We start from the raw sequence: 56,547 nt of genomic DNA on the forward strand, positions 1-56,547 counted from the left end.
CCGATCGACCGACGAATCAAGATCAACAAGCCGTCAGGCATCCATGATCAACACTTAATGCAAGACCGAGGCTAGTTGACCTTGCCTGACTTGCTGAGGCGGGATCCCGGACCCGGCGGTAGCCTTCCGTCCGTGGTGGATATGGATGGTGCCATCGGCTTCGTCGTGGCACATGGGGACACCGTCGACCGGGCTCGGCTGTCGTGGCTGCGTACCGGCGCACCGCCGCAACCAGACGTGCTCGCCAGCGCCGAGATCGGCCAGGCCCCCGACGGCGGCTGGCCGGCCTTCTGGGCCGGCGAGGTCGCCTCGGTCGACGCCACCTGCTTCCGGCTGGCCGAGCTCGACGACCTCGGTGCGCTGGGGCGGCCACCGGCCCGCAAGGCACTCGACTGGCTGGCCAGCCGGCAACGCCCGGACGGCAGCTGGGAAGAGGACGAGAGCCTCGCCGCCGAAGCGCCCGAATGGGCCCGCCCCGGCGACCCGGAGGCCACCTACTACCTGACCGCCAACGCCGGCTACTGGCTCAGCGTCGCCGACGCCGACGCGGACACCGCCGGGGCCGGGTCCGCCGGTATCGGTGCCGGTGATCAGGGTCACCGGGACGCCGCGCAGGCCGCCGCCCGCTACCTCGCCGCCCAGATGCGCCCAGACGGCACCTGGCCGTCGTACCTGCTGGCCGGCTGGCTGGCCGCCGCCACCCTCTACCGGCAGGCGATGTTCTATGAGTCGGCCCGGATGCAGGGCGTGCTCGACGATCGGCTGACCACGATGGCCCCGGGTGACGTCGCGCAGCTCGCCGCCGCGCTGCGCCGCGCCGGCCTCGCCGACGAGGACTGGCTGCAGGTCAACGCCCGCCGCCGGCTGGCCGCCACCCAACGCAGCGACGGCGGCTGGGACGGCGACCCGGGTGACAGCTTCGAAGTGCACGTCGCCCTGGCCGCGATCCGCGCCTGCCGCTGACAGCCGACGCCGGGTGCTGAGCCGGCGCGTCGGCCGGGCTTACCCGACCGTCACTGACGCAGGTGGCCGTCGCCGGTCACCACATACTTCGTGGACGTCAACTCCGGCAGCCCCATCGGGCCACGCGCGTGCAACTTCTGCGTGGAGATGCCGATCTCGGCGCCGAAGCCGAACTGGCCGCCGTCGGTGAACCGGGTCGACGCGTTGACCATCACCGCGGCCGCGTCGACCCGGGCCACGAACTCGCGGGCCGTGCTCACCGAATCGGTGACGATCGCCTCGGTGTGCCCGGTGCCGTACCGCTTGATGTGCGCCACCGCCGCGTCGAGCGAGCCGACCACCGCGACCGAGATGTCCGCCGACAGATACTCGGTGGCGAAGTCGTCGTCGGTGGCCGCCACCACCTCAGCGGAGAACGCCGCCACCTCCGGGGTGCCGTGCACCGTCACGTCGGCCTCGCGCAACGCGGCCAGCATCCTCGGCAGGAACGCCGCCGCCACGTCCACATGCACCAGCAGCGACTCGGCCGTGTTGCAGGTCGACAACCGCTGCGTCTTCGAGTTCAACGCCACCGCGACGGCCTTGTCCAGGTCAGCTGCGGCATCGACGTACACGTGGCAGTTGCCGACGCCGGTCTCGATCACCGGCACCGTCGACTCCTCGACCACGGTGCGGATCAGGTCCGCGCCGCCGCGTGGGATCAGCACGTCGACCAGGCCCCGGGCCCGCATCAGCTCCTTCACCGAGTCCCGTGAGCTTGCGTCGAGCAGCTGCACCGCGTCGGCCGGCAGCCCCGCGCCGGCCAGCGCGTCCCGCAACACCTGCACCAGGACCGCGTTCGAGTGCGCCGCCGACGACGAGCCACGCAGCAGCGCCGCGTTGCCCGACTTCAGGCAGATCCCGGCGGCGTCGACGGTCACGTTCGGCCGCGCCTCGTAGACGATGCCGACCACCCCGAACGGCACCCGCACCTGCCGCAGCTCCAGACCGTTCGGCAGCGTCGAGCCGCGGACCACCTCGCCGACCGGGTCGGCCAGCCCGGCCATCTCCCGCAACGCCTGCGCCATGTCTTCAATGCGCTGTTCATTGAGCGCCAGCCGGTCCAGGATCGCCGTCGACAGACCGCCGGACCGTCCGGCGTCCAGGTCGGCCGCGTTCGCGGCCACAATCTCAGCGGTACGCGTGACGAGCGCATCGGCCATCGCCAGCAACCCGGCGTCCTTGGCTGCCCGGGTCGCGGTGGCCAGCTCGTCGGCGGCCACCCGCGCCCGGCGGGCCTGCTCGGTCACACTCATCGCCGTCGTCTCCTCGCTTGTCGTTACGCCTGCCGTTGATGTCGGTCACAAGTGTCGTCGGGTCTTTCAGAGCAGCACCAGGTCGTCGCGGTGCACGACTTCCCGCTCGTAGCCGGGGCCCAGGGTGGCGGCCAGCTCACCGGTGGAGCGGCCCAGCAGGCTCGGCAACTCCACCGCGTCATAGTTGACCAGCCCCCGGGCCACCGGCGCACCGGCGGTGTCGACCAGGTCGACCGGGTCGCCGGCGGTGAACATGCCGTCGACGGCGGTGATCCCGGCCGGCAGCAGCGACTTGCGCCGGGCCACGATCGCCTGTACCGCGCCGGGGTCCAGGTGCAGCCGGCCGCGCGGCGCGGTGGCGTGCGCCAGCCAGAACAGCCGGGCGGTCGGCCGCTGCGCCATCCGATGAAACAAAGTCCCGACGGTTTCGCCTTCCAGCGCTTCGGCAGCGAGCGGGGCAGAAGTCAACACCACCGGGATGCCGAAGCCGGTGGCGATCCTGGCCGCCTCCACCTTGGTGACCATGCCGCCGGTGCCGACCCCGGCCCGCCCGGCCCGGCCGATCGCCACCCCGGCCAGGTCTGCGGCGTCGCGTACCTCGGTGATCCGCTCACTGGCTGGCTTCGCCGGATCCCCGGTGTAGAGGGCGTCGACGTCGGAGAGCAGCACCAGCAGATCGGCGTGGACCAGGGCGGCGACCAGCGCGGCCAGCCGGTCGTTGTCGCCGAAGCGGATCTCGTCGGTGGCGACCGTGTCGTTCTCGTTGACAATCGGCACCGCCCCGAGGTCCAGCAGCTTACGCAGCGTCCGGTACGCGTTGCGGTAGTGCGCCCGCCGGGTCACGTCGTCGACTGTGAGCAGCACCTGACCGGTGGTCAGACCGTGCCGGGCCAGGCTGGCGGCGTACCGGCCGATCAGCAGCCCCTGCCCGACGCTGGCCGCCGCCTGCTGGGTGGCCAGGTCATTTGGGCGTCGGGTCAGCCCGAGCGGCGCCAACCCGGCCGCGATCGCCCCGGAGGAGACCAGCACGACTTCCTTCTTTTCGGCGGTCAAGCTGGCGAGCACGTCGACCAGGGCGTCCACCCGGTGCTCGTCGAGCCCGCCGGACGCCGTGGTGAGGGAAGACGAGCCGATCTTGACGACGATCCGCTTGGCCTGGGTCACTGCTGCTCGCACCCGCCCATTCTGCGCGCCTCGCCGGACGTCACCATGGGGAGATCTCATATCGTGGCCTGCGTGACCCCGCAGGAGTACGTCGAGGAAGTGCTCGCCCTCGTCGAACGCATCCCCGAAGGGCGGGTCATGTCGTACGGGGCGGTCGCCGACGCGCTGGCTGAGGTTTCCGGCCGCGCCTCCGCCCGGCTGGTCGGCTCCATCATGGCGAGGCATGGCGGCGGTGTCCCCTGGCACCGGGTGGTGTCGTCATCCGGCCGGCTGCCGCCCGGCCACGAGGAGCGGGCCCGCGCCCTGCTACGTGCCGAGGACTGCCCGTTGAAGGGGGACGGCGTCGACATGAGCGCCGCCGCCTGGTACCCGAGGCTCGACCCTCAGCCGTAGATCTGATCCTTCAGGCTGCGGATCTGCGCGAACTGGTCACGGATGAGCGCGGCGGCGGCTTCCTGCACCCGTACGGTGAATTCGTGCTCCCGGAACCGGCGCAGGCTGCCCGGCGCGAGGGCCACCGTCCAGTCCCGCATCCCCCGGACCTCGATGTGTACGGAGTTGTCCGCGCACAGGCCCCGCGCCACCAGGTTGTCCCGGGCGGCGTAGTAGTCGACATCGCGTTGGCTGACCGGCGGCTCGTCGCGATCGACCGGCATCTGCAGCGCCTCACTGACGGCCGCGTGGTACGCCTTCATCCTGCCCGCCCAGATCAGCCGGCCCAGCGCGGCGAGCTGCTGCTCGACGTACTGCTCGGACAGCCACTGGTAGCGGCCGGCGGCGAAGGCGATGTGGACCTGATCCCGGCCCCGCAACTCGCCGGAGATGTCACCGCCCGGCGCGGTCACCCGCACGTGCATGTCGTCCAGTCGCTGCGCCAGCAGTCCCACGATCCGCCCCTGGTGTCGTCTTGTGCGTTGTCGTCATCTCACGTAGCCCATGAACAGCGGGCCGGTCACGTCGGCGGCCGTGGCGTCGGCGAGCGCCGGCCGCTTGGTGACGAAGCTGTCCCGGTCCTGCATGATCTCCTGGTAGCTGTGGGTGAGCGCGTCGGCGATCTTGCGTTCCTGCTCGTCGATGTAGCCGCGCAGCAGCGCAATGGCGTCCCGCATCGACGCGATGACGTCGACCGCGGTCTCCCCCTGGAAGTTCACCTTGGGCGGGTCGTCCGGCACGCCGGCAGCCGCCACCTGGGACCCAGCCGCGACGGCGGTCAAGCTGAGCGAGGCCCCGCCGCTGAACGGGGCGAGCGCAGCCCCGGAGACCGCCGCGACCGAGGAGAGCACGGTGAAGGTCATCACCCAGGAGTTCTTGCCGCAGTCGTCCATCCGGTCCAACGCGACGAGCGTGTCGTGGGCGATCTTGTCGATGTCGTTCCTCGCCCGTACCCAGATCTCCTGCTCCGCTTCCAGCGCGGAGCGCAGGATCACCGTCGCGATGAACTGGTTGGCGACGATCGACCGGAACGGCGCGATGAAGTTGCCCCGGAACTCCATCGCCGCCCGACCGGTCCACCGCACGATGTGATTCGTCGCGTCGGTCATCTTGTCGAGATCAACATTGGCCGAGTAGTGCCGGTCATTGAACGGATCGTCGGACAACCACCCCGACGACAGTTCTTCCACCGCTCGATTGAGATCAGATTTGCGAGGCTCGAATGCCTGCGGATCGGGCATCTCGGCGAAGGCGCGGAAGAGATCCGGGATGTCGGCGAACTGGCCTTCGATGCTCCGCCGGGTCTCCAGTTCGTTGTGCCGAGGTGCCGGCTGCGGCAGCCCGTCCGGGGTTGCGGGGCGCACCCCGTGCTGGGTGAACGCCTTCAGCGTCGCCTGCTGCTGGATCTCGTACGCGTGCTGCATGAGCTCGTCGAAACTCATTCGTCGTCAACCTTCGGCTCGCCGTTGACCTGCAACAGCCGGGCGAACTCGTCGGCTGCCTCCTGGTCGGTCCGGGCGTACTCGACCGTGGCGAGGCAGAGCGCGTCCGCGGTCATCTCGATGTTGTCGGCGGTGTCCCGGCAGATCTGGGCAATGGTGTCGCGCAGCAGCAGCCACGGCTGGTAGGCCGGGCCGTACGGTGCACCGGCCAGGTCGCCGGTCCGCCGGAACGCCCCTGGGAGTCCGACGGTCGCGTCGTCGAGAGCATTCGCGGCGCGGGAGTAGACCTGGGCCACGGTCGGCAGGTTGTCGCGGCCCGCGCACCAGAGGGCGTAGAGATCCGCGCCCAGCTCCTCGCCGTGATGGCCCGCACTGTGCGTCACAGGATCCTCCGGGGGGTCGATCAGGGATAGTTGGCCATCGGCTCGATCAGTTGAAGGGGACCACCGTCGGCCTAGGCGTGGTCGGCTCCATGCTGAAATCGCAGTACGGATAGGTCGACGTCGCCGACTCGTCGATGCCGTCGGGGATGGTGTAAGTCGCGTCGATGGTCTGCTCGGTGGTCCCGGCGGCGCAGTAGATCGGGCCTCGGACGGCAGCGATGGCGCCACCGACGATCTTTCCGGAGCTGTCCCGGAAGATGCTGCTCACTCCTCGGCTGACCAGACCCTGGCAGTAGGGCGACGTCATCTGGTAGTCGATGTAGCCGCTCCTGCTCTCTGCATCGACAACCGTGATGCTGTCGTGCTGCGTCTCGATGACGACGGTCGGCGCGTCGTCGGCAGCTACCCAGGTGGTGGCTTCGAAGTGGGTGGTCACCTGCGTGGCTTCGGTGACCGTCTTGCCGTCGTCGAGGTAGCTGCCGGTGCCGACGCCGACCTGAGCGCCGGGCAGGATCAGCGGAATCTCCAGGACGAGCGTCTCGCTGGTGGTGACGGCGGCCCCGCTCTCGTCGGTGACCTCGAACCGGATCAGGGTGCGGTAGGCGGCGTACTCGCTGGTATTCTCGACCATGACGCCGACGCTGGCTGTGTGGAGCGAGCCCGCGCCGGACGGGACGAGCGAGACGCCGGACTCGGTGACGCGCAGGCCGCCGCCGTCCGGGGCGGACTCGCCGGAGCCAGGAGTGCCGGGCAGCGGCTCCTTCGGTGCCTCGACGCAGGAGGCGCTCGGGTCAGGTGCCGGCTCGTTCCTGCCGATCGGTGCACAGGCCGGGACTGCCCCGGCGACCAGGGCGGCGACCAGCGCCACTGGGGTGAGCGCTCGGCGTCGCCCCAAAAGTCGCCGGTGCGGTGCTGAGCGGTCCGGCTCACTCGGTGCGGTCAAGGTCCGTCATCCCTACCTTGTGAGGTTGGCTATCGGCGGTCACGCCAATGTACTACCTGGACACAATGCGTGAAGGTGCGCCGCCGTGGGCTGTGCGGCTGCACGTCGAGAATTCGCGAGTGGAGGGCTGGGGTACGCAATTCCGCGAAAATTTGGTATCCCAGCCCTCCACTCGATGCGATCAGCCGGCCCGATCGGCGATCGCCTGCCGTACGGTTTGGGCGAGTTGTTCGCTTCGCCGGAGTACGTCGTCGGCAGTGAAGCGCAGCGCCAGCCAGCCGGCGGCGTGCAGGGCGTTGAACCGGTGCACATCCTTGCGGAAGGTGGCGCGATCGCGGTGGTGGTCGCCTTCGTACTCGATGGCAATGCGCCACTGCGGGTACGCCAGATCCACCCTGGCGATGAACTTCGCTCCGCCGGTCGGGCCGGTCGCCGAAGCATGAACCTTGTATTGCGGGGTGGGCCTGGGCAGGCCGGCGTCGTGCAGCAGCAGGCGGAGCCGGCTCTCCATCGGCGACTCACTCGACGGCTCGGCGAGGTCGAGCAGTTCGCGGAGTTGTTTTACCTGCCGTCGCCCCGGGTGGGCGTCGACGTACGCCGAAAGTTGGGTCTTTGTGCAGGTCCGGCGGCGCAGGAACGCGTCAAGGGTGATGAGCGCGTCGGCCCGGGGCAGCATCCTCCCCAGGTCGAAGGCGGTACGGACCCCGTTGGTAACCGGCATCCCGAACAAAGACGTTATGTCGAGCTCGGGGTGAAGGGCCAGCTTGGCGTACCGGATCCGGGGGTGCGGGTCGGGTCGGGCGACGCTCGGGACGGCGACGTGCACGGGCGCTGCTGCTCTGCCCCGGTGCGGCAGCAGGTCGACGCCCCAGAGGTAAGCGGCGCTCAGGCCGTAGATGGCCGCACCGGGTGGCAGACGGGTGGCGACCGCCTGGCACCACATCCGATGGTCGTCGGGGCGGTAGGAGTCAACGTGGATGTAGACGTCGTGGAGGAGCCGGCACCAGGTCCGGCCGGTGAGCATCCTTTTGGTGATCAAGCCGGCGGCGACCGCCCGACTGCCGGAAAAGGGTTCCACAGTCAACTCGCGGGGCACCTTGACGGGGCGGGCCATCCGGCAGAGCCTGCCGGATGGCCGCTGTCGTCTGCTGCCCCGAACGTCGGCCAGGTCGCGAATCCGACTCAGGAACCAGGGGAGGTGAAAGGTCCGACCGCGGCGACTGCTTCGGTGAGGGTGGCGGCGGTGGCGATGATTTTGGTGTCTTTCGGGCCGTCGGGGAGGTGGATTTCGCAGCGGTGTGGGGTGATGAGGGCGGTGACGGCGAGTCCGGGGTGGCGGGCGGCGAGTGTGGTGAGTGCGGGCTCGGGGTCGTCGCCCTGGCCGCCGTTGCCGTCGGGTTTGGGTTTGGGGTTGGGGTGGTGTGGCGCGGGGACTGGGATCGTCGGGTCGATGGGTGTGGCGTGGTCGCTGGCGTTGCGGAGGTATTCGAGGGCGTGGGCGACGGCTTTGGGCAGGCTGGGGTGGTGTGCGCCGGGGTTCCAGCGGCCGAGGTGGCCGGAGACGCCCGGTGGGGCGAAGCAGACGCCCCAGCGCAGGCCTTGGACCAGGTGTGGGTTGCCGTGGTTGCAGCTGTAGTCGGCGAGGCTGACGGCGGCGGCGAGGCCGAGCCGGTGGGCGAGGGTGACCACTGTGGCCAAAGATGGCACCTGTGGTGGGGTGGCGTGCAGCAGGATCCGGCCGCCGGGGTGCCCGTTGGCGACAGCTTCGAGGTACGCGGTGACGGGGTCGCTGTCGGCTCGGTGCACGGTGGCGTAGCCGTGGAGGAGTTCGTAGTCGCGCAGGAACATCAGCTGGCCGTCGAGGGTGGCCAACTCGTTCGGGTCGAGGCCGAGGTCGGTGAGGTGGTGGGTGAGTTGGTATTCGGATGGGAGTTGGTGGATCGGTTTGCCGCCGGGGTGGGTGCTGATCTGGGGTGTGGCTTCGGGCTGGTCGTTCAACGGTGGCCAGTTGAGGTGGCGGGCCCGGCGGTGGCCGGCGGCGATGGTGACGGTCGCACCCTGGTAGATGCGGTGGGTGCCGCTGCAGGTGCGGCAGCCGCCGATGCGGTCGCAGTCGCAGGCGTCCCAGCGGGGCAGGTGGGTGCAGTCGGGGCAGGGTAGGTGCGGGATGGGTGGGCCTTGCCAGGAGGGCGGGGGCGGCTGCCAGGAGCGGGCGAGTCGTTCGCCGCGCCCGTCTCTGGTTCTGACGCCGGTGGGGCGCAGGGTGGTGTGCCACCAGCGGCCGTCGCGCCAAATGGCGTGGGCGCCGGGGGTCGGTTGGCCGGTGAGCAGTGCGGTGCAGTCGGCGACGATGCGGCGTTCGAGCTGGTCGGCGTCGAGTTGGGGTGGGCCGAGGCTGACGCCGTTGGTCGGGCGTGGGGTCACATAGTGGGCGGGGGCGTGTTGGCTGCGGTCGATCAGCTCGAAGCAGGCCCGGGTGGCGTCGACCCGGGTGGCGGCTTCGGTGAAACTGCCGTAGCGGCCGGTGCCGGCGGGGATCGGGCTGCCGGGGAGTTCGTAGCGGATGTCCCAGTGGAAGAAGTCGGTGTCGGGGTGGCTGCGGCGGGCTTCGATGACGAGGTCGAGGCAGAGGAGTTCGGCGGTGTCGCAGAGTTCGCCGAGTTGGCGGGCGGGGTCGGGTGGTGGTGGGGGTGTGGTGTGGCCGTACCAGATGCGCCAGGGGTCGTAGCCTTCGGCGGCGATGGGTGCGGCTTCGAGGGCGTGGCGTTGGTGGGCGGGCAGGTCGGGTTGCCAGCCGGCGGGCAGTTCGGTCCAGGGGGCGTAGATGGGTTCGTCGGGTAGTTCGGGGTCGTGGAGGTGGGTGGCGTCGACCTGGGTGGCGAGGTCGGCGATGACGGGTGCCAGGTCGAGGCACCAGGCCCGGTCGTCGTCGGTGCGGGTGGGGGTGACGGCGCCGGGGACGATGTCGGCGGAGGCGATGGCTGCGGTGTCGAGGTTGGCGACGGTGAGGACGAACTGGGCGCGGCGTTTGCCGGCTCCGTCGCAGCGGGCGCAGGTGGTGGGGTTGCCGTTGCAGCGGGGGCAGGTGACGACGGTGACCGTGTGGTGTGGGGTCGGGTCGTGGGTCACGGCTGCCCCGCGTACCGGGTGGCGGTGGTGGCGGTGCCGGCCCAGGCGGGCAGGTTGATGGTGGCCTGGGCGGCGAGGGCCTGGGTGGTCTGCCAGCGGCGGAGTGCGTCTTTGATGCGGTCGTTCTGCTCTGTGGTGCGGTCGAGTTCGGCGTAGACGATGCCGAGGTCATAGGCGACGCGGTCGAGGAAGGCGGCGACCGCGGCGGGGTCCAGGCCCCGGCCTCGGTCGCGTCGGGCGATGGTGGGGAAGTGGTGGGCGCGGATCTGCCAGGGCCGGATCGGCCGGTACGCGCCGGGTCGCTGGTTGCGGGCGCGGCCGTCGGGTAGCCGGTAGACGCTGCTGCCGCCCGGCCAGTCGCGTGGCGGGGTGGCGGCCATCTTGCGGCGTTGCCAGCGCAGTCGCCAGCGTCGCCAAAGTTCTCGCATCACGGGTTCCTCCCCTTTGCTGGTGTGGTCTGCCTCGCCTGGTGGTGGAGCGGGTCATATGCCGGTGCCAGGTGTACGGGTGGATGGGGTGGCCCCGCCGCTTGCCGTTGCCGGCGGGGCCACCCCTGCCGCCAATCGCCGCAGCCTTCCTTGGCGGTACGGCGACCAGGGCAAACCTTCGGGGCCGGGACGCCCAACGGGCCTGACTCATCGAGCGCCCCGACCGGAGTGCCCGTGGCGGTTTGGGCACTCCCGTGCATCCCCGCCAGGTTTTGCCGACCGGAGGGACGCAAATCCCAAGCTGCCACAGCTTGCGTTGGCTAGTCAAGGGCGAGTCATGGGTGGTTCACTTTTAGTGCCGACCGGAGGGACCGCTTTGCCACCGCGTTACCGCTATGAGCAGATCGCCGATGACCTGGAGCAACGTATCGCGGCAGGTGAGTTCCCGCCTGGCGCGAAGCTGCCCAGCCGGCGTGAGCTGATCGAGCACTACGACGTGACCGCACCTGTCATCGACCGTGCGATGCAGAACTTGCGGACGAAGGGCATCACCGAGACGCTTCCCGGCGTGGGCGTCTTCGTCGCCGAGCCAAAGTGACTGCTTGTTGACACTCTCGACAGCAGGGCAGGAAGCAGGACGACTGGCTTCGATAGGCTCGACCGACGCGGCGTGAGCCGAGCGGGACGTCGGGAGGCGGCAACTTGTCCAGCATCCAGGAAGTCAAGGCAGGCCTGGCGCAGGCAGGTCAGCACGGCAATGCCACCGTGCAGCAGATCCGCGGGGCGACAGAGGCTCTTGACCGGATGATCGCCGGGCTGCGTGCCGCTGCCGCAGGTACTGGTCACCCCATGGTCGGCGAGGCCATCAGCCGCTGCGAGCAGAGTAAAAAGCTCCTCGGGGACGCGGCATCCCTTGTGCAGGGTGCCGGTGAGGCGACCCGCAACTACAGCGGTCTGCTTGGCTGAGCCCGGCTGCCATGACCGTCGACGACATCAAGAGTGACCTGGAACGGGCCAAGATCCTGATGATGCAGGGTAAGGCTGGTTTCGAAGATGCTGCAGAGACCGGCGCGCAAGGTGCCGCCCTGGCACGTCAGGCGGTGCAGGACAGCACGGACGACGATATTGAGAAGGCAGCAGCGGCCCTCAAAGCCGCTGATGACGAGGTCGACCGGGTGCTGAACCGGGTCAACGCCGCCGTCGAACTGGCCGACGCCTATCGGGATGCGCTCTGATGTCGGCCGGCATGGAGCAGGTCATCGCGCAGATGCAACGTGCAAAAGATCAGTTGACTGAGGCTGCCGTAACAGCGACGCGGGCCAAGGCTGACTTCGAAGAAGCGCACAAGTTGTATTCCCAGCTTTCCGATGGATCTGCAAATCCGGATATCAGACGCGCGGTGTCGGAAGCGCAAACGGCCGCTGCCAAAGCCGGTAGGTATGCCAACCTCCTCGACCGAGCGCAGCGGCATTACCAAACGTACTTCGCGAAAGTTGCACCGGCTGCTGGTTTCAAGGAACCGTCGGGAATGCCTTCGGGTGAGATGTTGCTATCCGACGCCGATCGTCGACGTAGCCGGCAGGGAGCGTTTTGGAAACGGCAAGTGCAGAAGGCGGACGATATCCAAGATGCCTTCGCAAACGCCGAAACGCACGCCAAAGCGGTATTCAGGAGTCTCCCGGAGCCGCCGGGTGCCACCAGCTCCAATCCGGTGAAGGTTGAGCCTGCGCATGGCGTTGATCGAGTCGAAGTAGACAATCCGATCACCGCTGTGGCTATGGCGGCCGGTGCAATGGCGGTTGCTGCTAGATCGATGTGGAAAGATGCAAAGAAGCGCCGAGAAAGGAAGCGTTCGCAATGACTATGCACCCCGAGTTGCCTAGGTATATCCGCACTTTGGTTCGAGGGGACAGTGATTTGAACGACGAGATCGAAGCCAGACTGGACCGCGATGGCTGGGATGGTTTCCCGCGCTTCCTGGCCTCCCTCTTCTTTATCGCCGTCGATAGCAGGTTCAGTGACGCTACTCCTTCTGGCGAGATCATCCGCTTCGTCGCCTCGCTGCGCGAGGACTTGAGCCATGGCGGCCCAGACATCGACCCGATCGGTGCGGAAGCATTGATCAGGTCGGTTCTCAGCCCAGCTATTGATTACGATCTCACACCAGAGATGGTCACAAAAATTCAGGCCGCCACGATGTACAAGATATTCTCTGAGGGTGACCTCTCCGATGCCGAGCTCGACGAGATCCTCGCCGAAGCAACAGAATTCGCTATGCAAGAGTGATGGGTGACACAGTTCTTGGCGAGTCGGATTCTAGAGCCGATTAGGTGATGATCAAGAGAGAGATTGTCGAGTATATTCGGACCTTCGTGCGTGACGACTGCGAAGCAAACGATCGGGTCGAGCGGGTCCTCGATCGGGAAGGCTGGGGTGGTCGGTTCGCCTCTTTCTTGGCCGCCGTCTTTCTCTACGCCATCAATCGTAGATTTGGCAGCAGGTGGAACCAAAGCGAGGTGATCCATTTTGTCGCCGATATGCGAGCCGCGAATCCAGTCTTGGCTCAGGTGGACCCGCGTGTTGCTGAAGCCGGAATTCGGGCCGCACTAGATCCGGCGGCTGAGCTGAACGTTCCCGTGGCAGAACTAGTCAGGATGCAAATTGTTGCCATCCAACATGCGGTAGCCGCACTGGATATGACCGACAGTGATCTGGACGAGCTACTACACAAGGCCGAACTTCTGGCTTCTCGCAAGTGAGGGCGTCAGTGTCGCCTGTCTGGCTACAGCCGGGCTACAGCCCGAGATCCTCGGGAAGCATCAGCCGCCGTGCGAGCTGAAGCGATCAATCAGTTCGCGCGGCTTGGCTGATTGTCGTCAACGCGGGAGAATCTGACCCGACGACGGGACGCCCGACCAGTAGCCGGGCACCCTGCAACGACGGCTGACCAGGGAGGTCGGAGCTTATGCCTGACCTGCGCGATTACATGGATATCCAGCTCGGATCGGCCCGTGAGCAGTGGCGATCGATCGCCCACCGCAAGCCAATTCCCGGGAAGAGGCAGGTCGACTTCCTGCCGGTCGAAACCCTCATCTGCCTCGCCGTGGGCCTGGTGGTCGATCGTCGGCGATACGGAAGCTCCACTGCTGGCAACGCAGCCGAACCCATACCTACGATCGCGCGGCTGTTCTGCCGGCCGAACGGGAGCATCCTGGCCAAGATGGCCAACCTCGATGGCGGTTTGCGTAACGGCGCCAAGCATGAGGTCCAGGTCGCCGCTCAGCTACTCGCGGAGCCCGGTCAGCTCGGCGCTGTCTATCGACTCGTGCTTGCCGCCGCTCGCAGTGTTGGCATTGGCCCGGCTGCCCTGCCCGACTTTCTCGGCCTGGTCGATGACGATGACGACCTGCTTCTGATTGGCCAGCGTGAGCTGGACGAGTCGGACGTCGCCGCCGCAGTGCGCCCGGCGGTGGATGTGTGGCGCGCTTCCCGGGCCGACCTGGATGAGCGGACCACGGAGCGTCTCCTGATGGCTGCCGTTCGCGTCGGCCAGCATCGGTTCGCCAGCGAAGTGCTGCGCAACCACGGGCATCAGTGCGTCTTCTGCGGCCTCTCGGTCTCGCTGCCCGAGAAGCGAGCGGCGCGGATGCTCGTCGCCAGCCACATCAAGCCGTGGCGGGCCTGCAGTAACGCCGAGCGGCTCGACGCACGAAACGGGCTGACGGCCTGTCCGACGCACGATGTCGCGTTCGACACGGGGCTGCTGACCGTCAACGGTGGGCTACGCATCCATGTCAAGCCCGCGCTCGCTGCAGCGGTCGAGACGGACCCAGCGACCCGAGCGGCCTTCGGGCGGCCACCGCTGGCCGAGCGGCTGCTGCTACCGGATGGCGCCCAGCCTCCGCACACCAAGTATCTGGCGTGGCATCGCCAGCACATCTTCGAGGAAGCGACGCACTGACCTCAGATGGCCGGCAACGGCAGTTGCTGGACGATCGCCCGGGGACGGGATTGCTTCTGCCTCGGCTGCTTCGTGTGGGTGTTGACGTGGTCGACGATGGCCGTCCCGACGGCCTCTGCTAGTTGAGGCGGCACGGCGTTGCCGATCAGGCGGCCGAGCGGCGCAAACTGGACGGGCTGGTCTGGCGGGACGAACTTGTAGTCAGCCGGGAAGCTTTGCAAGATGGCTGCCTCACGCAGCGTCAGGGCTCGATCCTGTTCAGGGTGCCCGAATCGGCCAGCCCCGTAGTTGTAGGCAAGTGTGGTGATCGTCGGCGCGGGCTCGTCCCATGCCATCCGGGCGTAAACGTTCCGGAAGGTCGATCCGGACGCCTTGCGATGACAGGGGGCCCGTAGCTCTTCATCCCAGTCCTCCCAGGTGCCGCCAGGCTTGGACTCCTTGATCCGCTCGAGGTTTGTGCTGCTGAGGGTTCGGCACTTGTGTAGCGGGTCGTCGGCTGCGGTCTGCCCGTGCTCGACCGGAGTGAGGCCCTCGATCCGCTGGCGGACAGTGGCGTACTCCGAGCTAGTGACCGTGCCCTTTGGGACCGCGATCGGGCCGAGCAACGAAGCGACCAGGACCATGCGCCGCCGGCGTTGCGGCACCCCATACGCGGGGCAGAAGCACGAAGAGTGATCGACCGAGTAGCCGAGCTCACGCAGCCCGGCAACGAACTTGTGAAAGATCGCGGTGCTGACGATCCGCGGCACGTTCTCCATTGTGACGATCTCGGGACGTGTGCCCGTGATCAAGCGGAGCATCTCGTCGACAAGGGGCCACTGGGCCTCCTGCGAGGTGTCGACGCCACGACGGTAGGAGGAGAAGGGCTGGCATGGCGCGCACCCGGCGAGGACCCGGACGGACTTACCTGGCCACATCGCGGCGAGCTCGTCGGCTGTAAGTTCACGGACGTCGCGGCGGTGGAACGGCGCATCAATGTTGGTGCGGAACGGGTAGTCGCAGCTGTCGTCGACGTCCACCCCAGCGGCAACGTGGATGCCTGCTTGCCGCAGACCGTAGGAGAGCCCGCCGACTCCGCAGAACAGGTCGACGGCGGAGATCTTGACAGGTCGGGCGGCCATGCTGGGATCCTAGTGGATCAAACCAGGAAAGCGTACGCCCCGGGCCGTCGCCTGTGCGGTGCTGCGTCCGATCCTCGACAGACTCAAGATCCGTAGTGGACTGTGTGCCGACCAGGATGTTCGGAACATTCTCGGGTCGACTTGCCAGCTGGATGACGTACCGTCGTGATTTCGACTGTGAATCTCGTACGTTCGTCTCGGTCGGCCTCGGCCGACGCGCGGGCCGCAGCGGGTGGCACCTGGTCTTACCTGCATGAGAAGGCCGAACCGCCCGCCATTCGAGTTGGCGACGGCCTCCGTCGACACTCGAACATATGTATGAGAATCGTTTTGTTGTCGGTGTTCGTACCTATCATGGTGCCACTCGTGATCGAGGAGGCAATCGTCATGGTGATGGCGCGGTCGGCAGTACGACGGACGAAGCATCGATCGACCGGCGTAAACAAGGCGCACGTAGACGAGCTGCGTGCGATCCTCGACCAGCACGAAGCTGAACAAGCCCGCAATCTAGTGGGCAACTTTGCGAATCGCTACCAGATCAGCCACTACGACGTGGATGCACTTTTGAGCGGGCTGGTCGGCAGCCCGGAGGAGCAGGCGGCCGGTGTAGAGCCGGACGGACCTGCTGCCGGCGACCTTGATCTCGATCATGAACCGGTCGAGACTGTCGGCCTCGCCGAGATGTCGACCGACGACGACGCCTTGGATTGGATGTTCGCGGACGAGCCACCCCTGCCAGCTCCGCGACCAGCCAGCGATGTCGTCGGGCGAGCGCTCGACGATCTCCTGGGAGACTGGGAGAGGAAGGGCAGACAGCTGACGCGCGAAGAGGTGTCGCTCGTCGCCACGCGCCGGAAGCTGACTCCGGAGCAGCGCGCCGACCTGCTGGACCAGCTCGTCGAGGCAGGCGTCCAACTGCCAGTCGCAGCCGGCGCGCAGCCCATCCAAGCCAAGTCGAAAGCTACCGTTGCTCTAGGTGATGGGGATGCGGTACGTCTGTACCTACGGCAGATCGGCCGCTATCCGCTGATCAACGCCGTGCGTGAGGTGGAGCTTTGGTCATCGATCTCGCAAGGTGTGGCTGCCCAGCAGCGACTCGACGATGCTGACCAAACAGAGATGACCCCTGGGCTTCGACAACGGTTGCGGGAACAGATGGTGGAGGGTCGACGGGCGCACGCTGAACTCGTCTGTGCCAACCTGCGTCTGGTCGTCTCCATAGCCAAGCAGAGGCAGTACGAAGGCTGCGGTGTCGAGTTCGCCGACCGTATTCAGGACGGCAACACTGGCTTGATGCGAGCGGCCGACAAGTTCGACGGATCGAAGGGATTCAAGTTCTCAACCTACGCGTCCTGGTGGATCAGGCAAGCGATTGATCGGGGAATCGGCGACCGTGGAAGAACGATCCGCATTCCTGTTCACATGTACGAGAAGTTGCGAAGCGTCAGAGCAATCAAGCTGAAGCTGGCCGACCAATTTGGTCGCGAGCCGACGCTGTCGGAGATGTGTGAGCGCACTGGGCTCGAGCCGGGTCAGGCGCAGGCCGCCCTTGATCTGTTGCAGCCAGTTCGCAGCATCGATCAATTTATCGGAGAAGATGGCGACTTTCGATTTTCCGACGTCTTGGTAGTCGATGGGGAGCGCGATGGTCGGGCTGATCCGGCAGATATTGTGATGCACTCGGTCTTCCAGGCCGAAATCGCCATGGCCGTGAAAAATATTCTCCGGCCTCGGGAGGTTGAGATAGTCAGGCGCAGGTTTGGTATTGGTGGCGGCGAAGAGGAAACGCTCGACCGGATCGGGGCACACTTCAATATCACCCGAGAGCGCATTCGGCAGCTATTGGGGAAGTCGCTGGCCAGGCTCAGGGAAAGCCCTGACGTGCAGAGCCTTCGTTCATATCTCATCGATGATTCGCGAGCGGCAACTTACGGTGCTTTGGCAGAGAGGTTGGCTTCGTGACCAGCTCAGGAGTTCAGAGTTTGGAGCAGGCGTGCGAGGCGTTCGTTGCCTGGCTCGACCGTCGGGTGATCGCGGCAGGCCGCGGGGACGGCCTGGACCGACTGGAGGTCGCTCCGTCCGGCACCTTTTGGCTGGGTCGGCTGTCCTGCGAGGACGAGGTCAAGGACGGACTCAACGACGACCGTTCGGAGCGGCTGGATCCGTGTGCGATCGGGATCAGGCTGCGTCCGGCCGGCGGGCCGCCCTGGTCGATGTCCGTCACGGTGCGGGCACGCGCCTGGGGCAAGGACGAGCCGAAGGACCCGGATCCGAGAGGCAGGTGGTGGCGGAGCGATCTGGTCGAAGAGGTCGTCTCGCTGTTAGTCGACAGCCGAGGCGCAGAGGCCGGATCGAAACAGCTCGAGGACGCTTTCGCCGCTGTCGGCGTACCCGGGTTGTCGGCGAAGGTCAAGGTCGACGTCGAGGATTGGCACAAGCAGACCGAGCTGGTCGTGCAGCTGGTCAACACCAGCCCGATCAAGGCGCCTGGCTTGGCCGACTCCCACCTGTTCGAGACGCAGATCGAAGTGCGCGGCTTGCCGACCGTGCCGTTTCAGCTGGAGGCGCTGCCCGACAGCTTCCGGTACGACCGCCAGGTGCCCGCCTACGGCGTGAACGTCGGCGTCGAGGTGTTGGCGCCCGACGTCTTCCGTACGACCGACACGGTGACAGTGCAGACATTCCGGCCGACGTACTGGAACGGTGCCGAAGCGCCGCCGGATCTGTCGTTCGCGACCCTGGCAGCCGATCCGATCCCGCAGCTGTCCGCGCTCGTGGGCGCGCTGGCGGCGTACGACGAGGCGCACTGGTCGCCGTCGGTGCTCGACGCCCGGCAGGCGGCCGAAGGCTGGACCCCAGCGATGCGGGCGGAAGCGGATCGCTCGGCTGGGGAGGTCTTCGGTGAGCTGGATCGTCTCCGCACCGGGCTCGACCTGCTGCGCGCCCGACCGGAGCTGTGCCGTGCCTTCCAACTGATGAACAAGGCGATCGCCCGCAGCGCCCAAGGGCGCGGATACGACACGTGGCGGCCGTTCCAGATCGGCTTTCTGCTGGCTACGGTTCGCTTCCTCGTCGAGAGGGACGAGGAAGCCGATTACGTCGACACCGTCTGGTTCGCCACCGGTGGTGGCAAGACCGAGACGTATCTCGGTCTGCTGCTCACAGCGGCCTTCTTCGACCGGCTGACCGGCAAGACGATGGGTGTGACGGCCTGGTCGCGGTTCCCGCTGCGGTTGCTCAGCTTGCAGCAGACCCAGCGGTTCGCCGACGCGCTTGCCGGTGCCGAGATGGTCCGCCGCGAAGAGAACGTCGGAGGCACTCAGTTCAGCCTGGGCTTCCTTGTCGGTCAGGCGGGCACGCCCAACAAGGTGGTCCCGAAGACGGAGAAGGACGAGATCACTCCTGATAGCCCTGGCATGCCGGACAAGTACCAGGTCTTGCTGCATTGCCCGTTTTGCCGGGCGGAGAAGCTGACGATGCGGTTCGACCGCAAACGGTGGATGCTCGAACACTGCTGCACCAACTCCGGCTGCCCGAACGCTGGTCGGCCGCTTCCGATGTACGTGGTCGACCAGGAGGTGTTCCGCTTCCTGCCGACGGTCGTCGTCGGGACCTTGGACAAGGCGGCGTCGATCGGTTTGCAGCAGGCGATGCGCGGCCTGGTTGGTCCGCCGCAAAAGGTGTGCCAGGTGCCCTGGCACGGGTTCACCTATGCCCAGCGGTCGTCGTCGCCCAACGGGTGCCTGGTGCCGGACTGCCAGGGCGGGCCTGCGCTCAGGGACCTGCCGATGGACGCGAAGCGGTTCGGACCGTCACTTCGGCTGCAGGACGAGCTGCACCTGCTGCGAGACAGCCTCGGGGCGGTCGATTCCCACTACGAGAGCCTGCTGGATCACCTGCAGCAGAAGTTGTGTGGCTCTCGGGCGAAGATCGTGGCCAGTAGCGCGACGCTGACCGGCTACGAGCGCCAGGTCGACGTGCTCTACCAACGGCGTGGCCGTGTGTTTCCGCAGCCCGGCCCGCGTGCTGGGGAATCGTTCTGGACTATGTCGACCGACAAGCCGCTGCGACGGTTCGTGGCGGTCGCTCCACGTGGTGTCACGCTGGAGCACGTCAGCGACCGGACCTTGGACACGCTGCAGCGCTGCATCCGTGACTTCATGGACGACCCGGTGAATATCTGTGCGGAGGCCGGGATCGACCCGCAGCACGCCGACGACCTTGTCAGCCTGTACGGCACGGACGTCGTGTACGGCACGACTCTCTACGACGTGGAGGCCGCCGGGCGGAGCCTGGGCAGCAACAACACCGTCTCGGGTATCAACGTCGAGCAGCTCACCGGCCAGACCGACTTCGATGAGGTGCGAGAGATCCTCGATCGGCTGGACCACCCGGAGCCAGACTTCGACGACCGCATCCACGTGATCGCAGCCAGCTCGATGCTCTCGCACGGCGTCGACGTCGACCGGCTGAACACGATGGTGATGCTGGGTCTGCCGCTGACCACCGCCGAGTTCATCCAGACCACGGCCCGGGTCGGCCGCCGGCACCCCGGGCTGGTCTACGTGCTACACAAGATCGGCCGGGAGCGGGATGCCCAGACGTTCCGGCACTTCGGCCCCTACGTCCGACAGGGCGATCGGTTCGTCGACGCGATTCCGATCACGCGACGTAGCCGGCGGGTGCTGGATCTCACGATTCCGGGTGTCGTCGGCGCCCGAACGCTGATGATCCGCGAGCCGGCGAGCCGGCAGCGACTCAGCACACCAAAGAAGCTGCGTGAATATGCCCGAGACTCCGGCATGACGCCCGCCGGCGAGGCCGCCGATGTCGCGGCGCTGCTCGGGTTCGACGACGTGGCGGACCCGCTGCACCACGAGCAGATCGAGCAGTGGCTGCGAGACTGGTTCGCCGACCTTCAAGACCCGAGCACTCGGGCCAAGTACACCAGTGAACTCGGCCCCCGCCCTCCGATGATGAGCCTCCGCGACGTCGAGGCCAGTGCCCCGATCCACGAAGACAGGCGGACCTCATGAGGCCTCTCGCTTCTCGCAGCGGCAGCCAGATCCTGCGGACCTTCCTGCCCGAGCAGACGGTCGACTTGCGTGGCGACATCTACCAGGTCACTGAATGGTCGGCACCCATCCCGATTGAGGTCGACACCGATCTGGTGCGCCGGCATCTGCTCGGGGAGATCGCCGCGTGGGCGGTCAAGGACAACGACAACGGGATGAGCGGCGAGCTGCACCGCAACGTGCCAATCGAAGTCGTCGAGCTGGACGACCGCCGCGGCGTCACGGTCGAACGGTATCCCAAGGTCTGGCTGTGCCGGGTCTGCAAGCGGATCGGCAGATCAAAGGAGCAAGCCTGCAGGTGTGGGCAGCGCGGCAAGTGGGGGCAGCTGCACTTCGTCGGGATCCACGACTGCGGCGCGATCGAGGAGCCGTGGATCCCGCGTTGCAAGGAGCACGACGACGTCAAAGTCGTTATCCCGAAGAGCGCCAAGGCGGCTGACATCAGCTTCGTCTGCCCCACCTGTGGCAAGCAGACGATGAAAGGGCTCGGCTTCAACCGGCCATGCGGCTGCGGCGCAGGCACCATGCGGTGGAACGTCCATAAAGCGCGCACCGTCTACACCCCGCGCGGCACGGTCCTCATCAACCCGCCCCGGCCGGAGCACCGGGAGGGCCTGAAGCTCGCCGGCGGCGCCCGCAAGGCGCTCGTCTGGGTCGTCGAAGGGCTTACCGCCGACCGCCCTGCCGACGTGTCGTCGAAGCAGACCCGGGATGAGTTCCTGGAGAAGCTGATTGCCGACGGTATGGACCCATCATTTGCCGAGCAGATGGCGGCGATGGCGGAGCAGGGTGGTCAGCTCGCCAAGCCGGGTGAGCATCCGATCGACCGACTGTCGGGACATCGGCGCGAAACAGCCGAACGCGAAGCCGCCGACATCGCGATGGCGCTGGCCGAGAGCCGATTGCCGACGACCAAGTTGGGCGGATCGGGGGTCGGTGGCGCCCTCGCCACGCGCTACCGCGACAGCTACCCGGCGGCGCTGGCCCGGGCCGGCGTGGCCGGACTGGACCTGGTCGACAGGTTCCCGGTGCTCAACGCGATGTACGGCTACACCCGTGGCGACGACGACCCGGCGAAGTGCCGGTTGATCCCGTTCCGCCGTAACAGGGGCGGCTACCGGCTGTACGGCAACCTCGCCGAGACGGAGGCGTTCCTGATCCGGCTGGATCCGCTGCGGGTCGCGACCTGGCTCTCCGGGCGCGGCCACCAGCTTTCGGGCTGGAAGGCCGGAGACCAGGACGAGGTTGCGGCGCGGGTCGCGGTGCTGGAGTCGGCGGTGGTGCCGTCGAAGCGCGACGATCCGTCCGACGGCTCGCCCGGCACCGACCTTCTCAAGCTGGTGCACACCTACGCTCACCGGTTCATTCGCCAGACAGCGGTCTTTTCAGGCATCGAACGCGATGCGCTCAGCGAGTACCTGTTGCCTGGACATTTGGCGTTCTTCGTGTACGCCGGTGCCAAGGGCGACTTCGTGCTCGGCGGCATGCAGGCGGTGTTCGAGTCCAACCTCGACGACCTGATGCACACCTTCGTCGACGCGGAACACCGGTGCCCGCTGGACCCAGGTTGCGATCGGGGCAGCGGGGCGTGCAGTGCCTGCGTGCATCTGGGTGAGCCGTCGTGCCGGTTCTTCAACCGTTTCCTCGATCGGGGGGTGTTGTTCGGTCAGGGCGGCTACCTGCGGATCCGGCCCGAGGAGTAACGGCCAGCAGCCGCCGCCACTGCGCTTCGACCCGGTCGGCGGCGGCTGCGGTCGCCTCGTGCTCCCACACGTGCAGCACGGTCCAGCCCAGGTCGACCAGTGCCGCGTCCTTCGCGCGGTCCCGGGCGACGTTGCGGTCGAGCTTGGCCTGCCACCAGTCCCGGTTGTTGCGCGGCAGGGTGCCGTGGTCGGGGCAGCGGTGCCAGAAGCAGCCGTCGACGAAGACCGCCAGCCGCGCTCGGGTGAAGACCACGTCGGGCCGGCCCGGCAGCCGCCCGTCGTGGATGCGGAAGCGCAGCCCACGGCGGTGCAGTTCGCGGCGCAGCAACAGCTCGGGCTTGGTCGAGGTGCGGGGTTGCCTGCGGAGTCGGGCCGACGTGGCGGCATCGAGCGGTACGGGCAAGGGGGACTTTCGGCCCATCTCTCCAACCTATCCGGGGACGTTCCGTTAGATCACAGGCAGTTAGGCTTGCGAACTGGCGACAACGCGACTTGTCGGCGAACGTCTCATTTGTAACGACTCGAAAACGGAGAAAACACCTGTGACGGGATCGAAGCAAGACGTCCGCAGGTCGATCGCGCCGGGGTCGGTCGTCGTGATCCGCGACGAAGAGTGGCTCGTCGTCGCGACCGAGGAAACCGCCGACGGCACGTTGGTGCACGTTCAGGGCCTCGGCGATCTGGTCCGCGACACCACCGCCTCGTTCTACGACTCCCTCGACACGATCACGCCGCTGGAGCCGGCGGAGGCCACGGTCGTGGCCGACGACAGCCCGCGCTACCGCACCGCGCGGCTGTGGCTGGAGTCGACGATCCGCAAGACGGCCGTACCGCTCGGCACCCGGGCGTTGTCGGTCGCCACCCGTGGCCTGGCCGACGTGCTCAGCTACCAGCAGTCGGCGGTACGCAAGGCGCTGGCACCGGAGAACCTGCGACCCCGGATCCTGCTCGCCGACGCGGTCGGCCTCGGCAAGACCCTCGAAATCGGAATGATCTTGTCGGAGTTGGTCCGTCGGGGGCGCGGTGACCGGATCCTGGTGGTGACGCCTCGGCACGTGCTGGAGCAGATGCAGCACGAGCTGTGGACCCGTTTCGCGTTGCCGTTCGTCCGGCTGGACTCCGCCGGAATCCAGCGGGTGCGGCAGAAGCTGCCGGCGACCCGTAACCCGTTCACCTACTTCAAGCGGGCGATCATCTCGATCGACACGCTCAAATCCGATCGGTACGTCGCCAGCCTGCGCAAGCAGCGGTGGGACGCGGTGGTCATCGACGAGTCGCACAACCTGTCGAACACCGCGACGCTGAACAACCGGCTGGCACGGCTGCTCGCCCGCAACGCGGAGGCCCTGATCCTCGCGTCGGCGACGCCGCACAACGGCCGGGCGGATTCCTTCGCCGAGTTGCTGCGGCTGCTCGACCCGTCGGCGGTGCCACCCGACGGCACCCTCGACCGCGAGGAGGTGCGGCGGTTGGTGGTTCGCCGACACCGGCACAGCCCGGAGGTCGCTCAGGTCGTCGGCGCGGACTGGGCGAAACGGCAGGAGCCCAACAACGTGCTCGTGCCGGCCACGCCCGCCGAGGACGCCGTCGCCCGCGAGCTGGAGGAAGTCTGGCTGTGGCCGGGCAAGGGCGGCAGCCCGTACTCGGGTCAGAACGCGTCGCTGTTTCCGTGGACGCTCGCGAAGGCTTTCCTGTCGTCCCCGGCCGCGCTGCGGGAAACCATCGACGGCCGGCTCGGTCGGCTCGGGCACGACGACCGGGCCGACGTCGAGCGTCAGGCGCTGCGGCGGCTCGCCGCGCTCAACGAGCAGACCCTGCGCCAGCCGTCGGCGAAGTATACCCGCCTGGTCGCCCACCTGAAGGAGACCGGCGTCGGCCGGGGATCGCCGGCCCGCGCGGTGGTCTTCGCCGAACGGCTGGAGACGCTGCGCTGGCTGCATCGCAGCCTGCCGAAGGACCTCGGGCTGCCCGCCGACGCCGTCGAGATCATGCACGGCGGCCTCGCCGACGACGAGCAGCAGCGCATCGTCGAGGCCTTCAAACAAGAGAAGACAGCGGTACGGGTGCTCGTCACCGGCGACGTCGCCTCCGAAGGTGTCAACCTGCACGCGCAATGCCACGAGCTGGTCCACTACGACATCCCGTGGAGCCTGATCCGCATCGAGCAGCGCAACGGCCGAATCGACCGGTACGGGCAGAAGCACCCACCCCGGGTCACCGCGCTGCTGCTGGACCCGTCGAGCGAACGCTTCGCCGGCGACGTACGGATCCTCGCGAAGTTGGTGGAGAAGGAAGACCAGGCGCACACCGCGCTCGGTGACGCCGCCTCGCTGATGGGCTGCTACGACGTCAAGGGGGAGGAGAACGAGATCCGCGCGGTGCTCGCCGGACAGAAGACCCTCGACGACGTCGTACGGCCGGTCGAGAAGGTTGCCACCGGCAACGACCTGGCCGCGATGTTCAACCAGCTCTTCGACGCCCCCGCCGCGCCGGCCCCGCAGCAGACGGGCACCGTGGCCGACGTCGCCGATCTCGGCTCCGGCCTCTACCCCGACGACGTGTCCTACCTGGAGGACGCGCTGCAGGAGGCGTTCATCGAGCCGGCGGCCCCGACGAAGAACGGGGGCGTCGGCTGGCGCCGCGACGCCGCATTCGGCACCGTCGAGCTGACCCCGCCACCGGATCTCGCGCAGCGCCTCGACGTGTTGCCACAGTCGTACCTCGCCGACCGGCGGGTCACCGAACGACTCGTGTTGGCCACCACCGCGGCCCGAGGCAAGGACCGGCTCGCGGCGGCGTTGCGCGACGACAGCGACTCGACCTGGCCGGACGCACACTTCCTCAGCCCACTGCATCCGGTGCTGGACTGGGCGTCGGACCGGGCGTTGGCGGCACTCGGCCGCAACGAGGTCTTCGCCGTCCGGGGCGCCGTCGACGCGCCCACGGTGCTGCTGCTCGGCACGCTCACCAACCGGCGTGGGCAGATCGTCTCAGCGGCCTGGCTGACCGCAGAGTTCCCTTCGCCGGACGACCCGTCGTTCTCGCTGGTCTCCCCGCATGAGTCCGCCCGCGACGCGTTGCACGCCCTCGGCTGGGGCGCGGCCCGCAACAACCCGGGCCCGGTCGCCGACGTCGAGAACCTGCAACGCCTGGTCGCCCCAGCGGTGCACGAAGCCGAACGGCACCTGCGCACCGTGTTCGAGGCGGCAAAGAAGGACGTCGCCCAGCGGGTCGAGCAGTGGTCGCAGCGGCTGGACCGCTGGGACGTCGAAGCAGACGCACTCATCCAACGCAGCGACGTCAAGCTGCGCCGGGCCAGCGTCGAGCAGGAACGCGACATGGTGCAGGCAATGGCGCCCGATCGACAGCTCGTACGACCGCTGCTGCTGGTCGTCCCCGACATGGAAGGTGGCAAGCGGTGAGCGGCTCGGACGCGATCCTCGTCGGCGAAGGATGGATCTCGGAGCACTACTTCACCACTGAGGCCAAGGGCGAATCGTTCCGCGCCGAGGTCAAGAAGCGCCGCGACACTTGGGACGCTGAAGCCAAGGAAGGCCGACCGACCCCGAGGTCGCGCTTCACTGAGGCCCGGCAGACCCTGGAAACCGAGTTGGCGACCCTGGCCGAGCTGCTCGACCCGGCCGCCAGCGTCGACCTGCGAGACGGCCGTACGGCTGACGACGTCGCCGCCACCGTCCACGAGCGACTGATCGACGTGCTGGAACTGACCGGCCACGGCCTGGTCGTGCACCGCGACGGGCCGCTGCTGCGGGTCTCCTCACCCGGCATCACCGACCGGGCGCCGCTGGTCGTCGTCTCGGCCCGCCCGGTGGCCGCCGTCGAGGAACTGCTGACCCGCGACGCGGCCACGCTGCCCGAACCGGTGAGCCTCACCGAGGACACCGAGGAGCTGAAGTCCGTCGCCCGGTTGGTGTCCGCGTTGTTCGTCGCCGACGACGCCCCCGACCTGGTCCTGGTGCTCGCCGGCCGATGGGCGCTGCTCGCCGAGCGGGAACGCTGGGCCGAAGGCCGCTACCTCGCCGTCGACGTGCAGCTCGTCTGCGAACGCAACGACACCAAGAAGGGCGGGGAGATCGACCGGGCGCTGACCTGCCTCTCCGCCCAGTCGATCGCCCCGGACGCCGACGGCAAACTGTGGTGGCACGACATCCTCGCCGCCTCGGTCAAGCACACCGTCGGCGTCTCCAAGGATCTGCGCGACGGTGTCCGGCTCTCGATCGAGATCATCGCCAACGAGGTCGTCGACCGCCGCCGCGCCAAGGGCCTCCCACCGCTGCCGGCCAGCGAAGCGCAGCCGCTGGCCAAGCAGTCGCTGCGGTTCCTCTACCGCATCCTGTTCCTGCTGTACGCCGAAGCGTCCCCCGAGTTGGGCGTGCTGCCGGTCGGTGCCGGCGAATACGACCAGGGCTACAGCCTGGACCGACTGCGGGACCTGGTCCAGGTGGAGTTGGCCACCCCACGCGCCCGCAGCGGCACCCACCTCTACGAATCGCTCGGTGTGCTGTTCCGCCTGGTCGACAAGGGGCACCAGCCGGACGCAGTCGCCGCCCCGGAGACCGACGCCGAAGATGACGACGCACCGTTGGCCGCTGAAGGGCTGACCTTCAACGCCCTGCGCGCCGACCTGTTCCGCCCGGAAGCGACCGCCCACATCGACGCCGTCGGCCTGGGCAACGTCGCCCTGCAGCAGGTCCTCACCCACCTGCTGCTCAGCAAGGAGTCACGCGGCAAGGACCGAGGCTTCATCTCGTACGCCGAACTGGGCATCAACCAGCTCGGTGCGGTCTACGAAGGGCTGATGTCCTACACCGGCTTCTTCGCCGAAACCGACCTGTACGAGGTCGCCAAGAACGGCGACTCGTCCAAGGGCTCCTGGGTGGTGCCGACCAACCGGGTGGACGGCATATCCACTGCCGACTTCGTGAAGACCACCGACCCGCAGACCGGCGAGCGGAAGCCGGTGCTGCACCCGGAGGGCTCGTTCGTCTTCCGGCTCGCCGGTCGTGAACGCCAGCAGTCCGCGTCCTACTACACCCCCGAGGTGCTGACCCGCTTCACCGTCGGCCAGGCCCTGGAGGAGCTGCTCGACCAGGACGGCCGCACCACCAAGGCCGCCGAAATCCTGGAGATGACCGTCTGCGAGCCGGCGCTCGGCTCCGGTGCCTTCGCCATCGAAGCCGTCCGGCAACTCGCCGACCAGTACCTCAAACGCCGCCAAGCCGAGCTGGGCATCCGGATCGACCCCGACGAGTACCCGCGTCGCCTTCAGGAAGTCAAGGCGTACCTGGCGCTGCACAACGTCTACGGCGTCGACCTCAACGCCACCGCCGTCGAGCTGGCCGAAATCTCGCTCTGGCTGGACACCATGGTCGAAGGTCTCGCCGCGCCGTGGTTCGGCCTGCACCTGCGACGCGGCAACTCCCTCGTCGGCGCCCGCCGGGCCGTCTATCGACGCAACCAGGTCAGCGACAAGTCGTGGCTCGGCGCGGTGCCGACCGACCTGCCGCTGACCTCACTGGTCGAGGACATGGAGGCCGAACGCGTCGCCAGCGGCGGCATCCACCACTTCCTGCTGCCTGCCGACGGCTGGGGAGCCGCCGCCGACGCCAAGGAAGCCGCTGCACTCGCCCCCGAGGCCGCGAAGCGGCTCAAGTCGTGGCGTAGCAGCGTCAAGTCGAAGCCCAGCCAGCAGCAGGTCAACACCCTGGTCGAGTTGGCGCACCGGGTCGAGGTGCTCTGGCAGATCGCTTACCGCCGGCTGAGCATCGCCGAACGGGAGATCCGCCGGGCGATCCCGGTCTGGGAGGCAGGCGATCTGCCGGCCGGCGGTGGTGTGCAGCGGGAGCAGATCGAGGCTGCTCTCGCCGACCCCGATGGCGCCTACCAGCGGTTGCGCCGGGTGATGGACGCCTGGACCGCGCTGTGGTTTTGGCCGCTCACCGACGAGATCACCACGGTCGACGGGGCGCAGGTCGCGCCACCCACCGTCACGGAATGGCTCGCCGGTTTGCAGGCGCTGCTTGGACGCAGCCCCGAGCTGCGCAAGACCTCCCTGCCGCGTGAGACGCTCGCTGCCAGCGCGAGCTGGGACGAGCTGAACGAGGGTGAGAAGGTCGACCTCGGCTTCGCGAATGCCCTCCCCGTGGCCGACGCGCTGCGGAAACACCCATGGCTGGTGGTGTGTGAACGGGTTGCCGACCAGCAAGGCTTCTTCCACTGGAACCTCGACTTCGCCACCGTCTTCGCCCGCGGCGGCTTCGACCTCCAAGCCGGTAACCCACCCTGGGTCCGCCCTATTGTGGATATCCCTGCCCTGCTAGCCGAGGGTGATCCGTGGTGGCAACTTGCCGTCAAACCGACACAGATTGAGGTCCGTGACCGGCGCAAGGAAACCATAATCCTTCCTGGTGTTCGAGATCTAGTTGTCGATGGAGTAGTCGATGTCTGCTGTACTGCGGAGTTCGTTGGGTCGGCGCCATACTATCCGTATCTGAAAGGACTCCAGCCGGACCTTTATCGATGCTTTGTGGAGCAATCCTGGCGCCATGGATCAGCTCGTGGAGCGATTGGCCTCATTCATCTCGAATCACACTTTACGGACGAGAGGGCGGGTTTTCTGCGATCTGAGCTCTACCTCCGCCTTCGTCGTCACTGGCACTTCGTCAACGAGTTGATGCTTTTTGATATCATGCATCATAAGCATTTCGGTGTATCGGTGTATGGCGGACGCCGGGATGCGCCGAACTTCGTCCAGGCATGTTGGCTATATCATCCTGTCGTGGTTCTGCGATCGCTGGCGCACGACGGTCTTGGTACTGAGCCTGCGTTGAAAGATGACGAAGGTGGCTGGGATATGCGACCGCATCGATCGCGCATTACTAGTGTGGATGATGACACGTTACGCGACTGGCATGCTGCCCTAGAAAATGGCCAATCGCCGGTCCGGCATACTCGCATGGTATACACTCTAAATCGTGCAAGTGCTGGAGTTTTGGCGAAGCTTTCCCGTGTGCGCCGTATAGGTGACTATGGCTTTCGTTTCTCGTCTGGATGGCATGAAAAGAACGATCGCTCTAAGGGTTACTTTGAGTCTGGTTGGAGTGTGCCTCGATCCTGGGACGATGTCATCCTGCAAGGGCCACACCTCTTCGTTTCGACGCCACTCTACAAGACTCCTAACAAGACGCTACTGCACCACCAAGACTGGTCTTTGACGGATTTCGAGGCAATCTCGACTGGCGCTATACCGGCTACGGCCTACCGGCGATCCGGGGATCGTTACGACTACGACTGTGCCTACACTGACTGGGGTGACATCGATCACCCTGATCCTGCGCGGGACCATTACCGTATTGCCTGGCGTACGATGGCGTCTAATCAAAGTGAACGCACTTTTATACCGGGGATAATTCCCCCTGGCGCTAGTCATGTTGACGGCGTATTCTCCATGGGGTTGCTGGGTGGTGATGGGCGTGACTTGGTTATCGCTGCGGGCTATCTTTCGTCGCTTATTGCAGATTTTTGTGTCAAGATTGCACCTAAGTCCACGATTCGGGCAGGTGCAATATCGCGGCTATTCTGGGGTGAGTCCTCTCTGTTGGACAATGCTCTCCTCTTGCGAGTTCTGCGACTAAATGCAGTTACTGATGCCTACGCTGATCTCTGGGATCGTTGCTTCGATGTTGAGTTTTCCCATGATGCATGGGCCGGCGGATTTGAGCATCGACGGAGGGCCTCGATCGGGCAGGTCGGCCCAAAGTGGACGATGGATACGCCGCTTCGGATTGCCTCTGATCGAAGGCAGGCGCTCGTGGAAATCGACGCGCTGGTTGCCTTGGTGCTCGGCGTGGCCGCTGACGAACTGTGTTCGATATATCGAACACAATTTGCGGTCTTGCGTGGATTTGATAAGAATGTTTATATTTACGACCTGAATGGACGCCTGGTGCCTAACCGAGTGCTCGTTAGTTGGCGGGCCAAGGGTGACCGGATCACCGAGGAGGAGCGGACCGCGACCAACCAGGCGGGCAGCACGTACACGTACGAGCTGCCGTTCGTGACCCTGGACCGGGAGGCGGACATGCGGGAGGCGTACGCCCACTTCCAGCAGCTGCTGCGGGAGCGCACGTGAGCGAGCTGCTCCCCACTCACCAGGCGGACCGGATCCGGCACAGCCTCGTCGACTACCTGACGACGACGTTCGGGCTCACCGACGGCGACGCCCGCGACGGCCTGGACCGTTTCCTGTCCGACCCGGACACCGGCATGTTCAAAGGCCCGTACGTGCGGCTGCGACTGCCGTTCCGCCCCGCCGACGCCGGCTGGCGGGACACCCTCGAATGGTACGAAGGCTTCCCGCCGCCGTACGGGCATCAGGCCGCCGCGTTCGCCCGACTCGCCTCGGTGGCCGGCGGGCAGCCGCGCCGGCCGCTGCCGACCCTGGTCACCACCGGCACCGGCTCCGGCAAGACCGAGGCGTTCCTGGCGCCGATCCTGGACCACGTGCTGAGAGCCCGCCACGACGGGGTGACCGGCATCAAGGCGTTGATCCTCTACCCGATGAACGCCCTCGCCAACGACCAGGCGGCCCGGTTGACGAAGCTGCTCGTCGAGCAGCCCGACCTGGCCGAGGTGACCGCCGCGCTCTACACCGGGCAGGCCGGGGAGACCCGGCCGGCGGTGAGCGCCGACGGGCTGATCACCGACCGGGAGATCATCCGGGACACCGCGCCGGACATCCTGCTGACCAACTACAAGATGCTCGACCAGCTGCTGCTGCGAGTCGAGGACCAGGAGCTGTGGGGGCAGTCGGCGACCAGCCTGCGGTACCTCGTACTCGACGAATTTCACACCTACGACGGCGCGCAAGGCACCGACGTGGCGATGCTGCTGCGCCGGCTCGGCCTGGCCCTCAAGAGCCACTGGCGCGACGACGACCCAACCATCGACGACGCCGCGCGCAGCCGGCCGCTGGGGTTGGCGACCCCGGTGGCGACGTCGGCGACCCTCGGTGACAAGGGTGACCCGCTGGTGATGCTGGACTTCGCCCACACCGTGTTCGGTGAACGGTTCGACGCCGACTCGATCGTCACCGAGACCCGGCTCGACCTCGACGAGTGGGCCGCCGGAGCGGCCGACCAAATCGCCGCCGCCAACCTGGTCCCGGTCGATGTGAGCACGCTGGACGTGACGGCCGTGCTGGACGCCGTCGCCGACCTCGGCCACGACCCGACCGGCGAGCAACTCGCCCACGTCGTCCTCAGCCAGCTCTACGGCGTCGAACCGGAGCGGTTCGCTGGTGCCGATCCGCACCTGCTGCTCGCGCTCTGCCAGGCGCATCCGCTGGTGCACACCCTGGCCCGCGAAGCCGAACATGCCGTCGCCCTGGACGCCCTCGCCGAACGGGTCTTCGGCGTCGGCCACCCCGCCCGCGCCCAGGCGGTGCTGACGCACGTGATCGCCGCGCTCGGGCACGTCCGAGCGGTCGCCGGCCGTGATGCGCTCGCCGTGGACGTGCACCTGTGGATCCGGGAGCTGACCCGCATCGACCGGGCCGCCGCCACCGCCGCGCGGTTCCGGTGGAGCGACGACGGCCCGCCGGTCCCCGGCGGCGACGCCGAAGACACCCGGCCGTCCTTCCCGGCGATCTTCTGCCGGCACTGCGGCAGATCCGGCTGGGGGATCGGCCTCGCCCCGGTCGGCAACAGCCTCACCCCGGAAGACGACTACATCCGCCGCGACCATGCCGTCAAGGAGGGCCGGTTCCGGCCACTGCTGTACGCGCCGGCCGAAGCCGCCGCCAGCATCGACAGCGGCGAGCCCATCGACGGACTGGTGTGGTTCTCGATCCGCAGCCGGGAACTGCTCACCAGCGTCGCCGACGACGACCCGGAGCTGCGCGACGGCTGGATCCTGCCGGTGCTCACCAACCTCGGCACCGACGCCGACCAGCAGAGCCGCAAGGACACCTGCCCATCGTGTGGGCAGGAAGACGGCACCCGGTTCCTCGGCAGCGCGGTCGCCACGCTGCTGTCGGTGTCGCTGTCGACGCTGTTCGGCTCGCCGACCCTCGACGCCCGGGAGAAGAAGGCGCTGGTCTTCACCGACTCGGTGCAGGACGCCGCGCACCGGGCCGGGTTCGTCCAGGCCAGGTCGCACACATTGACGCTGCGGTCCGTGCTGCGGCACGCCGTCGCCGACGGGGAGCTGACCCTCGACGCACTCGTCGAGGAAGTGATCCGGCAAGCCGGCGACGACCCGTTCGCGCGCTACCGGGTCCTCGCCCCGGACTGCGCCGACCGGGAGTCCTTCGTGCAGTTCTGGCAGGCCGGGAAGCTGCGTGCGGTGCCCGCGAAGGTGCAGGCCCGGGTGCGTAAACGGCTCGCGCTCGACGCCGCGCTGGAGTTCGGGCTCAACTCCCGCACCGGCCGGACCCTGGAACTCACCGGCGCGGTCGCCGTCGAGGTCACCGCCGGTGAACCCGCCCGGATGGCCGGGACGGCCCGCGCCGTGCTCGACGGCACGTCCTGGCAGGCCGCGCTCGGCTCGACCGGTCCCGACGACGCGACGCTGGTGCGGTGGGTCCGCGGCCTGCTGGACCGGATGCGCGCGCAAGGCGCCATCGACCACCCGTGGTTCGACCACTACCGGGCCGAAGACGGCCGCGACTGGTCGATCTGGGGTGGGCGCCCCCGCAGCGACGGCATGCCGGCGTTCCCCCGAAACCGGCCCCGGCCCGCGTACCCGAGGGTCGGCGGCGGCGCGGGACCGGCCAACAGCGGACTGGACCCGGTGACCACCCCACAATCCTGGTACGCCCGGTGGACGTCCCGGGTGCTCGACGTCTCCCCGCTCGACGGCGGCCGGCTCGCCCGGCAGCTGCTCGACCGGCTCGCCCGCGACGGGATCCTCACCACGACGACCAGCGAATCCGGTGCCACCGTCTACGGGATCCCCCCGTCTGCGGTCGTCGTCGCGCCCGTCGACGAAGCCGACCTGGCCGCCGGCCGGCACCTGCTGGTCTGCGACACCTGCCGGGCCGTAACCCCGGGCACCGTTGACGTCGTCGCCCAGCTCACCGGCGCACCCTGCCTGCACGTGCGCTGCCGTGGGCATCTGCAGCCCGACCGGCTGAAAGACAACTTCTACCGACGGCTGTACGCCTCCCCGGACATGCGCCGAGTCGTCTCCCGGGAACACACCAGCCTGCTCGACGACAAGACCCGCCTGGCGTACGAAGACGGATTCCGCGACGCCGCGACCAGCCCACAGGCACCGAACGTCCTCGTCGCCACCCCCACCCTGGAGATGGGTATCGACATCGGCGACCTGTCGGCGGTGCTCCTCGCGTCGCTGCCCCGCACCGTCGCCTCCTACCTGCAGCGAGTCGGCCGCGCCGGCCGGCTCACCGGCAACGCGCTCAACCTGGCCTTCGTCACCGGGCGCGGCGAGCACCTGCCGAAACTCGGCGACCCGCTGTCGGTCATCGACGGAGAGGTGCGGCCGCCAGCGACCTACCTGGCAGCGGAGGAGATCCTGCGCCGCCAGTACACCGCTTACCTGGCCGACGGTTTCGCCCGCGACGTCGGCCGCCGCCACCCGAGGACCGCCGTCGGGGCGATCGCCTCGACCAACCCGGGCACCTTCCTCGGTGACCTGGTGTCGCACGCCGAGACCAGCGCCGACGAACAGCTGCCCCGATTCGTGGCCACCTTCGACCTGCCCGACGACGTCGTCGAGCGACTGCGCGACTGGCTGCGGCCGGTCAGCGGGCCACGGACCAGCGGCTTCGCCGCACACGTGCAGGACGCTAGCCGCCGCTGGCGGGACAACGTCGAAACGCTGGAACGCCGACGGACGAAGATCACCGAGCTGCTACCTGAACTCGAAGCGAAGACCGCGTCGCCGGCCGCCACCGACGACGACAAGCAGGCGTTGCGGTCGGCCACATCCGCCCTCGGACTGACCGGCGGACAGCTGGCCGACCTGCGCGGCGGCTACTGGATCAGCGTCCTCGAAGAGTACGGACTGCTGCCCAACTACACGCTGCTCGACGACACCGTGACTCTCGACGTCGGTCTGTCCTGGATGGATCCGGATACTCACACGTACACCTACGACCGGGCGCACTTCGCGCGCGGCTCCGCGCAGGCGCTCAGCGAGTTCGCCCCCGGCGCCACCTTCTACGCCCGTGGCTGGGAAATCGACATCGACGCCGTCGACCTCGGCATGGACGGCTCGGCGATCCGCAAATGGGCGTTCTGCCCCGCCTGCGGGTACGCCGTCGACGTCGCGCCGACCGGCCGCGAAGTGCCGGTCCCGGCCTGCCCACGCTGCGGCAGCACCGGCATCGGCGACACCGGGCAACGACTCGACGTGGTCGAGCTGACCCGGGTCTCCGCCGAAGTACGCCGCGACGAAGCCGCCATCTCCGACCGCAAGGACGATCGAACCCGCACCGGGTTTCTGGTCGTCGCCGCCGCCGACGTCGACCCGGCGAACGTCGCCCGCCGCTGGTTCGTCGAAGGCACCGGGCTCGGCTGCACCTATCTGCGTGTCGTCGACTTGCGCTGGATCAACCTGGGACTACGCGGCCACGGCACCACCCGCACGATCGCCGGCGAAGACCGGCAGGGGAACCTGTTTCGCGTCTGCTCCGGCTGCGGCAAGAAAGACACCGAAACCGGCCGCAACCGGCCGCACGAGCACCGGCCGTGGTGCCCACATCGGATGTCGCCCACCGAGAAGACCAGCACCATCGCGCTGTCCCGGACGCTGCGTACCCAAGGGTTGCTGATCCGGCTGCCGCACGCGGTCAGCATCGGCGACGACTTCGCCGTGCCCAGCCTCTCCGCCGCGCTGCTGCTCGGGCTCCGGGAACAGATGGGCGGCCACCCAGACCACATCCGGGTCGAACACGTCGTCGACCCCACCCTCACCGACGGCACCGACAACCACGACGCGATCCTGCTGCACGACGCGGTACCCGCCGGCACCGGCTACCTCGCCGAAACCGCAACCCCCGAGCGGCTACGCGAACTGCTCGTCCTCGCCTGGGACCGGGTCCGTGACTGCGAGTGCCGCCACGAAGACCGGCTCGCCTGCCACCGCTGCCTCCTGCCGTTCACCGACCCCGGGGCCGTGCGGCGAGTCTCCCGGGCATCGGCCGAACGGCACCTGCGTGCCCTGCTCGGGCTCGCGCCCGACGCCGAAACCGCAGAAGGGACGACCTGGACCGTGACCGAGGTGGCACCGCACGAGGAGCCCGAGTCGCATCTGGAACGCGCCTTCCACCGAATCTTCGTCGGCCGGCTGCGGCGAGCCGGCGCCGCCGTCTCCGAAGCACCCGGGCCGACCGGCAACGTCGTGCGGTTCACCCTGCCCGGCATGCACCGGCAGTGGACCCTCACCCCGCAAGCCAACGTCGTCGACTCCCGGCCCGACTTCCTGCTGGAAACCAACGACATGAACGTGCCCGCGGTCGCCATCTTCACCGACGGGCGGGCGTACCACGCCACCGCTGCCGCGAACCGGCTCGCCGACGACGCCGCGAAACGGGCCAACCTGCGCGACGCCGGATTCGTGGTGCTCGCCGCCACCATCGCCGACGTCGAACCCGGCGACCAGGGCGCCGCCCCGCCCTGGTGGTACAACCCCGACATGGCCGGCAACCTGATGAACATTCCGCAGCTGCAGGCGCCACCAGAGGCGTACCGCAGCCTTGGCCGAGGACCCGTCGACTGGCTCGTCGACTGGGTGTCGAACCCCCAACCGGCTGCGGTCCGGTCCGTCGCCCGCGCCGTACCGATGTTCCTGTCGGCCGGGGCGCAAGTGGTGCCTGTCGCCGACCCGGTCACCCCCGAAGAGTTGGCCCGTGCCGCCCTGCTCGACGAGCACCTGCCAGTCGGCGAGCGAAAGCTCTACCTGAACCGCCGAGGAGCACTCGCGGTCGTCGTGGAGATGCCCAGCGACATGCTCGTCAAGGTCGCCGTGGTCCTCGACGACCGCGACGAAGCACTCGACGACGCCCACGCCGACGCGTGGCGAGCATGGCTGCGGTTGTCCAACGCGCTGGCCCTGCGGGACTGGCCGACCGTCGTGACCACCACGAGCCTCGTCCGCACCGCCGTCGGCGACCCCGCCGACGAGCAGACCGGAACCGTACTCGGGCGCCCGGTCGGCGCCTGGGCAGACGTCTACGACGCCGCCGCGCCCGGCGAGGAACGACGACTCGTCGCCGCGCTCGCCGCGCACGACGGAATCGCCCCGCCAGTGGTCGGCGCGGAAGGCCCCGACGGCATCCCGCTCGACCTGTCCTGGCCCACCCTGCGGGTGGCCGTCGCCTTCGCCCAAATGTCCGCGCAGGATCGCGCCGACCTGGCCGAAGCGGGCTGGCGACTCGTCGAGCCCACCCCCGAACTCGTCGCCGAAACCGTCACCCGCACCCACGTCCTCGACCCCGCCGGAGAACGCTGATGCCGACGATCATCATGGGCAAGCTCGCCAACAAAATCGACGGCTCCGTGCGCGGCAAGGCCATGGCCTTCCTGCAGAAGCTCGGCACCGACGACGCCACGCCCGGCCTGCACGTGGAACCGATCCAGAAATCCGCCGACCCCCGGGTACGCACCGGGCGGGTCGACGAATTCTGGCGGGCAGTCATGTTCCGCCTCGACGGAGACGGCGAAACGCACTACGTCATCCACGGCATCTGGCCACACGACGACGCGATCGCCGTCGCCGGGCGCGTACGGCTGAAGGTCAACCCGATCAACGGCCTGCCGCAGATCGAGGAGATCGACCCCACGCCGCCCCCGCCTCCACCTCCGCCGCCGGTCCGGCCCGTCGCCAAACCGCTGCTGCTGCGGCTCGGCCACGACCAGACGGACCTGATCGAGGTCCTCGGCCTGCCCGCCGACGTCGTCGCCGACGCGATGGCCGCAGTCGACGAGGACGCCGTGCTCGACCTGGCACAGCGCCACGACGGCTGGGTCGGCACCATCCTCGTCGACCTCGCCGCCGGCGACACCGTCGACGCGATCGTCGCCCGGATGCAACTGGAGAAAACCGACCCGGCCGCCGACGCCGACGCCGACGTGCTGCAGTCACTCAAGCGCCCGGCAGCCGCGCTCCAGTACGCCTTCATCGGCGACCAGGAGGAGCTGCGCCGCGTCATCGAAGACGGCGACTTCGGCGCCTGGCGGATCTTCCTGCACCCCGAGCAGCGCCGGTACGTCGAACGCCGCTACAACGGCCCGTACCGGGTCTCCGGGGGCGCCGGCACCGGCAAGACCGTCGTCCTCGTCCACCGCGCCCGCTCGCTGGCCCGGCGTAACCCGCAGGCGCGGATCGTGCTGACCACCTTCACCACCAACCTCGCCGAAGCCCTCGGCGACAACCTCACCCAACTCGACCCCCAGGTGCCGCAGACCAAGACGCTCGGCCAGCCCGGCGTGTACGTGGCCGGAGTCGACGCGCTGGCCGCCGCCGTGCTGCGCGGCGCCGGCGGTGGGCTCACCGCCGCCATGCGGGACGTGCTCGGCGAAGAACGGTCCACCCCGGTCGCCAGGACAGCCGGCACCCGCTGGCGGGAAACGATCGAATCGACCGGGACGACGCTGCCACCAGAGCTGGCCAACGAGACCTTCCTCGCCACCGAGTACGCCCACGTCGTACTGCCCAACAAGATCCACGACGAGGCCGGCTACCTGCGGGTCCGCCGCCCCGGCCGAGGCGTGGCACTCGACCGCGCCAAGCGCGCGGCGGTGTGGGACCTGATCGCCGCGTACCGGGCACAGAGCCGCATCGACGGCAGTCTCGACTTCGCCGAAGCCGCAGCGGTCGCCGCCGCACACCTGACCGGCCAGCCCGACCGACCCGCCGACCACGTGCTGGTCGACGAGGGTCAAGACCTGTCGCCGACCCATTGGCAGCTGCTGCGTGCCCTCGTCGCCGCCGGACCGGACGACATGTTCATCGCAGAGGACTCCCACCAGCGCATCTACGGCGCCCGCACCGTCCTGTCCCGGTACGGCGTCGCCGTCGTCGGCCGATCCCACCGGCTGACCCTCAACTACCGCACCACCGCCCAGAACCTGAAGTACGCGTTGGCCATCCTCGACGGCGCCGAATTCGTCGACCTCGACGGCGACCGTGAAGCCACCGGCTACCGCTCCGCTCGGACCGGACCGACACCGGTCGTGGAATCCGCAGACTCCATCACCGACGAGCTGACGGCGATCGTCGGCACTGTGCGCCGCTGGCTCGACGAAGGCGCCGCCCCCGACACGGTCGCGGTCCTCGTCCAGGACCGATTCCACCGGGACCGCGTCGTCACCGCCCTCACCGACCAGGGCATCGACGCCCGCGCCGTCGACCGTGACCGGCCGCCGGCAGGCCGAGTGCCGGTGCTGACCATGCACCGGGCCAAAGGCACCGAATTCTCCAAGGTCGTACTCGCGCTCGGCAAACCGTCGCCGGCCGAACTCGCCAGGATGGAATCGTTGGATCCCGCAGACCGGGCCGACGCGGAACTGCGAGCCCGATCGCTGCGCTACGTCGCGGCGACCCGGGCACGTGACGAGCTGATGGTGGTCCGACGACCGTGGTCAGGTCAGTAGCGGTGCGTGCGGGGGCGGCACGACGATGTCGATGCGCTGCTCCAGCTTGTGGGGGGCGGCGAAGAACTCCACGTCGCTCACCGACTCCAGCTCGCGGACGATGGCCGGCGACCAGTCGTCTTGTGACCCGTCGAGGGCTGCGATGCGCTGCTGTTTGGGCACCTCGGAGAGGCTGAAGATGTGGTAGCAGCGCTCGGCGGCCTGCTCCTGGTCGCGTCCGCTCACCGCCTGCACGTACGCGGCTTTGTTGGCGGACGACACCTGCACGGTGACGGGCCGCTGCCGACCTGAGGTCAGTCGTACCGGTGCCTCGCGCCGCACCTGTCGACCGTCGTTGGTAGCCCACGCCTTGATGCGGGTGACGACTCTGTCCGGGAAGCGCACCGGCGGCTGCTTCACCGCCAGCCATCGCAGCTGGTCCACCCGCATCGACGCCTGCGCCACGGCGAGCACCAGCTCGCCCAACGCCTCCCTGGAGCCGTAGGTGGCCAACTCGCCGGGCACGGCGTCGAAGCCGTTCAGCCCGGACAGGCGGGCTGCTTCAGCGATCGCTTCCGCAGGGCGGCCGTGGTCGAAGTTGACACCAGCCATCGACAGCAGGGTGGTCGCCGTGGCCCGGTCGGAGACGCGGTAGCCGTCGCCAAGCGGTTCGACGAGCAGACGCACCGCGTCGCCGTCGCCGTAGGTGAGCGGCAGATCGATGAGCAGGCCGTCGCCGTATGGCTGGGTGATGCTCTGGTCGTTGACCGCCCGCAAGATCGCGCCTACGACGGTCTCGCTGTTCATCGCCACCCCCATCACGGCTCTACCCAGGTGAAGTCACTACCCAGTTCAACGAAGCACTCCGCCGCGAACGCTTCAAATATCGCACGGTGGACGCCTGGAGCGACCCGGGGCGCCAACGGCACCTCGGGGATGTCCGTGGGCTTGTACGCCACTTCGTCGCCTATCGCCGGCTCCGTCCGGTGCTTGTGGGTGCCCTCGATGGGCCGGTGCGTGTGGTTGACGCACAGCCGCCGAGCCGAGAAGCCGTCACGACCAGCGCCGACGAGGTACTGAAGGAAGGGCTCGCTCGGTCGTAGCGGATGGACCGTCATCCGCAGGACGCACGGCGCAAGGTGCTTGATGGCGATCCGGACCTGGACCAGGCCCTCCTTGTCGAGGCCGGGCTTCTGCCTCCAGGAGATGCCGCCGACTGTAGTTGCGAGGGCAGCAGGTGACAGGAGGCTACCGAGGTTCGCGTGCGTGGCTAGCGGGGAGGCTTGCCTGCTCAACGATGCTCACCGGTCCAGGGGGAGTGGCGGGGAGAGAATTGACCCTTGTCGGGCCAGCCGATCGTCAGGGTCGATCTGCCATAAGGTTACGGTACGACTACGCCTCGCCGTGGCCCACTATCCTGTCGCCTGTGGACGTGGCCCGACGGAATGCGCGGGCTCGGGGCAGGTGGTGTGGTTGACTGGGTGGCGCGTACGCGGAGCAGAGCCGAGGGGGTGGCGGGTGGTGCAGTTGCCGGCGGTGCTCGGTGAGCCGATCCGGTTCGTGCTGAACTGGGGTCGCCGCTACTCGCTGTGGGTGTTCAACTTCGGCCTGGCCTGCTGCGCGATCGAGTTCATCGCCACCAGCATGGGCCGGCACGACTTCATCCGGCTCGGCGTCATCCCGTTCGCCCACGGGCCGCGCCAGGCGGACCTGATGGTCGTCTCCGGCACCGTCACCGACAAGATGGCGCCGGCGATCAAGCGGCTCTACGACCAGATGCCCGAGCCGAAGTACGTCATCTCGTTCGGTGCCTGCTCCAACTGCGGCGGCCCGTACTGGGACTCGTACTCGGTGACCAAGGGCGTCGACCAGCTGATCCCCGTCGACGTGTACGTGCCCGGCTGCCCGCCCCGGCCCGAAGCGCTGCTGCACGGCATCCTGCGCCTGCAGGAGAAGATTGCCGCCGAGCGCTCCGGCATCGGCGGCGTACCCCGGCCCGACCCGCTCGTCTCCCCGGTGGACCTGGCCGCCGACCCGGCCACCGGCCCAGACAACCCGGGACCCGGCTCGCAGCCTGCCCGGCCCCGCAGCGTCGACGCCCTCACCACACCGGTGGTCCGCCGGCCGAGCTGAGCCGTCGAGCCGTCTACCCCAGCGTCTCAATCACCTGCCGGGGAGTAGGTCCTGCCGGCACCAATCGTAGTATTGGCCCCGCCCTCGTCCGGCAGCACCAGCGGCGACTCCTTGCGCCCTCCTTCAATTAGTGGCGAAACCGCGATGATGCGCACCTCGCCGGTCGCATCATTTCTCGGCAGCAGAGCCTTTCCGGCGGCGTCCGACCTTCCCGTCGCCAGGACCTGACCTCCTGGGTCCACCAACGACACTTTCGCATCCGGAACTCCCAGCGCGAAACAGTCGCCGCCGCCGCCGTCAGCGCAGACGCTGACCCACAGCTGCACATCGATGTTGGCCGCCTCATCAACCCCACAGCCGACTGTGCCCGCAACTACGAGCATGACCCCGACGAGGGAACTGAGCCTTGCCCACGATCCTGCCACCACAGCCTCCGATATAGACGATGACCGAGCTCGCCGGCATCTTGCCGGCAGAATCATCCTCCCGACTCCTTCGAACTCTGTCAGATATCGACCGGTCTCAACAACGAATGGTTCCTTGAGCTGATCCTGACCCGGCGCTTAGCACGCTCCTTGCCGGAGCGCGATAGCCTGCCCGGACGTGAGTGATTCTCAGCGCGCGACGCAGATCGTCGACATCCTGACCGCCGAGTTCGGTGAACTGATGGCCATCGACCCGGCCGCCTTCCGGCGCAAGTTCCGCAAGATGGCCGCCAGCCCGTTCGCGTTCTACCGGGGCAGCGCCTGCCTGTTCTACGCCGACCAGACCGAGCCCGACGGCCCGTTCAACGACGACAGCTTCTGCGACAAGCGGACCAGCCGGGTCTGGATCCACGGTGACCTGCACGCCGAGAACTTCGGCACCTACATGAACGGCTCCGGCGAGCTGGTCTTCAACGTCAACGACTTCGACGAGGCGTACGTCGGCCCGTTCCTCTGGGACCTGCGCCGCTTCGCCGCCAGCCTGGCCCTGATCGGCTACGCCAAGGCGCTCTCCGACGACGTCATCGGCACCCTGGTCCGCCGGTTCGCCACCGCGTACCTGACCGAGCTGCGGGCCATCGTGGCCGGTGGTGAGGAGGCGATCGGCTCGATCACCCTCGCCAACGCCACCGGCGTGCTGCGGCACGTGCTGCAGGAGGCCCGGCTCAACACCCGGGTCGCCCTGCTGGAGAACCTGACCACGATCAACGACTACGAGCGGCGGTTCATCGTCCGCGACGGGGTGTACGAGGTCGACGACGAGACCCGGGCCGCAGTGGTTGCCGCGTTCGACGACTACCTGGCCACGTTGCCGCAGCGGGCCGGCGGCGGCCGGGCGGTCGCCGCGCAGATCAAGGACATCGTGCTGCGCAAGGGTGTCGGCATCGGCTCGGCCGGGCTGCCGTCGTACAGCATCCTGCTCGAAGGCCACACCCAGGCGTTGGAGAACGACGTCATCGTCTACATGAAGCAGGCCCAGGTGCCGGCGGTCGCCCGGCACGTCGACGACGACGGCATCCGGTCCTACTTCCAGCATCAGGGCCACCGGACGGCCGAGTCGCAGCGGGCGTTGCAGGCGCACGCCGACCCGTGGCTGGGCTTCACCGAGCTGGGCGGCGTCGGCCAGCTGGTCGCCGAGGTGTCGCCGTACGCCGCCGATCTCGACTGGGCCGACGTCAACGAGCTGGCCGAGCTGACCGGTGTGGTCGCCGACCTGGCCCACTCGGTGGCCCGGATGCACTCGGTCGCCGACGACGAGTCCAGCCACGACCTGGTCGACTTTTCCACCGAGGAGGCGATCGTCGCGGCCGTCGACGCCGACGAGGCCGGGTTCGTCGCGGGCCTGGTCGACTTCGCCCACCGGTACGGGGCCCGCGCCCGCACCGACCACCGGATCTTCGTCGACCTGTTCCGCAACGGCCAACTGCCCTGGGTCTGAGGGGTCGAAACGGTCAGAACTCGATGACCGTCTTGATCCCGCTCTGCTCGGCGTACGCCTTCTCGTAGTCGTCCAGACCGTACCGGTGGGTGATCATGTCCATCAGCCAGTCGTGGTCGGCGTGGGCCAGCGCGTCGGCCGCCTGCTGCCAGTGCCGCCGGTTGGCGTTGACCGTGCCGAAGATGACGTTGTTCTTCAACACCAGGCAGCGGTTCAGCTCGTTGAGGTCCAGCTCGACGTGGTGCGCGCTGGCGTTGATCCCGGTCAGGCAGCCGATGCCGTTCGGGGCCAGCCTGTTGAACACCTCGCGTACCACCGGCGGCGCGCCGGTGCACTCGATGATGATGTCCGGGTCGAAGTCCAGCTCCGCGACCGGCACCGCGTGGTAGGTCGCACCCAGCCGGCGGGCCAGCTCCGGCTTCGGCCCGGACGTGCCGCGCGCCAACACGTGCGTCTCCAGGCCGCGCTGCACGCTCAGCAGCGCGGCCAGCAACCCGATCGGCCCGGAGCCGGTGACCAGCACCCGCTGTGGTGCCCAGAAGCCCCGCGCGCCGATCCGGTCGACGTGGTCCCACGCCTTGGCGACCACGCTGGTCGGCTCCAGCAGCACCCCGGCCAGCCCCAGCTCCGGCCGCAGCGGTACGGCGTACTCCGATGGGACCCGCCACCGCTGCCGGGCGAACCCGTCGACGCCCTTGATCCCGCACTCGGTGTAGCGTCCGTTGCTGCACAGATCCCACTCGCCGGCCGCACAGTACCGGCACGGCACCGGATCGGCGTGCCGGACGATCCCGGCCACCAGGTCACCCGGCTGCATCGCGCCGGTCGGGTCCTCGATCACCCGCCCCAGCGACTCGTGGCCGAGCACCAGCGTGTCCCGCCCGGCCGGCGGCTCACCGTAGTCACCGGCGAGGATCTCCGCATCCGTACCGCAGATGCCGACCGCGACCGCCTCGACCAGCATCTCGCCCTCGTCGCGCGACGGCTCCGGCGCGTCGTCGACGAGCCGCAGCGAATCGGCCTTGCCCGGGGTGACAGTCAATGCGCGCATACGGCAGAGAGTTCCCCGGCCGGCGGGACCTACACCGCGAAAGTCGGGCCGGGTTCCGCCCCTCCCACACCCTTAGGATCAGTGGCATGACCCCGGAGGAGATCGGCGCCCGACTGGTCACCCTGCTCGGCGCGGGGCAGCCGGAGCCAGCACACGACGTCCCCGCCACGGTCTCCGCAGGTGGCGGCCGCTACGCGCGGGCCACCGTCGACGTGCCGGTCGACAGCTGGCCGGCCGCGCTGCGCACCGCCCGCGACGACACCGACCTGGCCTGCGACTTCTTCGACTGGCTGTCCGCCGTCGACGAACTCGACGCCGGCTTCGCCATCGTCGCCCACCTGTGGTCGATCCGGCACCGGCACGGCGTACTGCTGCGGACCAGGGTGCCCCGCGACAACCCGCAGCTGCCGTCCGTGGTCGACATCTTCCCCGGTGCCGACTGGCACGAGCGGGAAACCCACGAGATGTTCGGCGTCGACTTCGTCGGCCACCCCGCCCTCACCCCGCTGCTGCTGCCCCCCGAGTTCGAGGGTCACCCGCTGCGCAAGGAGTTCGTCCTCGCCGCCCGGGTCGCCAAGCCGTGGCCGGGCGCGAAGGAGCCGGGCGAACCGGCCGGCGGTGGCGGGGGAGCCCGGCGGGCCCCGATGCGGCCACCGGGCGTACCGCTGCCGTCCGAATGGGGTCCGCAGGCTGCCAGGTCCGCGCGCGAGGCCGGCCCCGACGGGGGTACGCCCTGATGCCGCTCTGGTTGGAGTTGACGATCCGGGTCGGTGCCGTCCTCGTCGCGTTCCTCACCCTGCCGCTGCTCGTCGGGCAGCTGGAACACAAGGCGATGGCGCACATGCAGGGCCGGCTCGGCCCGATGTACGCCGGCGGCTTCCACGGCTGGGCGCAACTCATCGCCGACGGCGTCAAGTTCGTGCAGAAGGAGGACATCACCCCACGGGCCGCCGACCGGCCGGTTTTCCGACTCGCCCCGGCGATCGCCCTCGTGCCGTACCTGCTGGTCCTGCTCGTGATTCCACTCGGGCCGAACGACCTCGTCGGCCAGCCGCTCGACGTCGGCCTGTTCTTCGTCCTGGCCGTGATGGGCGTCGGCGTCGTCGCCGTGCTGATGGCCGCCTGGGCGTCGGCCAACAAGTACAGCCTGCTCGGCGGGCTGCGCGGCGCCGCCCAACTGCTCGCCTACGAACTGCCGCTGGTGCTGTCGGCCGCCAGCGTCGCGATGGCCGCCGGTACCCTGTCGCTGTCCGGCATCGTGCAGGCGTGGCAGCCGTGGTGGCTGCTCTGGCAGGCCCCCGCCCTGGTGGTGTTCTTCCTCGCCGGGATGGCCGAGATCCGCCGCCCCCCGTTCGACATGCCGATCGCCGACAGTGAACTCGTCTTTGGCTACCTCACCGAGTACACCGGGCTGCGATTCGCGTTCTTCCTGCTCGCCGAGTACGCCGGGATCGTCGTCATCGCCGCCCTGACGACCGTGCTGTTCCTCGGCGGCTGGCAGGGGCCGTTCGGCGACGACCAACTCGGCTGGCTCTGGACGCTACTGAAGGTGTTCGCCGTCGCATTTGTCATCATCTGGCTCCGGGTGTCGTTTCCTCGCCTACGGGAAGACCAGTTACAACGGTTGTGCTGGCTCGTACTGGTCCCGCTCGCCCTGGCCCAACTGGTGCTGACCGCCGGGGTAAAGGTCGCCACCGGGTGAGCGGACCGTCGCCGATCCGGGTCGCCCCTGGCGTCGTCCGTGGTGTGGCGCTCGGCGTCGTGCTGCTGGCCGGCGCGGCCGGCCAGCTCACCGTCTGGGCCGCCGGCAACTGGCTGTGGAACGACGAGACCGCGATCGCCATCAACCTGCGCCGCGACTTCCTCGCCCTGACCCGAGGGCTGGAGTTCCAGCAGGTCGCCCCGGTCGGCTGGCTCTGGCTGGAAAAATCGCTGCTGTACGCCTTCGGCGTCGACGAACGGGTCCTGCGGCTACCGTCCCTGGCCGGCATGCTGGCCGTCCTGATCCTCACCGCGGTCATCGCCCACCGGGCGGGCGGCCGGTGGGCGGCGGTCGTCGCGACCGCGCTGATCGCCACCGCGCCGATGATCCTCACCTACGTCGGCGAGCTCAAGCAGTACGCCGTCGAAGCGGCAGTCACCCTGGCCCTGCTGCTGCTCGCCGAACGGGTCGTGTCGTCTCTTCCGGCGCGTGCCCGGTGGACGCGAGTCGCGCTGCCGGTAGCCGGCTGGGTGGCGGTGACCCTGGTCGCGGTCTTCGTCAGTCTGACCGCCGTGCTGGCCCTCGCCGGTGCCGTCGCCGGAGCCGGCCTGGTCCTGGCGGTACGCCGCCGCTGGCGCGACGCCCTGCTGCTGGCCGCCGGTGCGGCCCCGGCGGTCGCCTTCGCCGGCTGGCTGATCCACCGCCGCCGCCAGTATCCGTTCATGCCCGGCCAGGCCGACTACTTCACCGGCGGCACCCCACCGGCCGAGGCCGGGCCGGCCGGGATCCTCGGTTGGCTGCCGCAGATGTGGGCCGGCTTCGTCACCGGCACCCTGCACTGGCACCACCCACTGCTGATCCTGGCCCTGCTGCTGGCCGGGCTGGCGGCACTGCTGTGGCGGGGGCGGCCGGTGTGGGCGGCCATGCTCGGCGGCGTACTGCTGATGGCGGTGCTGGCGGCGGCGGCCCGCGGGCTGCCGCTGGCCGACCGGGTCGCCACCTGGCTGATCGCCCCGACGGTGCTGCTGGTCGTCGCCGGCCTGGACGGTGCCGCCCGGCTGGCCCGGTGGCAGGCACTGCGGGCCGCGACAGGTCGGGGCCGGGCGGCCCGGGCGGCCCTGACGACCCTGGCTGTGCTGCTGGTCGCCGCCGTCGTGCCGGTGTACGCGGCACCGGCCGCGCAGGTCGCGTACCGGCAGGCGTTCGACCCGCTGGTCAAGGACGCCGGTCCGGCCGCCCTCGCCGACGTCGCCCGGCAGGTCCAGCCCGGCGACGTCGTGCTGTTCTACTGGTTCAGCTACCGGATGATCGAGTGGTACGGGCCGCAGTACGGGCTGGCACCGCGCACCGTGCGGCTGTACCCGGCCAGTCACGACAACTGCGACCCGCAGCGGCTCGCCGAATGGATCGGCGACGCCCGCCGCGTCTGGTACGTGCACGGCCGCAGCCTCACCGGCGAGCCGCGCGACTACCCACAGCGCGTCGCCGCCGCCCTCGCCGCGCACGGCACCATCGCAGCGGTACACACGTTCCCGCACGACCGGCGGGCCGGCTCGACCGGCAGCTGGCTGCTGGTCGACCTGACCGCCGGCCCCGACCCGCAGCCGCCGCCCGTCGAACCCAGCGAACACTTCCACTGCCTTGGCCGGTGGTGAACTCATGAGATCAGAAGCTCGCGTGCGCGTGCCCGATTCGGCAGGATGAGCCACATGGATGGACACGGCGGCGAGACCGGGCACGGGCACGGCGAGGGTCTGTTGAAGGGCTTGGCGACCACCTTCAAGACGATGGTCACCCCGGCCCACACCCAGCAGTACCCGGATGTGGCCCCGGAGCTGCCGCCGCGTAGCCGCGGGGTGATCGCCCTGCTGGCGGAGAACTGCACGGTCTGCATGCTCTGCGCGCGGGAGTGTCCCGACTGGTGCATCTACATCGACTCGCACAAGGAGGAGGTGTCGGTGCCGGGGGCGGCGCGGGCGCGGCAGCGCAACGTGCTGGACCGGTTCGACATCGACTTCTCGCTCTGCATGTACTGCGGCATCTGCGTCGAGGTGTGCCCGTTCGATGCGCTCTACTGGTCGCCCGAGTTCGAGTACGCCGAGTACGACATCCGTAACCTGCTGCACGACAAGGAGCACCTCGGCGAGTGGATGGCCAGCGTGCCGCCACCACCGGCGCACGACCCGAACGGTGAGCCGGCCAAGGAGGAGACCACCGCCGCCCGCAAGGCCGCCGGCCCTGCCACCGGACCAGGCCGGGCCGCCGGACCGGCCGGTAGGGCACCGGCGTGACCGGGGCGGACGTGCTGCTGCTCGCCCTCGGCGCGGTCGCCGTCGGTGCCGGCTTCCTGGTGGTGACCACCGCGCACATCGTGCGAGCCGGCCTCTACCTGGTCGCCTGCCTCGGCGCGGTCGCCGGCAGCTACCTGGTGCTCGCCGCCGAGCTGGTCGCCTGGGTGCAGGTGCTGATCTACGTCGGTGCGGTGGTGGTGCTGCTGCTGTTCGCGGTGATGCTCACCCGGGCACCGATCGGGGCGGCCGACGACCTGGACCGCCCCGGCTGGCCGGCCGCGGTGATCGGCGGCGGGGCCGGGCTGGGGCTGGCCGCGCTCTTCGTCGACGCCTACCGTTGGTCCAGTGTGGAACTGCCGGCCGCCGGCACCGCCGAGCGCCTCGGTACGGCGGTCTTCGGCAGCTGGGTGCTGCCGTTCGAGGTGCTGTCGGTGCTGCTGCTGTCCGCACTGATCGGGGCGATCGTGCTGTCCCGCCCTGACGTGGGGGCATCCAGCGGAGCACCACTTGAGCCGGGCGGGCGCGGCTGATGCGCCCGGTCATCCCGTACGTCGTGGCTGCCCTACTGTTCGGCCTCGGCGTGTTCGGCGTGCTGCGCCGACGCAACGCCGTACTGCTGCTCATGTCGGTCGAGTTGATGCTCAACGCGGTCAACCTGATCCTGGTCACCGCCGACACGACGGTGCGCGGCGCCCTGCCGTACACCGGGCAGACCTTCGCCCTGTTCATCATCGTCATCGCCGCCGCGGAGGTGGGCGTCGGGCTGGCGATCGTGCTGCACTTGTACCGGCTGCGGGCCAGCGTCGTCGTCGACGAGGTGCCGCTCGACGCGGCCGACCCGCCCGATCCGGGCATCGAGGGTCCGCTCGACACGGACGCCGGCACCGCCGCCGACGATCGGGAGGTGGCCCGGTGAACCCGGCCGCGCTCGGCTACCTGCTGCCCGCCGCGCCGTTCGTCGCGGCGATCATCGGCCTGCTGCTGTCGCTGACCGGCGGATCCGGCGCGGCGGGTCGGTCGGTCCCGGCCGGCCCGGCGGCCCGGCGGGTCGCCGCCGGCCTCGGTATCGGCGGGGCCACCGTCGCGCTCGGCGCGGCCGTCGCCCTGCTGGCCGCCGGACCGGACACAACCGACAGTGGTACGGGCTGGCTGGACATCGGCGGGCTGCTGGTCACCTTCGGCGTGCGGCTGGACGGGCCGGCCGCCCTGGTCGCCGTCGCGGTCGGCGCGGTGGCGCTCGCCGTACAGGTGTATTCGACGGCCTATCTCGCCGCCGACGACCGCTACCCGGTGTACGCCGCCCAGGTCAGCCTCTTCACCGCTGCGATGCTGCTGGTCGTCGTCGCCGGTGACCTGATCATGCTGCTGATCGGCTGGGAGGTGATGGGCGCCTGCTCGTACCTGCTGATCGCGCATGACCGGCGGCTGCCGGAGGCCCCGGCGGCGGCGATGAAGGCGTTCCTGGTCACCCGGGTCGGTGACGTCGGCTTCCTGCTCGGCATCGCGGTACTCGGCGTCGGCGCCGGCAGTTTCCGGATCGCCGAGGTGCTCGCCCACGACTACCCGCCGGCGACGGTGACCACCGCGGCGCTGCTGCTGCTCGCCGGGGTGGCCGGCAAGAGCGCCCAGTTCCCGCTGCACACCTGGCTGCCGGACGCGATGGCCGGCCCGACGCCGATCTCCGCGCTGATCCACGCTGCCACCATGGTCGCCGCCGGGGTGTACGTGGTGATCCGGCTCTACCCGGTCTTCGTCGCCGCCCCGGCCGCGCTGGTGGTGCTCGGCGTACTCGGGGTGGTCACCCTGCTGCTCGGCGCGTTGGCGGCGACCGCCTCCGACGACATCAAACGGGTACTGGCCTGGTCGACGGTGTCCCAGTTGGGTTACCTGACCGGGGCGTTGGCGGTCGGCTCGCCGCCCGCCGCGTTGTTCCACCTGCTCACCCACGCCGCGTTCAAGGCGTTGCTGTTCCTCGTCGCCGGCTGCGTGATCCACGCGGTGGGCAGCAACCTGATGTCGGCGATGGGTGGGCTGCGTCGGCCGATGCCGGTCACCTTCGGCGCGGCGGCGGTCGGGCTCGGCGCACTCGCCGGTCTACCGCCGCTGGCCGGCTTCTGGAGCAAGGAGAGCGTGCTGTACGCGGCCGCCGAAGCGGCCCGGCATCCGGGCGACGGGCCGGTGCCGGCGTGGCTGGGCTGGCTGGTGTGGCTGGCGGGCCTCGCCGGGGTGGCGATCACCGCCTGGTACGCGACCCGGCTGCTGCTGCGTACCTTCCTCGGGCCGTCCCGGGTGCCCGCCGACCGGCACCCGCACGATCCGCCGGCGGCGATGCGCTGGCCGGTGCTGGCGCTGACCGTGCCGAGCGTGCTGCTCGGCCTGGTGGTGTTCAGCCCGACGGTTCGGGACCGGCTGGGTGGCAGCACCGAGTTGGCCCCGCACTTCGGCCTCGACCTGGTGCTGCCGTTGCTGTTGTTGGCGGTGGGCGCCGGTTGGGCAGGATGGCTGTACCGGCGGGACCCGGCCGTCGACCCGGCCCGGGTGCTGGGCCCGCTGCGGCCGGCGTTCGCGGCTGGTTTCTGGCTTGACTCGGTGCAGCGCACCCTGGTGGTACGCCCGGTGGTGGCGTTGGCCGGGCTGGTGCGGGCCGGGGACGAGTCCGGGGTGGATGGCGCGGTGACCGGCGTGGGCCGGGGCGTCGGCGGGCTGGCCGCCGTTCTCGGCCGCTGGCACGCCGCCCGACTGCCCCGCGCGGTCACCCTGGCCCTGGCCGGCGCCCTGCTGCTCGCCCTCGTCGCCGCCGCCCTGCTCACCTCCCCGACGATCTTGCAGTTATCGAGAGGATTTGTCTACTTTGTCCAACGATAACTGCAAGATCGTCGGGATCTTGAGGGGAGGTGGGTGCTGCCGTGTACGCCGATGACGCGATGACCCTCGGGCAGGTCGCGCTGCTGGCCGTGCTGGTGCTACCGGCGCTCGGAGCGCTGCTGCTCGCCCTGCCGATCGGCGGCGACCGGGCCGGCCGGATCGTCGGCACCGGCTTCGCCGCCCTGGCGTTCCTGGCCAGCCTGCCGCTGATCGGTGACCCGGCCGGTGCCGGCCGGTTCACGGACGGACCGGAGGCCGGACCCCCCGGCGTCGTGCCGTGGCATCAGATCGACCTGGCCTGGGTGCCGGCGCTGGACCTGCGGTTCCACCTCGGCGTCGACGGCATCTCGTACCCGCTGGTGTTGCTCACCACCGCGCTCACGCTGCTCTGCTGCGGCTACACGATCTGGCGGGCACCGCACGGCGGCTCCGGCAGCGGCGGCTCCGACAGCTCGGGCCGCTCCGGCCGGGCGCTGATCGCGTTGCTGCTGGTCATCGAAGTCGGCATCGTCGGCACCTTCCTCGCCCTCGACCTGGTGCTGTTCTTCGTCTTCTTCGAAGTCGTGCTGCTGCCGATGTACGCGATCATCGCCGGCTGGGGCGGCAGCGGCGGGCGGGCCGACAGCGCGGGGGCCGACAGCGCGCACCGGCGGGCGGCGACCAAGTTCGCCATCTACACCCTGGCTGGTTCGGTGCTACTGCTGGTCGGCGTGGTGACCGCGGTGACCGCCGCCGGCACCGCCGACCTGACGATCCTCACCGGCGGCGGCGAACTCACCCGAGGCACCCAGCTTGCCGCGTTCACGCTGCTCGCGCTCGCCTTCGCGATCAAGGCCCCGCTGTGGCCGCTGCACACCTGGCTGCCCGACGCGCACAGCCAGGCACCCACCGTCGGCAGCGTCATCCTCGCCGGGGTGCTGCTCAAGATGGGTACGTACGGGCTGATCCGGGTCGCTGTCGGCGTCGCGCCGGAGGGAGCCCGTTGGGCCGCCCCGGTGCTCGGCACCCTCGCCGTCGTCGCGATCATCGTCGGCTCGCTGGTGTGCCTGGCGCAGACCGAACTCAAACGGCTCATCGCGTACTCCAGCATCGGCCACATGGGCTTCGTGCTGCTCGGCATCGCCACCTTGAGCGCCACCGGCATCCAGGCCGCGCTGATCGGCAACATCGCCCACGGCGTCATCACCGGCCTGCTCTTCTTCCTCGCCGGCGCGATCAAGGACCGCTTCCACACCGGCGAACTGTCGGCGCTCGGCGGACTACGCGAGCAGTCACCGGCGTTGGCCGGTCTGCTCGGCTACGCCGCGATCGCCTCCCTCGGCCTGCCCGGCCTGGCCGGCTTCTGGGGCGAGGCGTTCGCCGTGGTGGCCGCGGTGCAGCGCGGCGGCGTGCTGTGGACGACCCTGGCGGCGCTGGCGGCGGTCGGTGCGGCACTGACCGCCGCGTACCTGCTGCGGATGCTGCGCCGGGTCGCGCACGGCCCGCCAGGACCGGCGGTACGGGCAACGCCGGCCGGGCCGATCACCCGCCCCGAGGCGCTCGCCTGGGCGCCACTGATCGTGGCGACCCTGGCGATCGGGCTGCTCCCGGTGCTGGTGCTCGGCGTCGCCGAGGCACCGGTGCAGACCCTGCTGGAGGTGATCCGGTGATCGGCGAAGCATCGGCACAGTCGGTCGACCATCTGGCGTTGCTGCCCGCGTACCTGGCGGCCGTCACGGCGGTCGCGGTGCTGCTGACCGACCTGTTCGTGGCCCGCTGGGCGGCGACGGTGGTCGTCGGCGTGACCGGAGCCGTCGGAGTCGCCGTCGCGGCGGTGTACGCGGTGGGCCAGCCGGCGCGGGCGACGTTCTGCGGGCGGCTGTCCGGCCTCGACGTCGGGGACTGGTTCGCCTGCTCGTACCGGGCGGACAGCCGGGCAGCCCTGGTCGCGCTGCTGTTCGCCGCCCTGACCGCAGGGGTACTGGCGTTGTCGGTGCCGACACTGCGGACGGGGACCGTGCCGGCGGGGGAGTACTGCTTCCTGCTGGCCTGCTCGATGACCGGTGGGGTGGTACTCGGTGCCGCCGGGGATCTGATCACCCTGATCGTGGCGGTGGAGACCCTCACCCTGCCGCTGTACATCCTGGTCGGACTGAACCGGCAACGGGTCACCTCGGCGGAGGCGGCGGTGACGTTCTTCATCGTCAGTGTGGCGTCGACAGCGGTGGCGCTGCTCGGCGCGGCCCTGCTGTACGGCGCGTACGGGGTGGTGCACCTGGACCTGCTGGCCGGTGTCAGCGGGCTGGGCGAGACAGTGAGCGTGGTCGTCGGCGGCTCCGCCGACGGCCAGGCCCGACTGGCTCGGGTCGGCGTGGTGCTGCTGCTGGTCGGGCTGGCGTTCAAGGTGGCGGCGGTGCCACTGCACGCCTGGGCGCCGACCACCTACGACGGGGCGCCGTTGCCGGTCACCGCGTACCTGTCGACCGCGTCGAAGCTGGGTGGCGTGGTGGCGATCGTGGCGGTGGTGACCAAAGGGCTGAGCCCACAGCTGGCGGCGTCCGGGCCGGTGCTCGCCGTACTGGCGGTGGCGACGATGACGGTCGGCAACCTGGTGGCGTTGCGGCAGACCCGGATGGTCCGGCTGTTGGCGTGGTCGTCGATCGCGCAGGCCGGCTACATCCTGGTGCCGCTGGCGGCGGCCGCCGGGGTCGCCGGCCGAGGCGTCGAGGAGCAAACGGTCGCCGTCGCCGCCGTCTTCGCGTACACCGTGTTCTTTGTGGTTCTGGAGCTGGCCGCCTTCGCCGCGGTGGTGGCGTTGCGGCCGGCGGGCGGTGACGGCGGGACGATCGCCGAGTACGCGGGCGCGGCGCGCCGCCGGCCGTGGATCAGTGCCGCGCTGGTGTTCGCGTTGATCGGGTTGGCCGGGCTGCCACCCGGCCTGGCCGGGCTGTTCGCCAAGGTGACGGTGGTCCGGTCGCTGCTGGTCGGCGGGGCCGGTTGGCTGGCGCTGGTGGTGGTGGCCAACGCGGTACTCGGCCTCGTCTACTACCTGCGGGTCAGTGCCACCCTGTACGCCCAGCCGCCAGCCGGTGCTTCACCGCCGGCCGGGGTGGTGGCCTCGCCGCCGCGGACCGGTGATGGTGCGGTGGCCTGGCCGGTGGCCTGGCCGGTGGCCTGGCCGGTGGCCTGGCCGGTGGCGGTGGTGCTGGTCGCCGCGACGATTCTGGCTGCTCTGCTCGGTTTCGCCCCACAGATGGTCTTTGACGCAGTGGCAAACTGAACGAAACATCCGCGTCGATCATCCAGTCGGCGATCAGCCGCAACCGCGAGTACCTGACGCTGTGACAGGCTTCGCACCCCCACCCGGCGGAATCGGGTGGGGGTGTGTCCGTCCGGGCGTTAGGGTCGGCAGGCCGACCACCCGTTACCGTCGTCGGCCCGCCGGCCACCCGTTCGACAGCGTCGGTGCCACAACCCAACGTGCAGGAGGCCCGGTGCGTGGGCTACGCAAGTACGCCGAGGTCTGGCGCATCCCGGGCGGACCGGTCCTGCTGATCCCCGGAGTCCTCGGCCGGCTCAGCATCGGCATGATCCCACTCGCACTGCTCCTGGTGATCAGCGACGTCACCGGCCGGTACTCGCTGGCCGCCGTGGCCGGCGGAATCTACGCCGTCGCCGGAGCAGTCGTCAGCCCGATCGCCGGCCGACTCGCCGACCGGTTCGGTCCCACCCCGGTGCTGCTCGTCACCGGCACCGCCCACCCGATCGCCCTGATCGCACTGCTGTTCACCACCCGAACCGACCCCCCGATTCTGCTGCTGTACCTGATGTCGGCGCTGGCCGGCGCCAGCTACCCGCCGCTGAGCGCCGCCATCCGGGGTGCCTGGACCAACCTGACCGACCGGGCCAGCGGCCGGCAGGCACTGCGCAACACCGCGCTGGCCGCCGAGACGACCATCTTCGAGTTCGTCTTCGTCATCGGCCCGCTGCTGGTGGCCGCGTCGATCGTGGTCGCCGACGCCGCCGCCGCACTGATCGCCGCCGCCGTGCTGACCCTGACCGGCACCCTCGTGGTAGCCCTCGGCGGCGCGATGCGCGGCTGGCGTCCACCCGCCGCAGGCCAGCACGCCCGCGGGCTCGGGCCGCTGCGGGTCGCCGGCTTCCCGGCACTGCTGCTCTGCGTCGCCGGGCTGGGCATCGCCTTCGGAACGGCCGGCGTCGCCGTGCCCGCGTACGCGTCGCGCAACGGTGCCGGAGATGACGGGGGCAGCCTCGCCGGCATCCTGCTGGCCATCTGGGCGATCGGCAGCGCCACCGGCGGGATCTACTTCGGCACCCGCCGCCCCGCCGTGGACGCCACCCGGCAGTTCGCCTGGCTGCTGGGCGCAGTCGCGGCCAGCTTCGTCGTGTACGCCGTCATGCCGCACCCGCTGGCGCTCGGCTCGGCGCTGCTGCTAGGTGGCGCGGTGATCGCACCGGCGTTGACCGTCGAGAACGCCATGGTCGGCCGGCTCGCTCCGGCCAGCATGCTGAACGAGGCGTACACCTGGGTCGCCACGATGGCGATCGGGTTCAGCGCGGTGGGTGGGGCGGTCGCTGGCGTGCTCGTCGACCGAGCCGGCGGACCGGCGGCGGCGTTCCTGTTCGCAGGCGCGGCCGTCGCGGTCGCGGCGCTGGTAGCGGCCTGGCCGGCGGGTCCGATCAGCCGGGCCGAGGCCCGGTCCGTGGCCGACCCCGACCGCGTGCTGCTGCGTGAAACTGCCTGACCCGCCCCCACCCGCCTTGTCGAGCACCCGCAGCGCGCCGGCTGGCTGGGTCGCCTGGAGTGGCATGCCGCCGGTGCAGCGGGGTGGCATGGGTGGCATGCCACCGGGTCGGTGGTAGCGGGTCGCGCAGGGCAGGAAGTCTCGCCGAACGTGATCCCCCTGCGGGGGTCTTGATCCCGCAGGGGGATCACGCTGAAAGAGAGTCCGGGGTTCGGCTGGCCTCGCTGCGCGTGCGGCCGACCTCGGCTGACCGGGACCGGACCGGTCAGCGATAGTTCGTGAACTGCAGGGCGATGCCGAAGTCTTCCTGCTTGAGCAGGGCGATCACGGCCTGCAGGTCGTCGCGCTTCTTGCCGGTGACCCGGAGCTGGTCGCCCTGGATCTGCGCCTGGACCCCCTTGGGACCCTCGTCGCGGATCTTCTTGCTGATCGCCTTGGCCTTGTCCGACTCGATGCCCTGGATCACCTTGCAGTCGATCTTGTAGATCTTGCCCGACGCGCGCGGTTCGCCGGCGTCCAGCGACTTCAGCGAGATGTTCCGCTTGACCAGCTTCTCCTTGAAGACCTCCAGGCTGGCCTTGACCCGCTCCTCAGTTTCCGCCTGCAGCGCGACGGACTCCTCGCCGGCCCAGGTGATCTCAGCGCCGGTGCCGCGGAAGTCGAAGCGGGTGGAGAGCTCCTTCTCGGTCTGCCGGAGGGCGTTGTCGATCTCCTGCCGGTCGACCTTGCTCACGATGTCGAACGACGGGTTGGCTGCCATGGTCTGCTCCCTGCCAGGTGCGGTTCTGGACGGTGCTCGGACGTGCCCGAGTGGTTGACTCACGCCGACCGTACCCGGTTGCGGGAACGCCCGGTGATGCCGCTATCCTTTCCTGCGTCGCCTCGCGAGCTGAGGCGGCACGCCCTGGCGGGTTGCCCGAGCGGCCAATGGGAGCGGACTGTAAATCCGTCGCGAAAGCTACAGAGGTTCGAATCCTCTACCCGCCACCAGGCGCACCAACAGCCCTTGACCTGCACCAACAGGTCAAGGGCTGTTGTCGTACGGGCTGGCGTCGCGTCCCGCCCGGTCCAGCTGAATCCAGCCCGGGTCCCGCCCGGCGGCCAGGTTCAATGCCACGTAGCTTAAGTTGATCTTGGTGGTGGCTGGACCCGGTAGATGTGGATGGTCGCTGGCCGGTC

Annotated in this window: 43 protein-coding genes, 1 tRNA gene and 1 pseudogene; 29 read left to right on the forward strand and 16 right to left on the reverse strand. The window is 69.1% G+C overall.

What is annotated here, in order from left to right:
- The first annotated feature begins 141 nt into the window (after positions 1-141).
- Complete coding sequence (locus ACFHVL_RS23665) at positions 142-963, forward strand: prenyltransferase/squalene oxidase repeat-containing protein (protein WP_416630666.1); 822 nt, start codon at positions 142-144, stop codon at positions 961-963.
- A 50-nt stretch (positions 964-1,013) separates the two neighbouring features.
- Here ACFHVL_RS23665 and ACFHVL_RS23670 read toward each other — a convergent pair.
- Positions 1,014-2,273: pseudogene (locus ACFHVL_RS23670) on the reverse strand (glutamate-5-semialdehyde dehydrogenase); the annotation flags it as partial.
- Between the two features lie 51 nt (positions 2,274-2,324).
- A complete protein-coding gene (gene proB / locus ACFHVL_RS23675) occupies positions 2,325-3,434 on the reverse strand; it encodes a glutamate 5-kinase (protein WP_416630628.1) in 1,110 nt (369 codons plus the stop codon).
- A gap of 60 nt (positions 3,435-3,494) precedes the next feature.
- On the opposite strand from proB, the gene ACFHVL_RS23680 reads away from it, so the two are divergent.
- Positions 3,495-3,815, forward strand: a complete 321-nt coding sequence (locus tag ACFHVL_RS23680; RefSeq protein WP_416630629.1) for an MGMT family protein — start codon at positions 3,495-3,497, stop codon at positions 3,813-3,815.
- On the opposite strand, the gene ACFHVL_RS23685 is transcribed toward ACFHVL_RS23680, so the two are convergent.
- The 7 genes from ACFHVL_RS23685 to ACFHVL_RS23715 form a co-directional block, all read right to left on the reverse strand.
- Entirely contained in the window at positions 3,806-4,309 is a 504-nt protein-coding gene (locus ACFHVL_RS23685) for a hypothetical protein (protein WP_416630630.1), read from the reverse strand. The genes ACFHVL_RS23680 and ACFHVL_RS23685 overlap by 10 nt on opposite strands.
- 33 nt (positions 4,310-4,342) lie before the next feature.
- Positions 4,343-5,296 (reverse strand): hypothetical protein, encoded by a 954-nt coding sequence (locus tag ACFHVL_RS23690; protein WP_416630631.1) that lies wholly within the window; start codon positions 5,294-5,296, stop codon positions 4,343-4,345.
- A complete protein-coding gene (locus tag ACFHVL_RS23695; RefSeq protein ID WP_416630632.1) occupies positions 5,293-5,679 on the reverse strand; it encodes a hypothetical protein in 387 nt (128 codons plus the stop codon). The genes ACFHVL_RS23690 and ACFHVL_RS23695 overlap by 4 nt, the downstream gene beginning before the upstream one ends.
- A 46-nt stretch (positions 5,680-5,725) precedes the next feature.
- Positions 5,726-6,622 carry a hypothetical protein gene (locus ACFHVL_RS23700; RefSeq protein WP_416630633.1) on the reverse strand — a complete coding sequence of 299 codons (897 nt, stop codon included), beginning with the start codon at positions 6,620-6,622 and terminating at the stop codon, positions 5,726-5,728.
- 181 nt (positions 6,623-6,803) lie between these two features.
- Positions 6,804-7,736, reverse strand: a complete 933-nt coding sequence (locus ACFHVL_RS23705; RefSeq protein WP_416630634.1) for a DUF559 domain-containing protein — start codon at positions 7,734-7,736, stop codon at positions 6,804-6,806.
- Between the two features lie 68 nt (positions 7,737-7,804).
- Positions 7,805-9,751 carry a hypothetical protein gene (locus ACFHVL_RS23710; RefSeq protein ID WP_416630635.1) on the reverse strand — a complete coding sequence of 649 codons (1,947 nt, stop codon included), beginning with the start codon at positions 9,749-9,751 and terminating at the stop codon, positions 7,805-7,807.
- Complete coding sequence (locus tag ACFHVL_RS23715; protein WP_416630667.1) at positions 9,748-10,179, reverse strand: DivIVA domain-containing protein; 432 nt, start codon at positions 10,177-10,179, stop codon at positions 9,748-9,750. The genes ACFHVL_RS23710 and ACFHVL_RS23715 overlap by 4 nt, the downstream gene beginning before the upstream one ends.
- Positions 10,180-10,516: 337 nt before the next feature.
- Between ACFHVL_RS23715 and ACFHVL_RS23720 the strand changes: the two genes are divergently transcribed.
- The 7 genes from ACFHVL_RS23720 to ACFHVL_RS23750 all read left to right on the forward strand — a co-directional run bounded on the left by ACFHVL_RS23720 (position 10,517) and on the right by ACFHVL_RS23750 (position 14,140).
- The gene (locus ACFHVL_RS23720) at positions 10,517-10,777 is read left to right on the forward strand and encodes a winged helix-turn-helix domain-containing protein (protein WP_416630636.1); all 261 of its coding nucleotides are present in this window, start codon (positions 10,517-10,519) and stop codon (positions 10,775-10,777) included.
- Between the two features lie 104 nt (positions 10,778-10,881).
- Positions 10,882-11,145 carry a hypothetical protein gene (locus ACFHVL_RS23725; protein WP_416630637.1) on the forward strand — a complete coding sequence of 88 codons (264 nt, stop codon included), beginning with the start codon at positions 10,882-10,884 and terminating at the stop codon, positions 11,143-11,145.
- 11 nt (positions 11,146-11,156) lie between these two features.
- A complete protein-coding gene (locus ACFHVL_RS23730) occupies positions 11,157-11,414 on the forward strand; it encodes a hypothetical protein (protein WP_416630638.1) in 258 nt (85 codons plus the stop codon).
- Positions 11,414-12,040 carry a hypothetical protein gene (locus ACFHVL_RS23735; RefSeq protein WP_416630639.1) on the forward strand — a complete coding sequence of 209 codons (627 nt, stop codon included), beginning with the start codon at positions 11,414-11,416 and terminating at the stop codon, positions 12,038-12,040. The genes ACFHVL_RS23730 and ACFHVL_RS23735 overlap by 1 nt, the downstream gene beginning before the upstream one ends.
- Positions 12,041-12,096: 56 nt before the next feature.
- Complete coding sequence (locus tag ACFHVL_RS23740) at positions 12,097-12,465, forward strand: hypothetical protein (RefSeq protein ID WP_416630640.1); 369 nt, start codon at positions 12,097-12,099, stop codon at positions 12,463-12,465.
- 44 nt (positions 12,466-12,509) lie between these two features.
- Positions 12,510-12,938: a hypothetical protein gene (locus ACFHVL_RS23745; RefSeq protein ID WP_416630641.1), complete on the forward strand. Its 429-nt coding sequence runs from the start codon at positions 12,510-12,512 to the stop codon at positions 12,936-12,938.
- A gap of 206 nt (positions 12,939-13,144) precedes the next feature.
- On the forward strand, positions 13,145-14,140 hold the full coding sequence (locus ACFHVL_RS23750; RefSeq protein WP_416630642.1) for an HNH endonuclease: 996 nt from the start codon (positions 13,145-13,147) through the stop codon (positions 14,138-14,140).
- A 2-nt stretch (positions 14,141-14,142) separates the two neighbouring features.
- On the opposite strand, the gene ACFHVL_RS23755 is transcribed toward ACFHVL_RS23750, so the two are convergent.
- A complete protein-coding gene (locus ACFHVL_RS23755) occupies positions 14,143-15,261 on the reverse strand; it encodes a DNA cytosine methyltransferase (protein WP_416630643.1) in 1,119 nt (372 codons plus the stop codon).
- 366 nt (positions 15,262-15,627) lie between these two features.
- Here ACFHVL_RS23755 and ACFHVL_RS23760 point away from each other — a divergent pair, with 366 nt between their 5' ends.
- The 3 genes from ACFHVL_RS23760 to ACFHVL_RS23770 are packed head-to-tail and all read left to right on the forward strand — an operon-like array spanning position 15,628 to position 22,039.
- Positions 15,628-17,223 (forward strand): sigma-70 family RNA polymerase sigma factor, encoded by a 1,596-nt coding sequence (locus ACFHVL_RS23760; RefSeq protein ID WP_416630644.1) that lies wholly within the window; start codon positions 15,628-15,630, stop codon positions 17,221-17,223.
- The gene (locus ACFHVL_RS23765; RefSeq protein WP_416630645.1) at positions 17,220-20,297 is read left to right on the forward strand and encodes a helicase-related protein; all 3,078 of its coding nucleotides are present in this window, start codon (positions 17,220-17,222) and stop codon (positions 20,295-20,297) included. The genes ACFHVL_RS23760 and ACFHVL_RS23765 overlap by 4 nt, the downstream gene beginning before the upstream one ends.
- Positions 20,294-22,039 carry a hypothetical protein gene (locus ACFHVL_RS23770; RefSeq protein ID WP_416630646.1) on the forward strand — a complete coding sequence of 582 codons (1,746 nt, stop codon included), beginning with the start codon at positions 20,294-20,296 and terminating at the stop codon, positions 22,037-22,039. Before ACFHVL_RS23765 ends, ACFHVL_RS23770 begins: the two co-directional genes overlap by 4 nt.
- On the opposite strand, the gene ACFHVL_RS23775 is transcribed toward ACFHVL_RS23770, so the two are convergent.
- Entirely contained in the window at positions 21,969-22,460 is a 492-nt protein-coding gene (locus ACFHVL_RS23775) for a very short patch repair endonuclease (protein WP_416630647.1), read from the reverse strand. The genes ACFHVL_RS23770 and ACFHVL_RS23775 overlap by 71 nt on opposite strands.
- Before the next feature lie 121 nt (positions 22,461-22,581).
- Here ACFHVL_RS23775 and ACFHVL_RS23780 point away from each other — a divergent pair, with 121 nt between their 5' ends.
- From ACFHVL_RS23780 to ACFHVL_RS23795, 4 genes are read left to right on the forward strand one after another with little or no spacing between them, the layout of a single operon-like run.
- Positions 22,582-25,461, forward strand: coding sequence for a helicase-related protein (locus ACFHVL_RS23780; RefSeq protein ID WP_416630648.1), 2,880 nt, complete (start codon positions 22,582-22,584; stop codon positions 25,459-25,461).
- Entirely contained in the window at positions 25,458-30,191 is a 4,734-nt protein-coding gene (locus ACFHVL_RS23785) for a class I SAM-dependent DNA methyltransferase (RefSeq protein WP_416630649.1), read from the forward strand. Before ACFHVL_RS23780 ends, ACFHVL_RS23785 begins: the two co-directional genes overlap by 4 nt.
- On the forward strand, positions 30,188-36,535 hold the full coding sequence (locus ACFHVL_RS23790) for a DEAD/DEAH box helicase (protein WP_416630650.1): 6,348 nt from the start codon (positions 30,188-30,190) through the stop codon (positions 36,533-36,535). Before ACFHVL_RS23785 ends, ACFHVL_RS23790 begins: the two co-directional genes overlap by 4 nt.
- A complete protein-coding gene (locus tag ACFHVL_RS23795; RefSeq protein ID WP_416630651.1) occupies positions 36,535-38,679 on the forward strand; it encodes a UvrD-helicase domain-containing protein in 2,145 nt (714 codons plus the stop codon). The genes ACFHVL_RS23790 and ACFHVL_RS23795 overlap by 1 nt, the downstream gene beginning before the upstream one ends.
- Here the strand turns inward: ACFHVL_RS23795 and ACFHVL_RS23800 are convergent.
- Entirely contained in the window at positions 38,668-39,465 is a 798-nt protein-coding gene (locus tag ACFHVL_RS23800) for a hypothetical protein (RefSeq protein WP_416630652.1), read from the reverse strand. The genes ACFHVL_RS23795 and ACFHVL_RS23800 overlap by 12 nt on opposite strands.
- An 11-nt stretch (positions 39,466-39,476) precedes the next feature.
- Positions 39,477-39,953, reverse strand: a complete 477-nt coding sequence (locus ACFHVL_RS23805; protein WP_416630653.1) for a hypothetical protein — start codon at positions 39,951-39,953, stop codon at positions 39,477-39,479.
- 226 nt (positions 39,954-40,179) lie between these two features.
- On the opposite strand from ACFHVL_RS23805, the gene ACFHVL_RS23810 reads away from it, so the two are divergent.
- Positions 40,180-40,791, forward strand: coding sequence for an NADH-quinone oxidoreductase subunit B (locus tag ACFHVL_RS23810; protein ID WP_416630668.1), 612 nt, complete (start codon positions 40,180-40,182; stop codon positions 40,789-40,791).
- 26 nt (positions 40,792-40,817) lie between these two features.
- Here the strand turns inward: ACFHVL_RS23810 and ACFHVL_RS23815 are convergent, their stop codons facing one another.
- The gene (locus ACFHVL_RS23815) at positions 40,818-41,216 is read right to left on the reverse strand and encodes a hypothetical protein (protein ID WP_416630654.1); all 399 of its coding nucleotides are present in this window, start codon (positions 41,214-41,216) and stop codon (positions 40,818-40,820) included.
- 241 nt (positions 41,217-41,457) lie between these two features.
- Here ACFHVL_RS23815 and ACFHVL_RS23820 point away from each other — a divergent pair, with 241 nt between their 5' ends.
- Positions 41,458-42,714, forward strand: a complete 1,257-nt coding sequence (locus tag ACFHVL_RS23820) for a DUF2252 domain-containing protein (RefSeq protein WP_416630669.1) — start codon at positions 41,458-41,460, stop codon at positions 42,712-42,714.
- A 13-nt stretch (positions 42,715-42,727) separates the two neighbouring features.
- On the opposite strand, the gene ACFHVL_RS23825 is transcribed toward ACFHVL_RS23820, so the two are convergent.
- Positions 42,728-43,765, reverse strand: a complete 1,038-nt coding sequence (locus tag ACFHVL_RS23825; RefSeq protein ID WP_416630655.1) for a glucose 1-dehydrogenase — start codon at positions 43,763-43,765, stop codon at positions 42,728-42,730.
- A gap of 86 nt (positions 43,766-43,851) precedes the next feature.
- Here ACFHVL_RS23825 and ACFHVL_RS23830 point away from each other — a divergent pair, with 86 nt between their 5' ends.
- From ACFHVL_RS23830 to ACFHVL_RS23875, 10 genes are all read left to right on the forward strand, one after another.
- A complete protein-coding gene (locus tag ACFHVL_RS23830) occupies positions 43,852-44,502 on the forward strand; it encodes an NADH-quinone oxidoreductase subunit C (RefSeq protein WP_416630656.1) in 651 nt (216 codons plus the stop codon).
- Entirely contained in the window at positions 44,502-45,467 is a 966-nt protein-coding gene (gene nuoH / locus ACFHVL_RS23835) for an NADH-quinone oxidoreductase subunit NuoH (protein ID WP_416630657.1), read from the forward strand. The genes ACFHVL_RS23830 and nuoH overlap by 1 nt, the downstream gene beginning before the upstream one ends.
- Positions 45,464-47,122: a hypothetical protein gene (locus ACFHVL_RS23840; protein WP_416630658.1), complete on the forward strand. Its 1,659-nt coding sequence runs from the start codon at positions 45,464-45,466 to the stop codon at positions 47,120-47,122. Before nuoH ends, ACFHVL_RS23840 begins: the two co-directional genes overlap by 4 nt.
- A 54-nt stretch (positions 47,123-47,176) precedes the next feature.
- On the forward strand, positions 47,177-47,758 hold the full coding sequence (locus tag ACFHVL_RS23845; RefSeq protein ID WP_416630659.1) for a NuoI/complex I 23 kDa subunit family protein: 582 nt from the start codon (positions 47,177-47,179) through the stop codon (positions 47,756-47,758).
- A complete protein-coding gene (locus ACFHVL_RS23850) occupies positions 47,755-48,288 on the forward strand; it encodes an NADH-quinone oxidoreductase subunit J (RefSeq protein ID WP_416630660.1) in 534 nt (177 codons plus the stop codon). Before ACFHVL_RS23845 ends, ACFHVL_RS23850 begins: the two co-directional genes overlap by 4 nt.
- The gene (gene nuoK, locus ACFHVL_RS23855) at positions 48,288-48,674 is read left to right on the forward strand and encodes an NADH-quinone oxidoreductase subunit NuoK (RefSeq protein WP_416630661.1); all 387 of its coding nucleotides are present in this window, start codon (positions 48,288-48,290) and stop codon (positions 48,672-48,674) included. The genes ACFHVL_RS23850 and nuoK overlap by 1 nt, the downstream gene beginning before the upstream one ends.
- The gene (locus tag ACFHVL_RS23860; RefSeq protein ID WP_416630662.1) at positions 48,671-50,623 is read left to right on the forward strand and encodes an NADH-quinone oxidoreductase subunit L; all 1,953 of its coding nucleotides are present in this window, start codon (positions 48,671-48,673) and stop codon (positions 50,621-50,623) included. Before nuoK ends, ACFHVL_RS23860 begins: the two co-directional genes overlap by 4 nt.
- Positions 50,624-50,682: 59 nt before the next feature.
- Positions 50,683-52,272, forward strand: coding sequence for a complex I subunit 4 family protein (locus ACFHVL_RS23865; RefSeq protein ID WP_416630670.1), 1,590 nt, complete (start codon positions 50,683-50,685; stop codon positions 52,270-52,272).
- Positions 52,269-53,882, forward strand: coding sequence for an NADH-quinone oxidoreductase subunit N (locus tag ACFHVL_RS23870; RefSeq protein ID WP_416630663.1), 1,614 nt, complete (start codon positions 52,269-52,271; stop codon positions 53,880-53,882). Before ACFHVL_RS23865 ends, ACFHVL_RS23870 begins: the two co-directional genes overlap by 4 nt.
- A 214-nt stretch (positions 53,883-54,096) precedes the next feature.
- Entirely contained in the window at positions 54,097-55,368 is a 1,272-nt protein-coding gene (locus ACFHVL_RS23875) for an MFS transporter (RefSeq protein WP_416630664.1), read from the forward strand.
- Positions 55,369-55,633: 265 nt separating this feature from the next.
- Here the strand turns inward: ACFHVL_RS23875 and ACFHVL_RS23880 are convergent, their stop codons facing one another.
- Complete coding sequence (locus ACFHVL_RS23880) at positions 55,634-56,128, reverse strand: YajQ family cyclic di-GMP-binding protein (protein ID WP_416630665.1); 495 nt, start codon at positions 56,126-56,128, stop codon at positions 55,634-55,636.
- Between the two features lie 146 nt (positions 56,129-56,274).
- On the opposite strand from ACFHVL_RS23880, the gene ACFHVL_RS23885 reads away from it, so the two are divergent.
- A tRNA-Tyr gene (locus tag ACFHVL_RS23885) sits at positions 56,275-56,358 on the forward strand.
- The last annotated feature ends 189 nt before the right edge of the window (positions 56,359-56,547 follow it).

Source organism: Micromonospora sp. LOL_023, from assembly GCF_048060115.1.
Taxonomy (GTDB): Bacteria; Actinomycetota; Actinomycetes; order Mycobacteriales; family Micromonosporaceae; genus Micromonospora_E.

What these genes read in the sequence shown, in the direction of transcription:
- ACFHVL_RS23665 (WP_416630666.1), top strand. Translation starts at nt 142, where the DNA reads ATGGATGGTGCCATCGGCTTCGTCGTGGCACATGGGGACACCGTCGAC.
- ACFHVL_RS23690 (WP_416630631.1), bottom strand. Translation starts at nt 5,296, where the DNA reads ATGAGTTTCGACGAGCTCATGCAGCACGCGTACGAGATCCAGCAGCAG.
- ACFHVL_RS23705 (WP_416630634.1), bottom strand. Translation starts at nt 7,736, where the DNA reads ATGGCCCGCCCCGTCAAGGTGCCCCGCGAGTTGACTGTGGAACCCTTT.
- ACFHVL_RS23715 (WP_416630667.1), bottom strand. Translation starts at nt 10,179, where the DNA reads ATGCGAGAACTTTGGCGACGCTGGCGACTGCGCTGGCAACGCCGCAAG.
- ACFHVL_RS23720 (WP_416630636.1), top strand. Translation starts at nt 10,517, where the DNA reads ATGGGTGGTTCACTTTTAGTGCCGACCGGAGGGACCGCTTTGCCACCG.
- ACFHVL_RS23730 (WP_416630638.1), top strand. Translation starts at nt 11,157, where the DNA reads ATGACCGTCGACGACATCAAGAGTGACCTGGAACGGGCCAAGATCCTG.
- ACFHVL_RS23735 (WP_416630639.1), top strand. Translation starts at nt 11,414, where the DNA reads ATGTCGGCCGGCATGGAGCAGGTCATCGCGCAGATGCAACGTGCAAAA.
- ACFHVL_RS23750 (WP_416630642.1), top strand. Translation starts at nt 13,145, where the DNA reads ATGCCTGACCTGCGCGATTACATGGATATCCAGCTCGGATCGGCCCGT.
- ACFHVL_RS23755 (WP_416630643.1), bottom strand. Translation starts at nt 15,261, where the DNA reads ATGGCCGCCCGACCTGTCAAGATCTCCGCCGTCGACCTGTTCTGCGGA.
- ACFHVL_RS23770 (WP_416630646.1), top strand. Translation starts at nt 20,294, where the DNA reads ATGAGGCCTCTCGCTTCTCGCAGCGGCAGCCAGATCCTGCGGACCTTC.
- ACFHVL_RS23775 (WP_416630647.1), bottom strand. Translation starts at nt 22,460, where the DNA reads ATGGGCCGAAAGTCCCCCTTGCCCGTACCGCTCGATGCCGCCACGTCG.
- ACFHVL_RS23795 (WP_416630651.1), top strand. Translation starts at nt 36,535, where the DNA reads ATGCCGACGATCATCATGGGCAAGCTCGCCAACAAAATCGACGGCTCC.
- ACFHVL_RS23800 (WP_416630652.1), bottom strand. Translation starts at nt 39,465, where the DNA reads ATGAACAGCGAGACCGTCGTAGGCGCGATCTTGCGGGCGGTCAACGAC.
- ACFHVL_RS23820 (WP_416630669.1), top strand. Translation starts at nt 41,458, where the DNA reads ATGGCCATCGACCCGGCCGCCTTCCGGCGCAAGTTCCGCAAGATGGCC.
- ACFHVL_RS23825 (WP_416630655.1), bottom strand. Translation starts at nt 43,765, where the DNA reads ATGCGCGCATTGACTGTCACCCCGGGCAAGGCCGATTCGCTGCGGCTC.
- ACFHVL_RS23830 (WP_416630656.1), top strand. Translation starts at nt 43,852, where the DNA reads ATGACCCCGGAGGAGATCGGCGCCCGACTGGTCACCCTGCTCGGCGCG.
- nuoH (WP_416630657.1), top strand. Translation starts at nt 44,502, where the DNA reads ATGCCGCTCTGGTTGGAGTTGACGATCCGGGTCGGTGCCGTCCTCGTC.
- ACFHVL_RS23845 (WP_416630659.1), top strand. Translation starts at nt 47,177, where the DNA reads ATGGATGGACACGGCGGCGAGACCGGGCACGGGCACGGCGAGGGTCTG.
- nuoK (WP_416630661.1), top strand. Translation starts at nt 48,288, where the DNA reads ATGCGCCCGGTCATCCCGTACGTCGTGGCTGCCCTACTGTTCGGCCTC.
- ACFHVL_RS23865 (WP_416630670.1), top strand. Translation starts at nt 50,683, where the DNA reads ATGACCCTCGGGCAGGTCGCGCTGCTGGCCGTGCTGGTGCTACCGGCG.
- ACFHVL_RS23880 (WP_416630665.1), bottom strand. Translation starts at nt 56,128, where the DNA reads ATGGCAGCCAACCCGTCGTTCGACATCGTGAGCAAGGTCGACCGGCAG.